This is a genomic window from Enterococcus durans NBRC 100479 = LMG 10746, assembly GCF_001544215.1.
GTDB classification, from domain to species: Bacteria; Bacillota; Bacilli; order Lactobacillales; family Enterococcaceae; genus Enterococcus_B; species Enterococcus_B durans.
Genome location: NZ_BCQB01000023.1, coordinates 1 through 49,510, shown reverse-complemented (window position 1 = coordinate 49,510; position 49,510 = coordinate 1). Strand labels below are relative to the sequence as shown.

At 37.3% G+C, this 49,510-nt stretch carries 43 protein-coding genes, 1 other RNA gene, 1 pseudogene and 1 other annotated feature; of the genes and pseudogenes, 33 read left to right on the top strand and 12 right to left on the bottom strand.

Annotation, left to right across the window (positions count from 1 at the left end):
* The first annotated feature begins 199 nt into the window (after positions 1-199).
* From ED2_RS08165 to ED2_RS08150, 4 genes are all read left to right on the top strand, one after another.
* Entirely contained in the window at positions 200-1,420 is a 1,221-nt protein-coding gene (locus ED2_RS08165; RefSeq protein ID WP_005877373.1) for a DNA repair exonuclease, read from the top strand.
* The gene (locus ED2_RS08160; protein ID WP_016176899.1) at positions 1,417-4,131 is read left to right on the top strand and encodes an ATP-binding protein; all 2,715 of its coding nucleotides are present in this window, start codon (positions 1,417-1,419) and stop codon (positions 4,129-4,131) included. The genes ED2_RS08165 and ED2_RS08160 overlap by 4 nt, the downstream gene beginning before the upstream one ends.
* Complete coding sequence (locus ED2_RS08155; protein WP_005877368.1) at positions 4,115-5,059, top strand: 3'-5' exoribonuclease YhaM family protein; 945 nt, start codon at positions 4,115-4,117, stop codon at positions 5,057-5,059. The genes ED2_RS08160 and ED2_RS08155 overlap by 17 nt, the downstream gene beginning before the upstream one ends.
* A 189-nt stretch (positions 5,060-5,248) precedes the next feature.
* Entirely contained in the window at positions 5,249-5,464 is a 216-nt protein-coding gene (locus tag ED2_RS08150) for a hypothetical protein (protein WP_005877366.1), read from the top strand.
* A gap of 177 nt (positions 5,465-5,641) precedes the next feature.
* On the opposite strand, the gene ED2_RS08145 is transcribed toward ED2_RS08150, so the two are convergent.
* From ED2_RS08145 to ED2_RS08135, 3 genes are all read right to left on the bottom strand, one after another.
* Entirely contained in the window at positions 5,642-6,667 is a 1,026-nt protein-coding gene (locus ED2_RS08145; RefSeq protein WP_005877363.1) for a peptidylprolyl isomerase, read from the bottom strand.
* 176 nt (positions 6,668-6,843) lie between these two features.
* Complete coding sequence (locus ED2_RS08140) at positions 6,844-7,182, bottom strand: YtxH domain-containing protein (RefSeq protein ID WP_016176900.1); 339 nt, start codon at positions 7,180-7,182, stop codon at positions 6,844-6,846.
* Positions 7,175-7,609 carry an HIT family protein gene (locus tag ED2_RS08135; protein ID WP_005877359.1) on the bottom strand — a complete coding sequence of 145 codons (435 nt, stop codon included), beginning with the start codon at positions 7,607-7,609 and terminating at the stop codon, positions 7,175-7,177. The genes ED2_RS08140 and ED2_RS08135 overlap by 8 nt, the downstream gene beginning before the upstream one ends.
* 136 nt (positions 7,610-7,745) lie before the next feature.
* Here ED2_RS08135 and ED2_RS08130 point away from each other — a divergent pair, with 136 nt between their 5' ends.
* The 4 genes from ED2_RS08130 to trmB all read left to right on the top strand — a co-directional run bounded on the left by ED2_RS08130 (position 7,746) and on the right by trmB (position 11,607).
* Positions 7,746-8,483 carry an ABC transporter ATP-binding protein gene (locus ED2_RS08130; RefSeq protein WP_005877356.1) on the top strand — a complete coding sequence of 246 codons (738 nt, stop codon included), beginning with the start codon at positions 7,746-7,748 and terminating at the stop codon, positions 8,481-8,483.
* Complete coding sequence (locus ED2_RS08125) at positions 8,476-9,699, top strand: ABC transporter permease (RefSeq protein WP_016176901.1); 1,224 nt, start codon at positions 8,476-8,478, stop codon at positions 9,697-9,699. The genes ED2_RS08130 and ED2_RS08125 overlap by 8 nt, the downstream gene beginning before the upstream one ends.
* 337 nt (positions 9,700-10,036) lie before the next feature.
* Positions 10,037-10,819, top strand: a complete 783-nt coding sequence (locus ED2_RS08120; protein ID WP_016176902.1) for a phosphotransferase family protein — start codon at positions 10,037-10,039, stop codon at positions 10,817-10,819.
* A gap of 137 nt (positions 10,820-10,956) precedes the next feature.
* Entirely contained in the window at positions 10,957-11,607 is a 651-nt protein-coding gene (trmB, locus tag ED2_RS08115) for a tRNA (guanosine(46)-N7)-methyltransferase TrmB (RefSeq protein ID WP_005877350.1), read from the top strand.
* A gap of 224 nt (positions 11,608-11,831) precedes the next feature.
* Here the strand turns inward: trmB and ade are convergent, their stop codons facing one another.
* Positions 11,832-13,571, bottom strand: coding sequence for an adenine deaminase (ade, locus tag ED2_RS08110; RefSeq protein ID WP_016176903.1), 1,740 nt, complete (start codon positions 13,569-13,571; stop codon positions 11,832-11,834).
* Positions 13,572-13,703: 132 nt separating this feature from the next.
* Here ade and comGA point away from each other — a divergent pair.
* The 9 genes and pseudogenes from comGA (at position 13,704) to ED2_RS08065 (ending at position 19,785) form a co-directional block, all read left to right on the top strand.
* A pseudogene (gene comGA / locus ED2_RS08105) lies at positions 13,704-14,633 on the top strand (competence type IV pilus ATPase ComGA).
* Positions 14,590-15,639, top strand: a complete 1,050-nt coding sequence (gene comGB, locus ED2_RS08100) for a competence type IV pilus assembly protein ComGB (RefSeq protein ID WP_016176906.1) — start codon at positions 14,590-14,592, stop codon at positions 15,637-15,639. The pseudogene comGA and the gene comGB overlap by 44 nt, the downstream one beginning before the upstream one ends.
* Positions 15,636-15,932, top strand: coding sequence for a competence type IV pilus major pilin ComGC (gene comGC / locus ED2_RS08095; RefSeq protein WP_005877344.1), 297 nt, complete (start codon positions 15,636-15,638; stop codon positions 15,930-15,932). Before comGB ends, comGC begins: the two co-directional genes overlap by 4 nt.
* A complete protein-coding gene (comGD, locus tag ED2_RS08090) occupies positions 15,907-16,368 on the top strand; it encodes a competence type IV pilus minor pilin ComGD (RefSeq protein WP_005877342.1) in 462 nt (153 codons plus the stop codon). The genes comGC and comGD overlap by 26 nt, the downstream gene beginning before the upstream one ends.
* 28 nt (positions 16,369-16,396) lie before the next feature.
* Positions 16,397-16,663 (top strand): hypothetical protein, encoded by a 267-nt coding sequence (locus ED2_RS08085; protein ID WP_192918935.1) that lies wholly within the window; start codon positions 16,397-16,399, stop codon positions 16,661-16,663.
* Complete coding sequence (comGF, locus tag ED2_RS08080; protein ID WP_005877337.1) at positions 16,644-17,081, top strand: competence type IV pilus minor pilin ComGF; 438 nt, start codon at positions 16,644-16,646, stop codon at positions 17,079-17,081. The genes ED2_RS08085 and comGF overlap by 20 nt, the downstream gene beginning before the upstream one ends.
* A complete protein-coding gene (gene comGG / locus ED2_RS08075) occupies positions 17,068-17,403 on the top strand; it encodes a competence type IV pilus minor pilin ComGG (RefSeq protein WP_025479897.1) in 336 nt (111 codons plus the stop codon). The genes comGF and comGG overlap by 14 nt, the downstream gene beginning before the upstream one ends.
* A gap of 165 nt (positions 17,404-17,568) precedes the next feature.
* A complete protein-coding gene (locus ED2_RS08070; protein WP_005877333.1) occupies positions 17,569-18,576 on the top strand; it encodes a class I SAM-dependent methyltransferase in 1,008 nt (335 codons plus the stop codon).
* A gap of 24 nt (positions 18,577-18,600) precedes the next feature.
* The gene (locus ED2_RS08065) at positions 18,601-19,785 is read left to right on the top strand and encodes an acetate/propionate family kinase (protein ID WP_005877332.1); all 1,185 of its coding nucleotides are present in this window, start codon (positions 18,601-18,603) and stop codon (positions 19,783-19,785) included.
* 101 nt (positions 19,786-19,886) lie between these two features.
* Here ED2_RS08065 and ED2_RS08060 read toward each other — a convergent pair whose 3' ends face one another.
* The 4 genes from ED2_RS08060 to ED2_RS08045 all read right to left on the bottom strand — a co-directional run bounded on the left by ED2_RS08060 (position 19,887) and on the right by ED2_RS08045 (position 22,375).
* Complete coding sequence (locus tag ED2_RS08060; RefSeq protein WP_005877330.1) at positions 19,887-20,360, bottom strand: universal stress protein; 474 nt, start codon at positions 20,358-20,360, stop codon at positions 19,887-19,889.
* Positions 20,361-20,428: 68 nt separating this feature from the next.
* On the bottom strand, positions 20,429-20,716 hold the full coding sequence (locus ED2_RS08055; protein WP_005877328.1) for a hypothetical protein: 288 nt from the start codon (positions 20,714-20,716) through the stop codon (positions 20,429-20,431).
* A gap of 108 nt (positions 20,717-20,824) precedes the next feature.
* Positions 20,825-21,019, bottom strand: a non-coding RNA gene (gene ssrS / locus ED2_RS08050) — 6S RNA.
* A gap of 66 nt (positions 21,020-21,085) precedes the next feature.
* Positions 21,086-22,375: a replication-associated recombination protein A gene (locus ED2_RS08045; protein WP_005877326.1), complete on the bottom strand. Its 1,290-nt coding sequence runs from the start codon at positions 22,373-22,375 to the stop codon at positions 21,086-21,088.
* A 317-nt stretch (positions 22,376-22,692) separates the two neighbouring features.
* Between ED2_RS08045 and ED2_RS08040 the strand changes: the two genes are divergently transcribed.
* From ED2_RS08040 to dtd, 7 genes are all read left to right on the top strand, one after another.
* Positions 22,693-23,202: a DinB family protein gene (locus tag ED2_RS08040; protein ID WP_005877324.1), complete on the top strand. Its 510-nt coding sequence runs from the start codon at positions 22,693-22,695 to the stop codon at positions 23,200-23,202.
* Between the two features lie 340 nt (positions 23,203-23,542).
* On the top strand, positions 23,543-24,178 hold the full coding sequence (locus ED2_RS08035; RefSeq protein ID WP_005877323.1) for a DNA-3-methyladenine glycosylase: 636 nt from the start codon (positions 23,543-23,545) through the stop codon (positions 24,176-24,178).
* A gap of 1 nt (position 24,179) precedes the next feature.
* The gene (locus tag ED2_RS08030) at positions 24,180-24,668 is read left to right on the top strand and encodes a DUF3013 family protein (RefSeq protein WP_005877321.1); all 489 of its coding nucleotides are present in this window, start codon (positions 24,180-24,182) and stop codon (positions 24,666-24,668) included.
* Between the two features lie 12 nt (positions 24,669-24,680).
* Entirely contained in the window at positions 24,681-25,628 is a 948-nt protein-coding gene (gene prmA, locus ED2_RS08025; protein ID WP_016176907.1) for a 50S ribosomal protein L11 methyltransferase, read from the top strand.
* Positions 25,629-26,381, top strand: a complete 753-nt coding sequence (locus ED2_RS08020) for a 16S rRNA (uracil(1498)-N(3))-methyltransferase (protein ID WP_005877318.1) — start codon at positions 25,629-25,631, stop codon at positions 26,379-26,381.
* A gap of 166 nt (positions 26,382-26,547) precedes the next feature.
* Positions 26,548-28,761, top strand: a complete 2,214-nt coding sequence (locus tag ED2_RS08015) for a RelA/SpoT family protein (RefSeq protein ID WP_016176908.1) — start codon at positions 26,548-26,550, stop codon at positions 28,759-28,761.
* Positions 28,762-28,772: 11 nt separating this feature from the next.
* Positions 28,773-29,219, top strand: a complete 447-nt coding sequence (dtd, locus tag ED2_RS08010; RefSeq protein WP_016176909.1) for a D-aminoacyl-tRNA deacylase — start codon at positions 28,773-28,775, stop codon at positions 29,217-29,219.
* Positions 29,220-29,638: 419 nt separating this feature from the next.
* On the opposite strand, the gene ED2_RS08005 is transcribed toward dtd, so the two are convergent.
* Positions 29,639-30,589, bottom strand: coding sequence for an aldo/keto reductase (locus tag ED2_RS08005; protein ID WP_005877312.1), 951 nt, complete (start codon positions 30,587-30,589; stop codon positions 29,639-29,641).
* 192 nt (positions 30,590-30,781) lie between these two features.
* Positions 30,782-30,990, top strand: a binding site (T-box leader).
* Between the two features lie 55 nt (positions 30,991-31,045).
* On the opposite strand from ED2_RS08005, the gene hisS reads away from it, so the two are divergent.
* From hisS to ED2_RS07985, 4 genes are all read left to right on the top strand, one after another.
* Positions 31,046-32,338: a histidine--tRNA ligase gene (hisS, locus tag ED2_RS08000; RefSeq protein WP_005877310.1), complete on the top strand. Its 1,293-nt coding sequence runs from the start codon at positions 31,046-31,048 to the stop codon at positions 32,336-32,338.
* A 14-nt stretch (positions 32,339-32,352) separates the two neighbouring features.
* A complete protein-coding gene (gene aspS, locus ED2_RS07995; protein WP_016176910.1) occupies positions 32,353-34,119 on the top strand; it encodes an aspartate--tRNA ligase in 1,767 nt (588 codons plus the stop codon).
* 399 nt (positions 34,120-34,518) lie between these two features.
* Entirely contained in the window at positions 34,519-35,394 is an 876-nt protein-coding gene (locus ED2_RS07990; RefSeq protein WP_005877306.1) for a YitT family protein, read from the top strand.
* Between the two features lie 247 nt (positions 35,395-35,641).
* The gene (locus ED2_RS07985) at positions 35,642-37,573 is read left to right on the top strand and encodes an acyltransferase family protein (RefSeq protein ID WP_005877304.1); all 1,932 of its coding nucleotides are present in this window, start codon (positions 35,642-35,644) and stop codon (positions 37,571-37,573) included.
* A 299-nt stretch (positions 37,574-37,872) separates the two neighbouring features.
* Here ED2_RS07985 and ED2_RS07980 read toward each other — a convergent pair whose 3' ends face one another.
* Both ED2_RS07980 and ED2_RS07975 read right to left on the bottom strand, forming a co-directional pair.
* Entirely contained in the window at positions 37,873-38,160 is a 288-nt protein-coding gene (locus ED2_RS07980) for a GIY-YIG nuclease family protein (protein ID WP_005877302.1), read from the bottom strand.
* Positions 38,150-38,884, bottom strand: coding sequence for a tRNA1(Val) (adenine(37)-N6)-methyltransferase (locus tag ED2_RS07975; RefSeq protein ID WP_005877300.1), 735 nt, complete (start codon positions 38,882-38,884; stop codon positions 38,150-38,152). Before ED2_RS07975 ends, ED2_RS07980 begins: the two co-directional genes overlap by 11 nt.
* A 128-nt stretch (positions 38,885-39,012) precedes the next feature.
* Between ED2_RS07975 and ED2_RS07970 the strand changes: the two genes are divergently transcribed.
* From ED2_RS07970 to ED2_RS07955, 4 genes are all read left to right on the top strand, one after another.
* A complete protein-coding gene (locus ED2_RS07970; RefSeq protein WP_005877298.1) occupies positions 39,013-39,639 on the top strand; it encodes a lysophospholipid acyltransferase family protein in 627 nt (208 codons plus the stop codon).
* A gap of 290 nt (positions 39,640-39,929) precedes the next feature.
* The gene (locus tag ED2_RS07965) at positions 39,930-41,051 is read left to right on the top strand and encodes an exonuclease SbcCD subunit D (RefSeq protein ID WP_005877296.1); all 1,122 of its coding nucleotides are present in this window, start codon (positions 39,930-39,932) and stop codon (positions 41,049-41,051) included.
* A gap of 6 nt (positions 41,052-41,057) precedes the next feature.
* On the top strand, positions 41,058-44,189 hold the full coding sequence (locus ED2_RS07960; RefSeq protein WP_016176912.1) for an AAA family ATPase: 3,132 nt from the start codon (positions 41,058-41,060) through the stop codon (positions 44,187-44,189).
* Positions 44,190-44,206: 17 nt separating this feature from the next.
* Complete coding sequence (locus tag ED2_RS07955; protein ID WP_016176913.1) at positions 44,207-47,401, top strand: DEAD/DEAH box helicase; 3,195 nt, start codon at positions 44,207-44,209, stop codon at positions 47,399-47,401.
* Between the two features lie 179 nt (positions 47,402-47,580).
* Here ED2_RS07955 and ED2_RS07950 read toward each other — a convergent pair whose 3' ends face one another.
* The gene (locus ED2_RS07950) at positions 47,581-48,288 is read right to left on the bottom strand and encodes an HAD family hydrolase (RefSeq protein WP_005877290.1); all 708 of its coding nucleotides are present in this window, start codon (positions 48,286-48,288) and stop codon (positions 47,581-47,583) included.
* A gap of 763 nt (positions 48,289-49,051) precedes the next feature.
* Between ED2_RS07950 and spxA the strand changes: the two genes are divergently transcribed.
* A complete protein-coding gene (gene spxA / locus ED2_RS07945; RefSeq protein WP_005877288.1) occupies positions 49,052-49,450 on the top strand; it encodes a transcriptional regulator SpxA in 399 nt (132 codons plus the stop codon).
* Positions 49,451-49,510 lie beyond the last annotated feature (60 nt).

The window sequence follows — 49,510 nt, the reverse complement described above, 5'->3', positions numbered from 1 at the left end:
AAAGTTCATCTGCTTTTTTGTATGTTTTTTTGATTAGAGAAAAAAACGATGGGAACAAATTTTCGGTTTTAGATGAAAAAAATGAAGGAAAATGGTATGATAAATAGGATAGATAGCTCGAAATATCACTAGTTTTATTAAATAGAAAAATGAAAAATGCTCTAGAGGAGCTTACTTTGATCAAAAAGGAGGATTTTCGATGATTCAATTCATTCACGCAGCTGATTTACATATGGACCGTTCATTTGAGGGATTAGTAAATTTGGATAAGCGAGTACAGGAAAGGTTATTAATAGCTAATCTAAATGTTTTATCAAACATTGTGGATGAAGCAATAAAACATGCGGTTGATTTTGTTTTATTGGCTGGAGATAGCTTTCACCAACCTCGTCCTTCATTGAAAATCCAAAAACATTTCGTTGACCAAATGGAACGCTTGAACCAAAGTAATATTGATGTATATATGATATTTGGGAATCACGATTATTATCAACAGGAAAGGTATTGGTTTAAATTCCCTGATAACGTACATCTCTTTACTTCAGAGAGTGTTGAAACTAAAAAGTTGATCAGCAAATCAAAAGAAGAAGTAGCAATCAGTGGATTCAGCTATCTTCATCAGTGGATCAAGCAGAATAAAGTAGTGGATTTTCCATTGAGGGATTCAGTAGACTATCATATAGGGATGTATCATGGGGAAATAGGAGCAAATGAAAAAGGAAATTATGCTCCTTTTCATGTTTCACAAATGCAGGATAAAGGCTATGACTATTGGGCATTGGGACATATTCATGTGCCTATGTACTTAAATGAGCATGGAACGATTAATTATCCTGGAGCACCTCAAGGACACACACAAAAAGAAACGAGTGCGCGCTCAATTTTACTTGTGGAATTAGACCAAGGGAGAAGTCAAATCGAAACGCTCGAAGTGGCAGAAGTTTATTGGGAAGAGAAAACGATCTCTTTGAAATTGGCGAAAACTACCCAAGACATTTTGAGTATCTTCAAAACACAACTTGAAACTACTTCCACCAAACTGTCTTTGCTAGATATCAAAGTGGTTGATTACACTCATTTGAGTCATGAAGTCATCGAAAGGATCCAATCAGGAGAACTATTGGACTACTTAACAGATAAATTGTCTGCCAATCTGATAAATATCTATGTATGGCGTATTTCTATTGTGAATGAAGAATTGCCGAATCGAGTTTCTTTATCGGTGTCAGAAGATTTATTGGAACAACTATTTGAGACATATCATTCACCTGAGATTTTTCAACAAATCTTAAATGAAATGTACAGCCATTCAGAAGCTCTTCGATTAATCCATGAAATACCAAACTATCAGGAGCAAACATTAAATAGAGCAAAAGAATTACTCGATCGAGATTTTGTGTTCGAGGAGGATAAAGAATGAGAATCTTAAGAATTGAGATTGCTGCTTTTGGCAAGTGGCGACAAAAAAGCTTTGACTTTACTTCTGGGAATCAGTTGATTTATGGGGAGAATGAGGCTGGTAAATCAACAATCTACCAATTTATTCAAGCCATTTTATTTGGCTTTCCTTCAAAGGGAAAGAAGAAAAAGGATTACACTCCTAAAGATGGCTCCGCTTATGGAGGAAAGCTTTGGCTTGAACATCCTGTTTATGGCGAGATCATGGTTGAACGCTACAAGCAACAAAACCGAGGCAAAGCTAAGGTGCGTTTTAATGAGCAGGTAGGCAGTGATGAATTATTAGAAAAACTTATCACGCCTTTAACAAAGGAACTCTTTCAGCAGGTTTTTACTTTTCAACAAGAACAGTTGACCGAGCTGGAATACCTGAGAGAAAAGGAATTACATGATGCTTTGATTTCTTTAGGCATTACTGGTAGCTCGCAAGTTTTCCAAAAAAGACAGGATTATTTTCAAGAAGCCCAGCAGCTATTTAAAAAGAAGGGGCAAAAATTGCTCATTAACCAGAAATTGAATGAATGGAAGTTGTTGCAAGAAAAAGTTCAACAAAAACAAAATCAAGAAGCTTATTTCAGCCAATTAGTGCAACAAGAGCAGAGTTATAGTCAAGAACAAACAGTATTACAAGAAAAACTTCAAAAAATAAATGAAAAAATCAGTCAGATCAAACAGCAAGAACTTAATTATCCTTTATATGAAGAATGGCAAACTTTAAAAAGCAAGTCATTATCAGAAGTTCCAGAAGAAAAATTATTGATAGACCTCGATGATTTTTCTAAACGGTATCAACAGATGACGGAGCGCCTAGATGAATTAGAAACGACTCTCGAAAAACATAGTGGCATGGATCAACAATCTGCTCGTTATTATTTTTATTTAGAAAATGAAGAAACATTAAAAGAAATACTAAAGCAACAAAATCAAGTGGAACAATCTCTCAAAGAGTGGGAAAGACTTCAAATAGAAGAAAGAGAGACAGAATCTGAACTGAAAATTTTAGAGCAACGCTGGCACTGGTTGAGGCAGCAAGCACCAAAAGAATTCTTGTATACTGAAGAATGGCAGCAACTTTTAACGGAGCAACGATCATTAAGTGAAAAAATGAATCAATTGTCTATCCGCTCTGAGATTATAGAAGAACAGCAACTAGCACTTGAAACGGAAATAAACAAAATAGAAGAAGAGCATCCAGAATTGATAAATAGCCAACCGGTAAGTAGTCAGCCGAAGATGAACCTACAATTGATTGTCATTTCGGCGATATTCATAGTGATTGCGTTTTTTATTCCCATGCCTTGGAAGCTCGTGCCGTTCTTATTTGTAGTAGGAAACGTGGCTTATTATTTGTACAAGCAAAGAGAAATAGGACAAAAGAGCAATCTAGCTGAAGTTAAAGGAATGTGGCAAGAAAAACTGGGGCAATTAGACAGTGTACTTGCTCAAATAGAAGAACTTAACCAGAAAAATAAAAAATGCTTCACTGAACAGCAAGTATTCGAAAAAAAAATAGGAGAGTTTTCTTCTAGGAATCACTTGGTACAGATGAATACATTTGAAGCGATGAGAACTTATGGACAGGAAGTATCCGATTACCAAAGGTTACTGGAGCTATTTGAACAAAAACAGGTACGTGTAAAGGAAATCAAACAAAAGCTATTGCTAGTCGAAAGTAAATTGGAGATCGTGAAGGAATGGCTACCGATACATGATCGGCAGTTGACTGAAAAAATGGGATTACTTGCTCAGTTTGTCGAAGCGATGGAACAGTTGAAATTTGCGAGAAGTTATCAACAAAATACATTATTGAAGCAAGAAATCAATCAGCTTAAAAAGAAACAGAAAACATTGTTGGCTGAGTATAACGGACAATTACAAAAAGCTGGACTTATGTATCCATCAGAAGTACCTGTGTATCTGCAAAAGGCAAAACAAACAAAAACGCATCTTAAGCGATTGACTGAATTAACCGAAATGCTAACGTCTCTTTTTCCAAAGAGCAAGACAAGAGAACAATTGAGCCAAGAATTGCGTACGTATCAGCAAGAACAGTACCGCTATCAATTAGAGGAAAAAGAAATCATCGAAAAACGCCAACGCTTGAAAATACAAGTAGAGGAACTTCAAAGAGATGGGACACTAGATGAGTTATACCAAGAAGCTAGTTTAGTAAAATCACAATTGGAACAGTTATTCGAAGAGTGGGGTGGCTTAGCGATTGCAGCGACATTTTTAGGTGATCTTTCAACCGAAATGAGTGAACGGCAACTCCCTCAGTTATTAAAAATTGCAGGTGATTATTTAGGGGTATTGACTAAAGACCATTATCACGAAATTTTATTACAAAATGACACATTGACATTAACAGATGGTAGTACGGAGTATCCAATTTATGAGCTATCAACGGGCACGAAAGATCAGCTGATCATGGCTATGCGATTTGCTTATCTATCATTAGAAGCTAAGCGTTCCATTTGTCCGATCATCATAGATGATGGTTGGTTGCATTACGATCATCAGCGGAAGTACCAATTGGCAAAACTTTTAGCCGAATTTGGGGAAAAGTATCAGGTAATTTGTTTTTCTTCTGACCAAGAAATGGTAAGCTATTACCAAGAGCTAAAACAAGCTGTAAATATACTAGAAGGAGCAAATAATGAAAAAAATTCGTGAATTAGTTATTGATGAACAGTTTGAACTGTTTGTTCTAATAAAAAATGCTGATGTTAGAATCGCAAAAAACGGGAAAAAATTTATCGCATTTACTTTTCAAGATACATCGGGAACAATTGACGGAAAATATTGGGATGCCTCCGAAGATGAAATAAAGAAATTTACTGCTGGGACAGTGGTGTTCCTTAATGGTAAAAGAGAAGTTTATCAAGGAAACCCTCAGGTGAAAATTTTACACATGCGTTTAACGAAAATCGATGAACCAAGTGAACCAAGTCTTTATATGGAACGAGCACCAATGAAAAAAGAAGCAATGGAAGAAGAAATCAATCAATTATTGTTTGAAATCACAAATGCGCATTGGAATCGAATTGTTCGTCATTTACTCAACAAGTACCAAAAACAATTTTTTGAGTTTCCGGCGGCTAAACGAAATCACCATGCATTCGCTAGTGGGCTAGCTTATCATACACTGACCATGCTTCACTTAGGCAAATCCATTGCAGATGAGTATCCGGAATTGAATCGGGCACTATTATATGCAGGAATCATTTTGCATGATCTTGGAAAGGTTATTGAACTATCAGGGCCAATGAGTACCGAATATACGTTGGCTGGTAACCTTGTAGGCCATTTGGTATTAGTGGACGAGGAAATTACAAAGGCCTGTGTGGCGTTGAAAATCAATGAGGCGGATGAAGATGTTTTGGTTTTGCGACATATGGTGTTGGCTCATCATGGGTTACTAGAATATGGATCGCCAGTAAGACCTCGGATAATGGAGGCAGAAGTTCTACATCAAATCGATAACATCGATGCTTCAATGCAAATGATGCTGACTTCTATACGACAAACAGAGCCAGGTAAATACACAGATCGTATTTTTGGGATGGACAATCGTAGTTTTTATGTACCTAAAGATATATAAATAGAAAGTACGTAGTCAACTTTGCGGGAATAAAGGGACCACCAAGAGTTAGATTTTTGATTTAACTCTTGGTGGTCCTTTTAGCATGATACGTGCTTTTATTTCGTCTTAAATATTTTTTTTATTGTAAAACAAGTATGTGTATGATTATACTTATTTAGAGAATCATTCAGTTGGGACGTGGGACGATTGGAACAAGTTATTCAAAGTTTTGATGATCGGAAAAAGTTATTATTGATTTGGTTACTAGGATTATTGTTTGCCCTTTGTCTGCTATACACGGCGTATAAAATCAGAAATCATTCAAAAATCGGGCTGATTGCATTGACAACGATAGGGATATTTCTAGGAATCGTAATGACTTTTTCACTCATCGTTACTGTAATGTTAGGAATCAATTGGTAAAAAGAGGTCGAGATAAAAGTCGTTTAAGCTTGAGAAATTGGAAAAAAAACGAACAATACGTTTTTTGTATTGTTCGTTTTTTTTTTTGATATTTCCGAAAGGCTTGACTTTTGAACGCCGTTTACTCAAGAGTTTGTAGCAAAACTGATGTTTAGATTTGTCCTACATTCCCTTTGTTTATTTGCTTGATGATTCTGTAGTGCTTTCTTCAGTATCTGAAGCTTTTGTTGATTCAGTTTCTTTTGTTTCAGAAGATTTAGTTGATTTAGTTGATTCTTTTTCTGAATCGGAAGTGCTCTTGCTACCTGACTCTGTAGTAAATGCACTTAGGACATTTTTGAAGGAATCATCTTTCACTTTAACATTCGCTGCTTTTAATTCTTCTGAAATGACTTTTGTTTGGAAAGCTTGGTCATTCAGTTTTGTATCAGTAGCGATTTGTTTTACTTCATCTTTGTACTTGTCCATATCATTGCCTTTATTTTGGTTTTTCACCATTTTTACTACATAGTAATCAGTTGCGTAAGTACTTGCATTTGTAGCAGTGATGACATCAGATACTTCGCCATCTTTCAGTTTAAATGCAGCTTCTTGTACTTCTGTAGGAACAGTCTTGCTTTGAGAATCAAACTTGACTTTTCCGCCGTCTTCTTTTGTTGTTGTGTCAGTTGATTTTTCTTTTGCTAATTTTGTAAAATCATCACCATTGTCAGCTGATTTTTTCACATCTTTCGCATCATCTTCACTACCTAATTTAATGATTTGAGCTTCTACTTCTGGATGGAAAGATTTCCATGCAGTTTTCAAATCTTCGTCAGTCAGCTTGATGTGATCCTTGATTCCAGCTTGTAAGACTAGATTATTTTTGATTGTTTGTTTGTAGCTGTCTTTTGTATAGCCAGCTGCTTCCAATTGAGATTCAAATGTATCGCCGTAGCTTTTTGCTTGTTTGTCATACTCGGCATTGACTTTTTTGTCAGATACTTTATCTTCATATTTGTTATTGAAAACCTTATAAATGATCATGTTTTGAACTAACTGTTGATTGGCAGAAGAAGTTTTTGCTTCATCGTAAAAATCTGAAACAGTAATGGTTCCACCTTTCATTGTTGCAATATCTTTATCTGTACTACCTGAACAAGCTGCTAGTGCCAACACAGCCAACGCACTAGTTGCTGCTAAAATTATTTTATTTTTTTTCATTCAATTCTGCTCTCCTGTAATTTATTATTATTTTTACATATATAACTATACCACATAAAATTCTCAATAAAACCGTTCTTACGATAGTTTCAAATAAAATTCAAATTTTCATCACATTCACCATTTAAATTTTAAAAAATGATAAAATATGTCCCATGATTATTAAAAAAAACGTATTATTGTAAGTCGTTCGGAAGTTCTTGAGACAATTTTTCTACCTGTTCTTGGATTTGAGCAATCCTTGGTTCTGCTTGAAATTTAAAATTTTCAATATCCTTTTTCATAGCATTTTGGAAAGCAGGAATAACAGAATTTGCGGTTTCTTTTGTTTCTACTAAGGCATGCTTAAAATGATTAAGACTGTTATTTAATTCATTCGTCAAAGCAGTTGCTTCGTCGACTTCAGTGATTAGTTTTTTTCTGGTCTCATTGCCACTTCTGGGTGCGAATAGTAGACCCGATGTTGCACCAACTGCTGCGCCAAAGATAAGACCTTTGAGAAAATTTTTAATCATGGGTATTCACCTGCTTTTGGATAGCATTTTGAATACTAGCTAAGGTCTCAGCTGTATAATCTTCTTGATGATTGCCAAAATGAATAGAGAAGTCATCCTTTTTGCTATATCTAGGTACCAAGTGAATATGTGAATGAAAGACAGACTGATAAGCAAGTTCTCGATTATTGTTTAAGATATTTAGACCTTCCATTTCTGGGAAAGCTTTTTCGATTGCGCGGGCAATTTTAGGGATTCGTGAAAAAACATTTGCTGCTAATTCTTCATCATAGTCAAAAATATCTGAAACATGTTTCTTGGGAACGACAAGGGTATGACCTTTTGTTGTTTGAGAAATGTCTAAAAAGGCATATACTTTTTCATCTTCATAGACTTTATAGCTAGGAATTTCTTGATTGATAATTTTGCAAAAGATACAGTTTTCCATTTGAAACATCCTTTCCATTAGAAATAATTCTTTAGTTTAACTTTACCATAAGTTCAAAGGAATGTATGAAAAAAAATAAATTGACTCGATTTTCTTCGTGGTATAATAATAGCAGTATACTTACGGAGGAAAATTTATGAGTTTAATATTAGAAAATGTCACGGGAGGCTACGGTCATCTACCCGTTTTAAAAGATATCAGTTTCAGAGTGAACCCAGGTGAGATGGTGGGAATGATCGGGTTGAATGGTGCTGGGAAAAGTACAACGATCAAACACATTATCGGGCTTTTGGAGCAAAAAAAGGGAACGATCTCAATCAACGATCTTACTTTGAAGAAAAATACGGAAGCTTATCGAAAACAAATCGGTTATATTCCCGAAACACCTTCTCTCTATGAAGAACTCACTTTAAGAGAACATATTGAAATTACTGCGATGGCGTATAATATCCCACTTGAAACTGCGATGAGAAGAGCGAAAAAATTATTGCATACTTTCCGCTTAGAGAATCGCTTAGAATGGTTTCCAGCTAACTTTTCAAAAGGAATGAAGCAAAAGGTAATGATTTTATGTGCTTTTTTAATTGAGCCTTCCTTATATATCATTGATGAACCTTTTTTAGGGTTAGACCCTTTGGCAATCAATGCGTTACTGGAATTGATGGTGGAAATGAAAAATGAAGGATCTGGCATCTTGATGTCCACACACATTTTAGCAACAGCAGAAAAATATTGTGATCGCTTTGTGGTGTTGCATAATGGAGAGATACGTGCGGATGGAACGTTGAACGATCTGCAAGAGGAATTCCAACTACCTGGTTCTTCGTTAGATGAAATCTATCTTTCTTTAACAAAGGAGCAGCAAGATGAATAATTTTTTTCAATTACGATTAGCGAAGCATCAGAAGAAAATGATGAAATATATGCGATATGTCCTAAATGATCACTTTGTACTGATCTGTTTATTTCTAATCGGTGGGGTAGGTTTCTATTATTCTAATTGGCTAAAAACGCTAACGACCCCTTTTCAATTAGGCGGAGTGATCCTTTCTGTATTTTGGCTTCTTTGCCTATATTTTGGAAAGTTTGCTTCTTTTACTCGTGCGGCTGATATTGTTTTTCTATTACCTAAAGAAGAAGAAATGCGCGGCTATTTACAGCAAGCCTTTCGCTATTCATGTATTTTTCCGTTCATCTTTTTAGGCTTGATCTGTGGCTTTTCTATGCCTTTACTCGTTGTTTCTACGGGGCGACCTTTTACAGTCTTCTTTTTTTATTTGATCATGCTCTGGTGTATGAAAAGTAGTCAGTTACAAATTAAAAGAGCAGAAGTGTTTCGGATCGACAACCGCCATTTACTTTTGTGGAAAGGCGCATGGGCTGTATCTAGCTTACTCATGCTCTTTTTCTCTTTTTACTGGATTTGGATAGGACTTGTAGGTGCAATCGCTCAAGCTATTATCTATGGCTGGTTTTTATGGAAAAAAATGGATCGTCGTTTGGATTGGGAAAAAATGGTGCAGATCGAAGAACATCGTTTACATCAAATTTATCAATTCATTAATCTTTTTACGGATGTTCCAGAAATCACTTCCAAAGTTAAAAGAAGAAAGTACTTCGATCCTTTGTTAGAAAGAATCAGTAAAACACCAGTGAACACATATTATTACCTTTATATGAGAAGATTTGTTAGAGGAACTGATTTTAGTGGGCTTGTTTTTCGATTGACGTTGATCGGTGGTATTCTGATAGCCAGTATGTCTGACGTTTATTTTATCAGCGGTATCGGAGCATTATTCATTTACCTGATTGGATTTCAGCTTCTTCCTTTATACAATCAATTTCGCTATATGACACTCGTTAAACTATACCCAGTTCAAGAAGAGCAGAAGAAACGAGCGATTCAAAAATTATTATTAGGAGTACTTCTTGCAGTAGCAATTCTTTTTGGGTTGCTGGCTGCCATTGTCCTAAGTGGAGTAGAAAAAGTGATCCCTCTGATCATTTATCTAGTGGCTGCGGGACTGTTTGTTGGGCTGTATGCTCCCGCTAGACTCAAAAAATGGATGATTGAAGAGATACAAGAATAAAAAACGGAAAAAAGAAGATGAAAGAGAGCATGGGACAAAAGTAAGAAATACTTTTGTCTCGTGCTTTAAAAACGAATAAACGGTGGGAGCAGAAGCAACTCCTTCTTAAATAAGCCGAAATCCACAAAAATTTGAAAAGCAATTTTCGTTGATTTCTTCTTATTTCTCAGAGTTAAACACTTCTGTCCCAACCTCTTTTCGTTCTCTTTTTTTGATAAAAGATGGTTTTTTGAAGCTGAATGATGGAAAAAGAACGTATATGTGCTTGACGTTCGCGGCTTAGGCGACTAGAATAATAAGTACTGCAAAACATAGAGTTAAGAGGACGGGAGAATGCATGATGGAGTTTCAGTTAGACCAAGAATGGCGTTTACGCCCCATCAAAGGTGATACGGGAAAAACATACATAGGCATGCGTGATGAAGACAAGGTCTTTATTAAACGAAACACGACTCCAATGCTTGCTGCACTATCCCGAGAAGGAATCACGCCAAAGCTAGTATGGACAAAACGTACTGGGAATGGGGATACTTTAACAGCACAAGAATGGTTAGAAGGACGTTTATTGACACCCAATGAAATCGGGCAAAGAAATGACGTCATTGATGTATTGTATCATTTGCATCACTCAACATCATTGAAGACAATGCTGACACGTATTGGCGGTAAAGTAATGACTCCAGAAAAAATGTTGAAGCACTATGAATTAGATTTACCTGAGATGCTTAAAAACAATCAATTTTTACAAATTGTTCATCAGTTTTTACGTCAACAGCTTCCACATACGGATAAAGAAGATTTTGCAGTGGTGCATGGAGATGTGAATCATCGTAACTGGTTAGTATGTAAAAATTATTTATATCTAGTTGACTGGGATTCAATCATGTTTGCGGATCCTGCGGTCGATCTCGCCACGATTTTAGGGAATTATGTACCGTTGTCTAATTGGAATCAGTGGCTTATCAGTTATGGCATCAGACCGACAGATGAAATACTTGAGAAATTGCATTGGTATGCTGCAATGAATCTGCTTCAAGAGATCACTAGATATTGTAAACGGGATGATCATCGGAGAATGAACGAAGAAATTCTACAGCTGAAGCGGGTATTCAGCGGTTGATAAAAGTCGTAAATACCGATGCATCACCAGAAAAAAACAAAAATAAAACATGTGTATTTTTAATTTGAGATCAGAAGAGTTTAACTTCACTTTGTCTGATCTTTATTTTTTTAACTAAGAAAGGAATGGAAAGTTTCATGCGCGTACGAAATCGCCCAGGAGCTGCAGAAATGTTAGCAGCACACCCAGATCTTGTCATCAGTGAGCCTACCAAATGGAAAGGGAAATGGCACGAACTATTTGGAAATGATCAACCAATCCATATCGAGATTGGTATGGGAAAAGGACAATTCATCACAGGAATGGCAAAAGCACATCCAGAAATCAATTATATCGGGGTGGAGATGCAAGTGAGCGTTGTGTCGATCGCTTTAGACAAGCTTCTTGAAGAACCATTACCTAATTTGAAACTATTGCATGTCGATGGCTCAGCACTGACGGAGTATTTTTCAGATAGTGAAGTAGACCAAATCTACTTGAATTTCTCTGATCCATGGCCTAAAAAAAGACATGAAAAGCGTCGCTTGACCTACAAAACTTTTTTAGCTGTGGATGAACAGATTTTACGTCCTGAAGGGGAGATCCACTTTAAAACAGACAATCAAGGGTTATTTGAATATTCACTAGCAAGTTTTTCTCAATATGGAATGGTCATCAAGCAAGTATGGCTTGATCTGCACCAAAGTGATTTTGCAGGAAATATCATGACTGAATATGAAGAAAAATTTTCTTCAAGAGGACAAAGGATTTATCGAGTTGAAGCACAATTTAAAGATAAAACAAAATAAGTTGAAGTATCGTTTATCATGATTTAGCGGTACGGAAAAATACAAAGTGGTCGAGAAAAAAGTCGTTTAGGTTTGAGAAATTGGAGAGAAAAGAGGTTGGGACAAAAGTGTTTCTTACTTTTGTCCCACGTTTTTTTTGAAATTTCCGAAAAACCTGATTTTTAGATTTGTTCCACCTTGTTTGTATTTTCAATTTTTATTTATTGAATACCTAGAAAAGTAGATTATCCTTTTTTGATCGAAGGTTCGATCAAATTGAATTTAGAAAAGGAGAACAACCCTTTATCAGTGATTTTTAACTCGGGAATGACAGACAAAGTTAAAAAAGAAAGAGTCAAAAAGGGATCGAAGGCTTGACTTGCTCCTAATTTATAGGCTTCTTTGGTTAGAGAAACCAATTGTGTGTTCACCTCTAAGAAAGGATCTTGGGACATTAGGCCGCCAATTGGTAATGGGAGGCAAGCTAATTCTTTATCAGCTTTGACAGCAATCATTCCTCCACCTTTTTTGATCAACTGGTTTGCCGCATAGAGCATATCCTCATCGTTCGTTCCTACCACAACGATATTGTGGGAGTCATGAGCGACTGTCGTTGCAAGCGCACCGTCTTCCAATTGGAATCCTTTGACGATACCGACACCGATATTTCCTGTTTGATGGTGGCGTTCAATAACTGCAATCTTTAACCAATCATTTTCGATCGAAGGTTCAAAGAATCCATCTTTTACAGAAACCATTTCTATCAAATCATTCGTCAATAAGCTGTTGGGAATGATTTCAATCACATGTGCTTGCTCTGAGTGTATCGGTAGAGCAAAAGACGTGTTAGATAAGGGTTTGACATTCATTGCTGGTAAGTTATCTGTAAATGGATTTGGTTGTGTGGGAAATCTATCTTGGATTATCTCGCCTTGTTTCACTACTAAATTTCCTTGGGTGAAGACATCAACGATCGGTAAAGTAGTTAAATCATCAGTTAAGAAGAAATCAGCTTGATATCCAGGAGCAATCGCCCCTAAATGGTCAAGTCCGAAGCATTCTGCTGCATTTAAAGTAGCCATCTGGATAGCTTGTAGTGGGTCCATTCCCAATTGGATCACCTGCCGAATAATATGATCGATCGATCCTTCAGAAACGAGATCGTCAATCAATTTATCATCAGTGACAAATAAGCAGCGACGTGAATTTTCGGGAGTGATTGCTGGATATAATGCGTGAAGATCTTTTGCAACGGTTCCTTCACGAATCATCAAATACATGCCTAATGCTAGACGTTCTCTGGCTTCTTCAGCAGTTGTTGCCTCATGGTCTGTACGGATTCCAGCTGCCAAGTAAACATTTAGATCGTCTCCGTGGATACCAGCAGCATGACCATCGATTTTTTTATTTTTATTCTTCATTAATCGTAATTTATCGATAATTGTTGCCTCGTTTGTTGCGACAGCTTGATAATTCATGACTTCTGCAAGACCAAGGACTTCCGGCCGTTCCAGAAATGGGATAAATGAAGCAGCATCGAGAGTCGCTCCATTTGTTTCAAATGGTGTGACTGGGACGCAAGAAGGCAACATGACAAATATATTCATCGGAACACTTCTAGCATCATCGATCATAAAATCAAGGCCTGTACTTCCAGCAACATTTCCAATTTCATGAGGATCAGTAACCACGGAAGTAACCCCGTGGATCAGTGAAATTTTCGCGAATTCTTTTGGTGACAATAAGGAACTTTCAATGTGTACATGGCCGTCGATTAGACCTGGTACCAGATATTTATTTTTCGCATCATAAATTTGTTTTCCCTCGTAGTCTCCTACTCCAACAATCACCCCATCACAGATAGCAACATCAGCCTCCATGACTTCTTTTGTAAAAACATTGATAATTTTTGCGTTTTTGATGACTAGATCTGCGAGTTGTTTTTTTCCAGCAATTAAAATATGTTTTTCGAGTAATGAATCCACTTTAGACCCTCCAAAATAAATTTTTACTAGTATAACATAAATTCGGATTTTGCCAATGATTTTTAAAAGAATAATTCAGAATACAAATAAAAGTTGTAAAAAAGACGTATGTTATTTTATGGAGGGAAGCGAATGGACATAAAAGTTTTTTCGAATGAACTAATCAAAGAAAGTTTTGAAAAGAATGTACAAGATATCTATATTTTACCAAGTGGATCAGGGTTTACGATTTATTATCGATATAGTAAAAAGCGAACATTTCAACAAGAAGTATCTTTTGAATTAGGACAACAATTGATTTCTCGATTTAAGTATTTAGGAGAAATGGATATTGGTGAAAAGCGAAAATCACAACTAGGTTCGTTGACCTATCCGTTGGAAGAAAGACAAATTAGATTACGTTTGTCTTCGGTGGGTGATTATTTACAAAGAGAAAGCTTAGTTATTCGTTTATTGTACGATTTGTCAGCAAAGCATTTTCGTTGTTTTTGCCCACGTGATTTCAAAATGATCGATACTTATACAAAAGAAAGAGGTCTCTATTTATTCAGTGGTCCTGTTGGTTCATGAAAAACATCCTTTATGTATTACTTAGCACGTGAAACGACCCTCCAAGTCATTACAATTGAGGACCCAGTAGAAATCGAAGAACCATTATTTCTGCAATTACAAGTTAACAATAAAATCGACCAAACGTATGAACAACTCCTAAAACTTTCATTGCGGCACCGTCCGGACTTATTGATCATAGGGGAGATAAGAGATAAACAAACAGCGGATACTGCGGTAAGAGCAGCATTGACTGGACATCGTGTCTATGCTACTGTACACGCCCGTTGTCTAGAGGGAGTAGAAGCCAGGATGACTGAATTGATGGGAAAGAACCAAGATTTATTTGAATGTTTAGCAGGAGTGATCTATCAAGAAATTTTGTTGGATCAATTTCAATCGGCAGCAGTTTTGTGGGCCTATGATTTCTCATATAGTGGATTTGTAAAGAAGGGGTGGGAAGAAAGTCGTGAAGAGGCAAAAAAAGCGTGTTGGCAGACCACAACGTTTTAAAAAAATGTCTATCAAAGAACAAGCAAAATATATTCAATTGATGGGAGAATTACTCTTGAATGGGTTCAGTATCCAAGAGGCAATAACGATCCTCTTAAAAATCCAAGCAATAACCCAGATCCATTTACAAAATGCACAGCGGTTGCTACAGGAAGGTCATCCATTTTATGATGTATTGCAACAAATGGGATTCAGCTCTGAAAAATTAGTGCAAGTCGAGTTAGCAGAGACGCATGGGAATTTAATTGAAACATTGAAAGGAATAGCTGAACAATTTCGATTGGTTGAAGAATTTCGTAAAGAATTGAAAAAAATGATCAGTTATCCCTGTCTATTATTGATTTTTTTACTGGGAATACTTGTTGCTTTACGGCAAATGGTTTTGCCACAACTCCTTGCTACGGATATGGTCGCAGCTTCACATTGGGGGATAGTATTTCTAAAAACTTTCCATTGGTATTTGCTTGGAGCATTTTTGGTCGGGGGACTTCTACTGATTTTTATTCAGGTTCGATTGACTAAAATGGATGTTATACAAAAATATACTTGGTTTAGTCAACTAGTATTTTTCGGGCGAATGTTCTCACTCTATCAATCTTCTTATATTGCTCTTGAATTAGGAAAATTATTCTATGAAGGATTAGAATTACGTCAAATCATTTATTGCTTGAAGGAAACAAGACAAGGAAGTTTGATCCAATTATTGGCTTTTCGACTAACTAAAGGACTTGAATCAGGGATTCCTTTGGCTGAACAATTTCAAAGTTATACATTCTTTACCGAAGATTTTAGTCAAATTATTTTACAAGGTGAAGCAAAGGGACAACTTGGAAAGGAGTTATTATTTTATAGCTCATTGACCAGACGGCATTTTTTTCAAAAGATCAATCGAATACTCCATTGGATACAACCACTGTTTTTTTTCGGGATCGCTGGTTTGATCCTACTGATTTATGCTGCAATTCTACTGCCTGTATATGGAAACATCGAGGAGGTTTTATTATGAGCGTGACCAAGAAAAAAAGACTCTTTCTTAATCGGGAACTTGCCAGTTTCACACTGATAGAAATGCTTATTGTGTTACTAGTGATCAGTGCTTTAGTTTTGTTATTTATTCCTAATATTTCGCGGTATCGGGATCATGTAAATAAAGAAGGAAGGGCGGCTGTGCTTCAATTGATCGATGCACAAAAGGAGCTATACTCGTTACAAAATAACGGAAAGGTCCCTACAATAGCTGAGTTATTGAAAGAAGGGTACATCAAACAAGAACATGCAGATGCTTATAATAAAAAGTAAGCATGACCCACCTGGGCATACATTACTAGAAACTCTACTTGTTCTATTCATTATATCAAGTCTGTTTATCTTTCCATTCGTTTCTATTTCATCGTGGCAAACACGATTAGCTGCCTATCAGTTCTTTGATCAATTTGAAAGAAGAATTTATGCCACACAAAAAGCAGCAATCGTTAACCAAGAAAACACAACGATCGCCTATGATAACAAACAAGCTCAGATTATTTTTACAGTTCCACAGCAAATGAGCAGTTGGTCAGTGTTGAAGATACCCAAAGAAATTGAAGTGAGAAGGGCCCCAACACTTATATTTGCTGCAAAAACTGGAAACGAAAGTTCCTTAAACGCGTATCAGTTTTACTGGAAGGAAGAAAAACAGTTGATCAGCTATCAATTCCAAATGGGAAGTGGTCATTATCTTAAAAAAGTCGAATAAAAGTGGTTTTGTATTATTAGAAACGCTGATGGCGTTAACAGTCACAGTTGCCTGTATCTATTTGGTAAGTTCAAGCAATCGATTTTTATTACAGTTAGACAAGCAGAACAATCGAAGAGTTTTGCTAGTACGAAGATTATATGAAGATGTCAAAACTTTTCGGAAACATCAACAGTTACCTAGTAGGACAATCGTTGAGCCGAAAAGTAAAACAGTGATTGAGTCAAACCAAAATGGGATACAACAAGTGAAAATCACGCAGGAGGAGGATACCATTGAGATCCTCCAAAAATAAACCTACCTTTACACTGATCGAATGTCTGGTTTCATTAGTTGTTTTAAGCAGTATCTTCCTATCGATGACTTTGTTGATCAATCAAGCAAATCAAGTAAATAAGTATTTACAAAGAAAGGACCAAAAAGAATGGTTGATTTTTTTAGTGCAGTTTGAAGAAGAAATAAAACATGGTGAAAATATCCTAGTCAAAGATGATCGTGTCTATTATGAAATCTCCGATAAAGCTTATTATATCGAGCAATACAAAAATATGATACGCAAACGAGGTCGAAATGGAGGCCATCAACCCATGCTGACAGCTGTCAATACATGGACCGTGAAAGAAAATGAGACAACAGTGACTTTTTTAATATCTTTTGAAAATGGGGAGGAGTATGAAGGCGTTTGGACAAAAAGTAAAAATGGAACGGCATAATCAAGCGAATATCTTGATAACCACACTTTTGATTTTCTTAGTGTGTAGTTCCTTGATGTTAGTTATTTTAGAAAATTATCGGCTCACTATCGATATCAATCAGCGAACTGAGAAATATTATATAGCCAAGATAATGAAACAATTAGCATTATCAAGAATCACCAATGAAAAAGTAAAGGGGAAATATCAATATTCTACTGGTATCGTTTTTTACACTCAACAAAATAACGAAGTAGAGTTCCACATTGAAGTTCTACCATATACCTTCAAATTTACGGAAAAGTTAAATAATGGTACAGATTGTGATACAGTTTGCGACTAAATGTATGAAAACGCCCTCTTTTCTGTTATAGCGCTGTTTTTCTGATATACGTGTTTATTATTTCACAAATAAAAAAGTGTGAAAACGATTGAAATTTTGTCGATTCTTCGTTAAAATTAAACAGGTAAAATAATTGTTATAATATATCTAGAAATGAGGTGCACCATGTTACCAGAAAAAATGGAACAGGGTTTTGAACAAAACCTAAAAGCGATTCAGCTTTTACAAAATGCATTGGGAACTTCCTTTTTAGAAGCCTATGTCGAAAATGCTGAGAACTTAATCGACAACTATCAAGTACGTGTGGTGGATGGGGTGCCGACTGAAGAGATCACAAAACAGATTTCAGCGATCTATGAAGAATTCAGTCAATTATCTTTTGAGCCAGAAGAATGGCGTCGTCTGTCTCAACTACTGTTACTAAAGGGGGCACAGACTGAACATCTGCAAGCAAACCACCAGTTGACTCCAGATAGTATTGGTTTTTTATTCGTCTTCTTAATTGAACAACTGTTCACAAAAAAGACAGAGCCAGTCAGAGTTTTAGACATTGCGGCAGGAATGGGTAACTTGTTATTAACAGTTCTTTTAAATCTAACGAACGCAGGATATCAAACGGAAGGGTTTGGTGTAGAGATCGATGATACATTGCTAGCAGTTGCTGCTTCAACGAGCGATTTGACCCAAGCAAATGTACAATATTTCCACCAAGATGGATTACAAGATTTACTGGTTGATCCAGTTGACGTTGCAATCAGTGATTTACCGATCGGCTATTATCCGAATGATCAAAAAGCAAAAGAATTTTTAACAAGCGCCAAGGTAGGCCACAGCTATGCACATCATCTGTTATTAGAACAAGCGATGAAATATGTCAAACCAGATGGATTTGGTCTATTTTTGATGCCAAGTAATTTTTTAGAAACAGAACAAAGTGAAAATGTGAAGAAATGGTTTAAAGAGAAAGGTTATCTACAGGGGATGATTCAATTACCAGACGAATTGTTCCGCAACAAGCAATCACAAAAAAGTATTTTGATTTTACAAAGAAAAGGGCCAAATGCAAAACAAGCACAAGAAGTGTTGCTTGTAAAACTTGATTCACTAAAGAAACCAGAGAAGGTGACCGAATTTTTTAAAGAATTTGAAACATGGAAATCGTCTTCTCTGTAATCATTCAACTAGAAGGAGAGTAATATGTCTAAAACAATTGCAATCAATGCTGGAAGTTCAAGTTTGAAATGGCAGTTATATCAAATGCCAGAAGAGACCGTAGTCGCTAAAGGAATTGTGGAAAGAATTGGTTTACAAGATTCTATTTTTACTATTAAGTATGGCGAAGATCAAAAATTCGAACAAATCATGGACATTGAAGACCATGAAATAGCAGTAAAAATGCTATTAGATCATTTGATTGAACTGCATATTCTGAGCTCGTATGATGAAATCACTGGTGTAGGACATCGTGTCGTACATGGTGGTGAAACTTATGGAGATTCTGTGATCGTTGATGAAGATGTCATGAAACGAATCGAAGTATTAGCAGAATTTGCACCTTTGCATAACCCAGCAAATCTAATGGGGATCAAAGCGTTCAAAAAAATATTACCAGACATTCTTAGCGTAGCTGTTTTTGATACATCATTTCATGCAACAATGCCAAAACACAATTATTTATATAGTTTACCTATTTCTTATTACGAAGATTACAAAGTTAGAAAATATGGTTTCCATGGAACGAGCCATCGATATGTTTCTGAACGAGCAGCTAAATTACTCGACAAACCGATTGAAGAATTGAAGTTGATTACTTGTCATCTCGGAAATGGTGTATCGATCACAGCCGTTGATGGTGGGAAATCAGTAGATACTTCTATGGGATTTACACCACTCGCAGGAGTAACGATGGGTACACGTTCTGGAGATATTGATCCAGCTGTCATACCGTACTTGATGGAGAAATTAGAGATCGATATCGATGGAGTGATGGATATCTTAAATAAAAAATCAGGTCTTTTAGGTTTAACAGGTTTATCAAGTGATATGCGTGATCTTGAGAAAAACTATGAAAAAGAACATATTCGCTTAGCCTATGACATTTTCGTCGACCGTATACGTAAATACATTGGTGGTTATGTTACAACCATGAATGGTGTAGATGCCATCATTTTCACTGCCGGAATCGGTGAAAATGATGGACATGTTCGTAGTGAAATCATTAAAGGAATGACATGGTTTGGCTGTGAAATCGATCCTGAATTGAATAAACTCCATGGTGAAGATTTAGATATTTCAACAAAAGACTCAAAAGTAAAAGTATTAGTGATTCCAACAGATGAAGAACTAATGATTGCTCGTGATGTTGAACGCTTGCGCAAATAAGCTTGATCTTAAAAGCGAATGCTCATCAATGAGTGAAGGTAAATTGCAAAAAAAAAAACTGTTTGATGGGAGAATTATTCTCCCATCAAACAGTTTTATGCTTATTTATCCTTTTTCTTGGGTAATTGGTTCTCTAAATCAGTACGTACAACAAGGACATCGCAAGCAGCGTTGCGAATAACGAATTCTGAAACAGAACCTATAAATAGTCGTTCAACAGCATTTAATCCTGTTGCACCTAACATGATAAGGTCTACTTGGTTATCCTCAGGAATTTCTTTTGCAATAATTTGTTTAGGAGACCCGTACTCGATGACTGTAGTCACCTTACTCAACCCAGCTTTTTTAGCATTGGTTTCATAATCAGCAAGAGTTTGTTTAGCCATTTCAGTTGCTTGCTCAGCCAACATCCCATCAAATGAAGAGACTGTTTGGAAAGAACGAGTATCGATGACGTGTGCTAATAATAACTCCCCGTTGTTTCTTATAGCGACGTTAACAGCCTTTTGAAAAGCTAATTCTGCTTCCTCAGAGCCATCTACGGCGACCATGATTTTTTTGTATTGTTGTAACATATGCGTTCACTCCTTCAGATAAAACATCTTTACACACCTATTGTAAAACAATTCTGAAAAAAAGAGAATTATTTACTGTTTGGTTTAGCCATTTTTTTCGCAAAATTGATACTGAACACGGAAGCTACGAGAATGACGAGGATCAAATAGGATAGAGCAATAAACCGTTGATTGAAAAAAGCCACGGCTATACCTAAGATTCCTAAAAAGGCATAAATGGCGCCAAAAAATTGCAAGAAACCTTGATTTTTTTCTGTTTTTTCGATTAATACAAAAAAGATAGGCTGTTTTTTTAATAAATAATAGCTGACAAATAATAATAGTAACGCGGCAATGCCCATTAACAGTTGGATCATATGAATTCCTCCAAAATTCTAACTATCGCTCATAGGTTAGATAGTTTTCAAAGATGAAAAAGGGAGCTGTACCAAAAATGGCATAGCCCCCTAAATCTTAAAAAAATGGTAATCTCCGTTAATGCCGGTGTTCGTCCTGTAGTATTGATCCCGCGAATTCAAGCAGGTGGGTCCCATGGTCGTAGCATCGAACTACCAAATGATAAGGCGTGTTACCAGCTGTGACACAAGACAGGTCCCAAGATATCAATAAAAATGTTCGGTCAACACACAAAGAGGACAATTCGAACATCACAGATTTCCCACTCCTATAGTAGCACAGGAAAATAAAAAGAGCAATGAGAGCGCTCAGGAAAATAGAATACACATTTAGTCATGTTTAGGAAGTTCTTTTTTCCAGTCTTTGATACGATAATATTGTTGTCCTAGTGCCTGTTCATACTTTCCAGTATCTTTTGGATGATAATATTGCGCATGTTTCAGTTTATCAGGTAGATATTGTTGATTCGCCCAGGCATTTTCAAAGTTATGTGGATATTGATAGCCCACTCCTCGATTCAATGCTTTAGCGCCTTGATAATGACTATCACGTAAATGATCAGGGACTTCGCCAGCATTTCCGGCGCGGATATCAGAGATTGCTTCATCCAACGCAGTATAAGCAGAATTGGATTTAGGTGACAAACATAGATCGACAACAACATCTGCTAGAGGAATGCGCGCTTCCGGAAGTCCCAGACGTTCCGCAGCTAAAACAGCATTGACCGTTCGAGCAGCTGCTGCAGGATTCCCCAAACCGATATCTTCATAACCAATGACCATCAGACGCCGACAAATACTTGCTAGATCTCCTGCTTCGACTAAGCGGGCAAGATAGTGAAGGGCGGCATCTACATCACTTCCGCGTATAGATTTTTGGAATGCAGAAATCACATCATAATGGGCATCACCGTTCTTGTCATGGGTCAATGCTTTTTTCTGCACACATTCTTCAATGACAGGAAGAGTTAGGTGGATCATCCCTGATTGATCCGATTTAGTTGAACGTGCAGCAAGCTCTAATCCGTTCAACGCACTTCGAAGATCTCCGTTCGTGGCGCGTGATAAATGAAGCAATGCTTGATCGTCCAACTCTATGCTAAGCTGACCAAGCCCACGATCTTTATCATGCAGAGCTGTATGGATCGCTTTTTCAATATCTTGTTCATCTAGAGGTTTGACTTCAAAAATCTGGGTTCGACTACGGATAGCAGGATTGATAGTGATATATGGGTTTTCCGTTGTGGCACCGATCATTATGATCCGCCCATTTTCTAAATGAGGAAGTAAAAAATCTTGTTTTGTTTTATCCAGACGGTGGACTTCATCAAGTAAAAGGATGACTGTACCGCTCATTTTTGCTTCCTCTGCAACGATCTGCAAATCTTTTTTTGAATCTGTGGCCGCATTCAGCATTCGAAAAGCAAATTTCGTTGAACCAGCAATCGCACTAGCAATACTAGTTTTTCCGGTTCCAGGCGGGCCATATAAAATCATGGAAGACAACATTTTTGCATCAACCATTCGGCGAATGATTTTGCCTTCACCGACTAAATGCGTTTGCCCAACAACTTCATCAATCGTTCGAGGACGCATACGATAGGCTAAGGGTTGTTGCATAAAAAACTCCTCCTTTTGATTTTCGTACGTTAATTATAGCATAGTGGAAAAGATACTGTGAATTAGGTAAGTTCAGATACTAAAGAGAGGATAAGGTCGAGACAAAAGTCGTTTAGGTTTGAGAAATTTCCGAAAAAACTGACTTTTGGCCGCCGTTTATTCGGAGTTAGAGTCTGTGTCAAACCTGATTTTTAGTTTTGTCCCACGCTCATAATTGTTGGAAGATGTGAGTGATTACATAAAAACAGAATCTGTTTTCTTTTATTTTCTTTGGTGTAAAATAGAGTAAGCAAATAAAAATGGATCAGGAGGAAAAAATGGGAAATACACGTTTTGAAATCAAACTATTGGAAAGAGCGCGTGAACGTTTTGAAGAAACATTGGATCAAATGGATTTAACCGAAGCAAATACGATGCCTAAGTCATTGATCAAATCCGTTACATGGCTGATCTGGCATACTGCTCGAGAAATCGATTATCAGATTTCAGAGCTGAACAGAAGCGAACCACTATGGGTAAGCGCTGGTTGGAATAAAAAATTTTCATTGGATTTACCTGACGATACGCAAGATTGGCAGCATGCTCCTGAAGAAGCGAAAAAAGTGGTCGTAAAAGAAAAACAATTGCTTATTGATTACTTAAATGACAGTATCCACTTGGCGAATGATTATTTAGAGAATGTAGATGAAGCAAGCTTTAGCGAAGTGATCGATACGAATTGGACACCTCCAGTAACAAGAGGGAATCGAATCATTTCTATCATTGATGATGCAGTGATGCATTCAGGACAAGCCGTGTATACTAGAAGATTAGTGATAGGTAAATAGTAGAGGTTTCTTTGAATAAAGGTAGATCAGCATAGATCAACGAATAAGGAGAGCGCATATTTTTATGCATCTCCTTATCTTGTTTTCCCAGATATTCTCAGTAGAAGAAAGAGGTTGGGACAGAAGTGTTTAACTCCGAGAAATAAGAAGAAATGAACGAAAATTGCTTTTCAAATTTTTGTTCATTTCTTCTTATTTCTCGGAGTTACTTCTGCTCCCACCGTTTATTCGGAGTTAGAATCTGTGACAAAACTGATTTTTAGTTTTGTCCCACGCTCCTACACCTCTGTTTTCATAGCTTATCCGATTAAATTTGTGTATGATAAGGGAGGTGAATAGAATGATGGATAATCGGAATTTAGATGAACTTTTAGGAAGTAAGTCAACACCTGAAGTGGCAAGAGATTTACTAGGTATGTATTTAGAATATTCTACACCTGAAGGAATTGTTGGCGGATATATCGTAGATACGGAAGCTTACCTTGGACCAGATGATGAGGCTGCACACAGTTTTGGTATGCGAAGGACACCACGAGTAGCGGCAATGTATGAAAAGCCAGGAACGATTTATCTTTACACGATGCATACGCACCGCATTTTAAATATTATTACGCAACCTGAAGGAATTCCTCAAGGGGTCATGATCCGAGCAATCGAGCCTGTGACAGGAATCGAACAGATGAGTGCCAATAGAGGTGGAAAAATAGGTCCGGACATCAGTAATGGACCGGGAAAATTAGTCGCCGCGTTAGGAATACCGCAAGAACTTTATGGAAAATCGATTATAGATAGTCCATTACATTTGGTTTATGAGAAAAAAAGAGAACCGAAAAAAATTAGTGCGTTGCCTAGGATTGGAATACCTAACAAGGGAGAATGGACAGCAATGCCATTACGATTTGTTGTTTCCGGGAATCCGTACATTTCGTTACAAAAAAAGAACCAGATCGATGAAGACTGGGGTTGGAGGAAGTAAAATGAAAAAAGAAAACTTACTTGATTATTTAGATCAGGCGATTGAAAAAACGATTACTGATTATGATGTAGCACTCGATTGGGATACGAAAAATCATACGATTGAGATTATTGTACGTCTATTTGCTGAGAATAAAGCACACTTTGAGATCGATGATGCAGAAGGTGTCGTATCAGAAGAAGATGTCATTGAATTTGAAGATGGTATCTTATTATTCAATCCACAAAAATCTAATTTTGATGAAGCAGACTATTTGGCAGTCATTCCTTATGAAGGGAAAAAAGGCTTGAAAAAATCTGTTGTTGATGCCTTGATCGAGTACTTAAATGAAGTTTTAGCTGAAGGACAAAGCGATTTATTGGATTTTCTAGATACAGATGATGAAACTGCTGTTTTTGAATTGACATTCGATAACCAAAAATTAGCTGAACTAGTCGAAGAAAAACAACAAAATCAGTCAGATGCATATTTACCGTATCCAAGTTACTAAGGAGTGAATTTCATGAAATGGAATGAAGTAAAAGTAGAAACAGCGAGTGAAGTAGTAGAAGCAGTTGCGAACATACTAATGGAAGCAGGAGCTAGCGGTGTAGCAATTGAGGATGCACTGGACATTGAAAATTTTCAGTCAGATCAATATGGAGAAATCTTAAATAAAGAAGATTTCACTTATTTAAAGGAAGGAGCCATTGTGATGGCTTATTTTCCTGAGACGATTTTTTTACCAGAAATTGTGCCCTTTATTAAGGAACGTGTAACAAAATTACCAGAATATGGGTTAGCGATAGGTAAAAATAGCGTTACAGCTAGCGAGGTGGAAGAAAGTAATTGGGCGACTGCTTGGAAAAAATATTACCATCCCGTACGCATTACCAGAATGTTGACAATTGTTCCTAGTTGGGAAAACTATCAAACAAATGACCCATTAGAAAAAATCATCACACTAGATCCAGGTATGGCATTTGGTACAGGTACACATCCGACCACTTCTTTGACTTTGCAAGTGTTAGAGACTGTATTGCGAGGTGGGGAAACTGTCTTGGATGTTGGAACAGGTTCTGGGGTGTTAAGTATTGCTTCAAAATATTTAGGTGCAAAAGATGTCTATGCTTATGATTTAGATGAAGTAGCTGTACGCTCAGCAAAAGAAAATATGGATATGAATGAAGTGGCAAAAGATGTCCACGTAGCGGCGAATGATTTATTAAAAGGAATCGAGATCGAAAGTGATGTCATCGTGGCTAATATCTTGGCAGATATTATTTTGCTGATGATCCCTGATGCTTGGCGTTTGTTGAAACAAACAGGGTCACTTATCGTTTCAGGTATTATTGAAGATAAAAAGCAAATGGTGATTGATGCAATGGAAACACAAGGATTTGTCGTCGAACAGATCTTCCAGCAAAAAGATTGGTATGCCATTATTTTAAAAAAGCCTGAGGTGGAATAAATGCAACGATATTTTTTAGAAGAAGCCTATCAACCATCTGAAAAATTTGAACTTTCGGCAGAAGCTTTTCACCATATCGTACATGTGATGCGTATGAAACCGAAAGACCGAGTCTACTTGGCTTTTAGCGACCAACAAGTGATCATTGCGGAAATCACAGAAATCACTGAGGAAAAAGTTTACTTGACTGAAATCGAAAAAGAAGAAATGGAAAAAGAATTGCCAAGTATGATCACGATTGCTAGTGGCTATCCTAAAGGTGATAAATTAGAGTGGATCGTTCAAAAAGGTACGGAGTTAGGGGCGCATGCATTTATTGGTTTTCCAGCAAAGACCTCGGTGGTGAAATGGGATGCGAAAAAAAGAAAAAAACGGCAAGAACGTTTAACCAAGATAGCTCAAGAGGCAGCAGAACAATCGCACCGCCAAATTGCACCACGAGTGGAGTTATTAGATACAGAGAAAGAATTGTTCACGCAGCTTTCTGACTATGATGTGATTTTGGTCGCATATGAAGAATCTGCAAAACAAGGCGAACTGGCGAATCTGGCGAAAGTATTCAACTCTGTGACCGCTGGCAGTCGAATTTTGGCGATTTTTGGTCCAGAGGGCGGATTGATGGCAGAAGAAATCAACCAATTTGTTGATGCAGGTGCTATTATTTGTGGTTTAGGACCACGGATTTTACGCACAGAAACAGCACCACTTTATTTATTAAGTGCAGCAAGTTATCATTGGGAATTAAACAAGTGAAAAAAATGTGAAAAAATATATGATAAGATCAGGAAAAATTGAAAATAACCCCAACAATCTGTATAATAAAAGCAATTATTTATTGTAAACAGGCACTATTTTTGTTTGAGAATGAAAGAAACAGTCCATAAGAACTGTTTTATAACCTTTGAAAGGGGGATTTCCTATGCCAAAAGAAGAAATTTTAACAGGCCCTGGTGTAATCAAACTGGTTAGTCAATACATGGGACCAGAACATGTTGCATTTGTCCAAAAAGCATGTGATTACGCTACTGCTGCTCATGATGGACAATTTAGAAAATCAGGAGAGCCTTATATCATCCACCCAATCCAAGTTGCAGGGATCTTAGCCGATTTAAAAATGGACCCCCACACGGTCGCTACGGGTTTCTTACATGACGTGGTAGAGGATACAGAGGTTACACTAGATGATTTGAAAGAGGAATTTGGCCCAGACGTTGCGATGCTTGTTGATGGCGTAACGAAGCTAGGTAAGATCAAATACAAGTCACATGAAGAACAATTAGCAGAAAACCACCGCAAGATGCTGTTAGCTATGGCACAAGATCTACGTGTAATTATGGTGAAATTAGCCGATCGACTACATAATATGCGTACGTTGAAACATCTTCGGGAAGACAAGCAACGACGTATTGCTCAGGAAACGTTGGAAATTTATGCACCGTTAGCTCATCGTTTAGGGATCAGTCGTATCAAATGGGAATTAGAAGATACAGCATTGCGGTATTTGAATCCTAAACAATATTATCGGATCGTGCACTTGATGCAAACAAAGCGTGAAGAACGAGAAAAATATGTGAATGGAACAGTAGAAGACATCCGTTTAGCTACAGAAGAACTAGGAATCTTCGCAGAAATCTATGGGCGACCAAAACACATTTATTCTATCTATCGGAAAATGAAAGATCAAAAGAAACAATTCAATGAAATCTATGATCTATTAGCTATTCGTGTCATCGTAGATTCAATCAAGGATTGTTATGCTGTTTTAGGGGCAATCCACACAAAATGGAAACCAATGCCTGGCCGCTTCAAAGACTACATTGCGATGCCTAAAGCGAATATGTATCAATCATTGCATACGACTGTTATTGGACCAGCCGGAAATCCGGTGGAAATCCAAATTCGTACCCAAGAAATGCATGAAATCGCAGAATTCGGGGTAGCTGCTCACTGGGCATACAAAGAAGGAAAGAATGAAAAAGTAGAGCCAGACGGCATGACAAAACAATTAAGCTGGTTCCATGAAATCATTGAACTTCAAGATGAAAGCTATGATGCCTCTGAGTTTATGGAAGGCGTCAAAGGAGATATCTTTAGTGATAAAGTATACGTGTTTACTCCTAAGGGGGATGTAACGGAACTTCCTAAGGGATCAGGTCCGTTAGACTTTGCGTATAGTATCCATACGGATGTCGGGAATAAAACGACAGGTGCCAAAATCAATGGAAAAATGGTGCAATTGGATTACAAGCTCAAAAATGGAGATATTATAGAGATTTTGACCTCGCCTAATTCATTTGGACCAAGTCGAGATTGGTTGAAACTAGTTGCTACGAGTAAAGCTAGAAATAAAATCAAGCGTTTCTTCAAAGCGCAAGACCGAGAAGAAAATATTACTAAAGGTCATGAAGCAGTAATAAAATGTATCGCTGACTTGGGCTTCACTCCTAAAGAGATCTTGTCTAAAGCTAAATTGCAAGATGCGCTGGAACGTTTGAATTATCAAACGGAAGACGATATGTATGCAGCTATTGGATATGGTGAAGTTAGTCCGTTGACTATGGCGAATCGTTTGACAGAAAAAGAACGAAAAGAACAAAAAATAGAACAACAAAAACAAGAAGCAGAAGAAATCATGAACCAGCCGAAAAAAGAGCCGGAAAAAATGAAAGTTCGTCATGAGGGTGGCGTGGTCATCCAAGGTGTCGAGAATCTGCTGATACGTATCAGTCGTTGCTGTAATCCAATTCCTGGTGATGATATCGTTGGGTATATCACAAAAGGTAGAGGGATTTCTATCCATCGAAGAGATTGTCCAAATGTCCAAGCAGACAAGCCAAATGTAGCGGAACGCTTGATTGAAGTGGAATGGGAAGATACTTCAAATACTAAAAAAGAATATGATGCGGATCTGGAAATCTATGGCTATAATCGTTCAGGTATGTTAAATGATGTCTTGCAGACAGTGAACACCATGACTAAAAATTTGAATAGCGTAGAAGCTAGAACAAATAAAGATAAGATGGCGACCATTCATTTAACTGTAGGCATCCAAAATCTTTCCCACTTGAAGAGTATCGTGGATAGAATCAAAGCCGTGCCAGATGTCTACAGCGTACGTCGAACAAATGGCTAGGAGGTACAAGTATGAAAGCAGTGATCCAACGTGCAAGTAAAGCTTCTGTTTCCATTGAGCAACAGGAAGTTGGTAAAATCGAACGTGGATTAGTCGTTTTATTAGGTGTCCATGAGGGAGATACGCAAGCGGATGTCGACTATTTAGTAAAAAAAGTTGCACAACTGCGTATCTTTGAAGATGAACAAGGAAAAATGAATCGAAGTATCGAAGATATTCAAGGAGAGCTACTGAGTATTTCACAATTTACGCTCTTTGCAGATACGAAGAAGGGAAACCGTCCAAGTTTTATTGCAGCAGCACGACCAGAAACGGCAATTCCTCTCTACGAATCGTTCAATGAAGGAATCAAGCAAAGAGGCATTCCTGTGGCAACAGGAAAATTTGGCGCAGATATGGCTGTTTCACTGGTAAATGACGGACCAGTGACGATCATTATTGATTCGCAAAACAAATAGTGCAGAAGAGAGAGTGGGATAAAAGTAAGAAACACTTTTGTCTCATGCTTTAAAAACGAATAAACGGTGGGAGCAGAAGCAACTTCTTCTTATTTCTCGGAGTTAAACACTTCTGTCCCAACCTCTTCTATATTCGATAAGTCGGTAAACTTGAAAAATCAGTCAGTGATTTTCAAGAGTATCGACTTGTTTTTTTACATCGATCAGGGCAGCTTATCTTGGTCACTTTGCTTTTTTGATACTAGAACCAGAGTAGAACTTGGAGGAAATCACGGAATACTTCTGAGCTAATCGTTTCTGCAGACATTGTTAAAAAACAATAAAAACAGCCGAATAACTACTTTAACAAGATAAATAGAGGAGGTTCCATTTATTCTTAACTAGTAGCCATCAGCTGTTTTTTAGTGGATTAGGTTTGATTATTTAAACTGTTGAAATAGTTGGTCGATTGTTTGGTAATCTTCATTCGATAAATGGAGATCCAACGCTCGAGCATTATCCGCAACTTGTTCCGGTCTTTTTGCGCCTGGTATGACAACAGAGATCCGTGGATTCTTCATATACCAAGCTAACACAAGTTGTGCGATTGTTGCTTGATATTTTTCAGCCAACGGATGAAGTTGATCCACAGCTTGAATGATCTTTTCAAAACGTTCGCCCTGAAAATCAGGTCTATTTTTTCTTGGGTCATGAGCACCAAATTCTTGGGGACTATTTAGATGATACTTGCCAGTCAACAATCCAGAAGCAAGTGGGAAGTAAGGCACGAAGCTGATGTTATTTTCTTTAAGATAAGGAAACAATTCTTTTTCTGCTTCTCGATAGATCAAACTGAACTTATCTTCCACAACATCTACATAGCCATCTAAATTGGCTTCTTTCAACTGTTCTAGTGAGAAGTTAGAAACACCGATCGCGCGAATCTTACCAGCTTCTTTTAGTTGGTGTAATGCTGCAATTGCTTCATTTTTAGGTGTGTGCTCATCTGGAAAATGGATATAAAAAATATCGATGTAATCTGTTTGCAAACGGCGTAGCGCATCTTCGACCGACTGCGTCAAAAATTCTGGGGAGTTATCAAAAACACCTTTCTTATTTGGTACATGTGCTGCTTTCGTTGCAATCACAATACGCGAGCGATCATATTCTTCTTCTCGTAAGACTTCACCAATCAACTCTTCTGAACGACCATTACCATAAGCAAATGCTGTATCGATCAAGTTGATCCCATTATTTAAAGCAGTGCGAACAACTTGTTTTCCAGTTTCATCTTCTAAGCCAGTAAAGAGATTGTGACCACCTACAGCGTTTGCACCTAATCCAAGTTGTTCTGCGTAAACTTGTGAGTGTCCGATTCTTATTTCTGCCATTGTACAGGCCTCCTTTTCGTCTAGTCTAAAACAAAATTGGAAAAAGCTGAACTAAAAGGTCTTTCTGAAAGGAAAATGAAAAAGTGTCATGGAATATAGTTGTTCGGCATAAATTTCTTTGGTGTTTCTGACCTATTCTTTCGATTTTACTTGACTTTAAGACTTGTTTTTAGTAAGTTATAGTTAATATTGAAAATATCGATGAAAGAGCGAGTAGGTTTCTGAGACTTTACAAGAGAGGATCATCTGGGCTGAGAATGATCTAAAGGGGCGATTCTGAAAGACACTCTGGAGATGAACGTGTAAAAAGCCGTTCCGTGTACGAGCGTTAATCGTAAGAGGAAAGAGCAATCTTTCAAAATTAGGTGGTACCGTGTATGAATTAGTCATTCGCCCTTGTTCAAGATGAACGAGGGCGGATTTTTTTTTACATAGAAAATAAAAGGAGAGAAAAAAATGAGTTTCCAAAGACCAAAAGGAACAAATGATATTTTACCTGGTGAGTCAGAAAAATGGCAATTTGTAGAAGAAACTGCCCGCTTGTTATTTAGAGATTATCAATATAATGAAATCCGCACGCCTATCTTTGAACATTATGAAGTGATTTCTCGAAGTGTCGGTGATACGACGGATATTGTGTCAAAAGAAATGTATGATTTCTATGATAAAGGTGAAAGACATGTGACCCTTCGACCAGAAGGAACAGCTCCAATCGTGCGGTCTTTTGTCGAACACAAGTTATTTGGACCAGAGTACACAAAACCGTATAAAACTTTTTACATGGGACCAATGTTTCGTTATGAACGTCCGCAAAAAGGGAGACTGCGTCAATTCCATCAAATCGGCGTAGAAGCGTTTGGTTCTGAAAACCCAGCGACTGATGTTGAAAGCATGGTAATGGCACTTGATTTCTTCAAACAATTAGGAATCAACCAAATCCGTTTAGTCATTAATTCTTTAGGAGATAAAGAAACACGTCAAGCGTATCGTCAAGCCTTGATCGACTATCTTGTTCCCTTTGAAGAGCAATTAAGTGAAGATTCAAAACGAAGACTACACGAAAATCCTTTGCGTGTACTAGATAGCAAGGACAAACGCGATCAACGATTTGTAGCAGAAGCCCCTTCTATTTTGGACTTTCTAAGCGAGTCAGCCCAAAAACACTTCGATACAGTGGTGACAATGCTAGACGCATTGGATATTCCTTATGAAATCGATCATAATATGGTACGTGGTTTAGATTATTACACACATACGATTTTTGAAATCATGAGTGATGCACCAAAAATGGGCGCTCAAGCAACGATTTGCGCAGGAGGTCGTTATGACAATCTTGTCGAAGAGTTAGGTGGTCCAGAAACACCTGGATTTGGGTTTGCGATGGGTATCGAGCGCTTGCTGTTGACAATGGAAGCAGAAGAAGTAGTGATCCCTGCATTTAATGAATTAGATGCCTATGTTGTAGCGTTAGGTGAAGAAACAAACATCGAAGCATTGAAGCTCGTACAAGTAATTCGGAATTTCGGCTTTTCTGCGGATCGTGACTTCATGAATCGTAAAGCAAAAGCCCAATTCAAAACGGCAGATAAAGCAAATGCAAAATTGGTTTTAGTCATTGGAGCAGATGAATTGGAAAATCAGACAGTGACTGTTAAAGCCATGGCAAATAGAAAAGAAAAAAGCTTCCCATTAACAGAAGTTTATGAACATTTTGATGAAGTCTATGATGAAATGACTTTATTCGAGTAGGAGGAAATGAAAAAATGACACAAAGAACAACATATTGTGGTTTGGTATCTGAAAAAGAATTAGATCAAACTGTCACATTAAAAGGATGGGTCCAAAAACGCCGGGATCTTGGAGGCGTGATTTTTATTGATTTACGTGACCGTGAAGGAATCGTCCAAATCGTCTTTAACCCGGAAGTAAACAAAGAAGCATGGGAAATCGCTGACAAATGTCGTAGTGAATATGTCATTGAGATCACTGGTGTTGTGAAAAAACGTGAAGAACTAGCAATCAATCCAAAAATGGTAACAGGTGAATATGAAGTATTTGCTAGCGAGATCGTTATTTTGAATAAAGCAAAAACACCACCATTTTTAATCGAAGATGATCAAACAGTCGGTGACGAAATCCGTATGAAATACCGTTATTTGGATTTGCGTCGTCCAAAAATGACAAAAAATATCAAAATGCGCAATGAAACAACGAAAGCAATCCGTCACTATTTAGATGATAACGACTTTTTAGATATCGAAACACCATATCTAGGTAAATCAACACCAGAAGGAGCGCGTGACTATCTAGTTCCTTCTCGTGTCCATGCAGGTCATTTCTATGCGCTGCCACAATCTCCACAATTATTTAAACAATTACTGATGAATGCTGGTTTTGACCGGTATTACCAAATTGTTCGTTGTTTCCGTGATGAAGACTTACGTGGTGACCGCCAACCTGAGTTTACCCAAGTCGATATCGAAACAACTTTCTTAACAACTGAAGAAATCCAAACGTATACGGAAGGATTGATTGCCAAAGTAATGAAAGATGTTCGTGGCATCGATGTTACTTTACCATTTCCTCGTATGACGTATGATGAAGCAATGGACCGTTATGGGAGTGATAAACCAGATACACGTTTTGACATGGAATTGATCGATTTAAGCAATATTGTGAAAGATGTTGATTTTAAAGTATTCCAAATGGCACTTGAAAAAGGCGGCGTGGTGAAAGTTCTGAATGCGAAGAATGCTGCAAGTAAGTATTCCCGTAAAGATTTAGATAATCTTGGTCAGTATGCTAGTCAATTCGGTGCAAAAGGCTTGGCATGGCTAAAAGTGGAAGAAGATGGATTGAAAGGACCAATCGCTAAATTCATGGGTGATGCAACGGAAGCAATCGTTGCAGCAACAAACGCTGAAGTCGGCGATATCCTATTGTTTGGTGCGGATAAGAAAGAGATCGTTGCAGCAACTCTAGGTGCGATCCGTTCTCGTTTAGGAAAAGAATTAGGCTTGATCGATGAATCAAAATTCAATTTCTTATGGATCACAGAATGGCCTCAATTTGAATATTCAGAAGAAGAAAGACGGTATGTCTCTGCGCACCATCCATTTACAATGCCTAAAGCAGAAGACGTAGAATTATTAAGTACTGATCCAGGAAAAGTATATGCAGAAGCGTATGATATCGTTTTGAATGGCTACGAATTAGGCGGTGGTTCTATCCGTATCCACACACGAGAACTACAAGAAAAAGTATTAAAAACATTAGGATTTTCTCAAGAACAAATGGAAGAACAGTTTGGCTTCCTATTGACAGCTTTAGATTACGGATTCCCTCCACACGGCGGTATCGCTCTAGGACTAGATCGTTTCGTCATGCTACTTGCTGGTGAAGAAAATATTCGTGAAGTAATCGCATTCCCTAAAAACGGAAAAGCCGCAGATGTAATGAGTGACGCACCAAGTACCGTTTCCGATGCACAATTGTTCGATTTGAATATTGACGTAACAAGTGTAGAATAAATGTAATTAAAACGAGAAGCATGTGTGTCGCGGGAAAGCAAACTCTTAGAAATAAGCTAGAAGTTTTTCAACAATGAAAAGTCGTTGAACAAAATTCTTTCTTGCTTATTATTGGAATTGAGCTACTCTTTCAAAACTTCTTTTAGAGGGTGAGACAAGATTGTTTGTCCACTCTCTTTTTTGAGTAAACGATATGGAGAAACATAAGCGATAAGAAGAAATCTGCTTGAGAGAAGTCGAGATTTTCAAAGATTTGAACAGTGATTTTCGTCAATTCTTGCTTATTTTTTTCGGGAGTATATTCCTTTGGTTCTAGCCGCTTTTTTGTGTCGATGTTTTCTTGATTTAATTCTAAAACCCTTTATAATTAAGCCATAACATATAAAGTGAGGCTTTTTCATGAAAAAAACTTTCGAAAATTGGACGTACCATGATTATACGACCAAACTTTCGGCATCTATCGTGTATGCATTGATTGCATCTGTAGCACTAAACTTCTTTTATCAACCTGGGCATATCTATTCAAGTGGTATTACGGGATTAGCTCAAATACTGACGACTTTATCGAAATCATTGATTGGTTTTGAAGTACCAGTATCAACAACTCTTTATCTCTTGAATGTTCCGTTATTCATCTTGGCTTGGTTAAAAATCGGAAAGAAGTTTACTATTTTTACCTTTATCACTGTAACTTTGACTTCGCTTTTTATCCATATTTTACCGCAAACAGTTCTTTCAACTGATCCAATCATTTGTGCGTTATTTGGTGGAGCTGTTATGGGACTGGGTATCGGCCTAGTTTTAAGGAATGGGATATCTTCTGGCGGATTGGATATCGTAAGTATCACAATTCGTAAGAAAACTGGTAAATCTATTGGCTCCATTTCGATTTATTTCAATGCGATGATCGTGTTTGTGGCAGGACTTCTTTTTGGATGGCAGTACATGTTCTATAGTACGCTTTCTATTTTTGTCAGTGGAAAAGTCACGGATGTTGTCTACACGAAACAAAAGAAAATGCAAGTGATGATCGTAACAAAACATCCAGAAAAAGTGGTCAATGAAATCCAAAAATGCATGCGTCGCGGAATCACGATCATCAATGAAGCAGAAGGTGCATATAAGCATGACAAACAAACTGTATTGATGACTATTGTGACACGATATGAATTACCGCTATTGAGAGAAGCAATGAAAGCCTCTGATCCGCATGCGTTCGTTAGTATCGCGGAAAACGTCCAGATCCTTGGACGATTTTATGAAGATGGTATTTAGAGTGAACAACGAATAAAACGCTGTAGACAGTCGTAAGGCTGTTTACGGCATTTTCTATAAAAGAAGTTCTTCTTGATTGCTATCGTTATTTTTGAAATTTTGTTAAAATTATTAAAAATATGTTCTTTTTTTTTAAGTTTATGGGATGATAGGAAAAATAGTAAAATGGCTGGAATTTATTTTGCTATTTTCACTTAACACACGTATATTATGAATGAAAAAAGTTTATGAAAAGTTGGAATATTGAATGGAAAAAAAGAAAAGGTTAAAAAAAAGTCGCTATATTACTGGCTTTGATGGTATTCGCTCTTTAGCCGTTGTAGGGGTCATTTTATACCATTTATTACCAACCAGTATGAAGGGCGGCTACTTGGGTGTTCCAATATTTTTTGTTGTATCAGGTTACCTGATTACTGATTTGTTGCGACAAGAATGGGAACAAGATGGAAAAATCAACATTTGGCAATTTTATGTCCGGCGAATGAAACGGCTCTACCCCGGCTTAGCATTTTTATTGATTACTGCATCGGCGTACATCACCTTATTTCAACGAGGGTTATTGAACAATCTGCGAGGGGTCGTTGTAAGTAGTTTGCTCTATGTCAATAACTGGTGGCAAATCAACAATGGACTATCTTATTTTGATCGATTCGCCAATGAATCCCCGTTTACACACATTTGGTCGTTGGCAGTAGAAGCACAGAACTATCTGATCTGGCCGGTCATTTTTGTTCTATTGATGGTTTTTGTTCGTAAAAGAAAATGGATTTTCTATACGGTTTTAGGGACCTCTGTTTTATCAGCGATCTTGATGATGATTTTGTACACTCCAGGTGGTGATCCTACACGTGTGTATTATGGAACCGATACACGTCTATTCTCTATCTGGATGGGAAGCGCTCTTGCGTTTGTCTGGCCGAGTACGCGCTTAAAGAAAAATATTCCAAAGCAAGCAAAACGTATTTTGAATCTAGCTGGATTGATTTCGTTACTTGCATTGATCCTTTTCTTTTTCTTCTTAGATGATCATTATAGTTTCGTCTATTATGGTGGGATGTTCTTAGTAAGCATCTTTTGTGTCATCTTAGTTGCTGTAACGGCTCATCCCGGTGCAAGTTTAGATCGTTGGCTGACAAATCCAGTATTTACATGGATCGGAAAAAGAAGCTACGGAATCTATTTATATCAATTTCCAGTGATGATTTTTTATGAAGCCAAAGTGTCAGATATTGCCGATCATGTCTTGATCCACACGGTAATCGAAATCTCCTTGATTTTGATCATCAGTGAATTGTCATATCGCTATATTGAACGACCATTAGCTCGATTTGATTACAGTAGAACACTTCAAGTAGTCAAAGGTTGGTTCAAAACACCGATTATCAGCAAACAAAAACCATGGCTTATCCCTGCAACTTTGGTAGTTATCGTTGCTTTAGTTGGTTTTGTGACTGCGCCAAAAGACTCAGTGACAGCAGACCAGAAACAGTTACAAGCAAAAATTGCTGAGAGTAAAAAATTGGCAGAAGAAAGCCAAAAAGATTCTGAAAAGAATGATGGGACAGTGGATCAAGCAATTCTTGATAAGTACGAGCTAACTGTAGAGCAAGGGAAGAAAGCACAAAAATTGCAACTGACTGCTTTCGGAGACTCTGTTATGCTAGATGCAGCAACAGATTTGAAAGAGGTATATCCGCATGTCGTTGTGGATGGAGATGTTGGTCGCCAACTTTATGCGAGTGAACCATATATTGAAGAACTTAAAAAACAAAATCTGTTAAAAGATACTGTATTGATCGGACTTGGTACAAATGGAGCATTTACGGAAGCTCAATTCGATACCATCATGAGCGCTCTAGGTGACCGCAAAGTTTACTGGGTAAACGTTCGCGTACCTACGAAACGTTGGCAAAATGATGTAAATGCGATGCTAGCGGATATGGCGAAGAAGTATGACAACCTCACTTTGATTGATTGGTATGACTATAGTAATGGCCATAGTGACTGGTTCTACGATGATCAGGTCCACCCAAACCCAGAAGGAATGAAACACTATATCCATCTGGTCAGTGAGACGTTGCTAGGCAAAAGCAAAACAGACACGAAAACAACGAAAGATACAACCAATGGAAATAGCAATACAGATGTTTCTGTCAGTGAGAGCACTATAAACGAATAACAGTAAGAAGAAACCGTAATAGAAGAATTTCACTCCGAGAATTAAGCCGAAATTCACGAAAATTGCTTTTCAGATTTTTGTGAATTTCGGCTTATTTCTCGGAGTTAAACACTTCTGTCCCAGCCTCTCTCAAATAAACGGCGGCCAAAAGTCAGGTTTTTCGGAAATTTCGAAAAAAACGAGCAATACAAAAAACGTATTGTTCGTTTTTTTCTCCAATTTCTCAAACCTAAACGACTTTTGTCTCGACCTCATCAATAGGATCAGGATTCTCATAAAGTCAGAAAAGAGCATCTGATTTACTTGTTTTCTTCTGGTAGAGGACAAGAAGAGTGAGAAGTTAAGTAGCGCTCTTTTTGTAGTCGAGTTAATTTTTTGAAAGCTGCCTCAGCTTTTGTTGCTTCACTGCGAGAAGCGAATACTTCGGCATGGATCATTTTGACAGGACGACGTTTTTGCAATCGTGTGTATTTAGCTCCAACACCACGATTGTGTTCTCCTAGTCTTCTAGTCAAATCAGTCGTGTAGCCCCCGTAAAATGTGTGGTCCTTGCAATACAAAACATAAAAGTAGTGTTCATTGGCCATAAAGCATCGCACGTATTTCCGCAGTGTATTCACCACTTGAATCATAGGTAGTCAAAGGGGGAGCTACTTTGAATCCATCTAATTTTCCTTCTTTGATTCCCTCAACTAATAAAATATTTGCTTCTTTCCCAGCTTTAGGGTAGACGAACTGGATTTTTTTGGGAGCGATTCGCTGTTTTTCCATTACTTTTATGATTTCCAAAAAGCGATCTGGTCGATGGACCATCGCAAATCTGCCATTTGTTTTTAAAAGCTTACTAGAGATCGAAATGACTTCTTCCAAGGTGGTATAGATTTCATGACGAGCTATTGCCAGATGTTCATTAGGATTTTTTTTATTCGTGGGTAACCCCTTGAAATAAGGTGGATTGCAGACAACCAGATCACATGAATTGTGACGTACAACAGAAAGGCTGTCTTTTAAATCAATTGTATGGATCGTCATTTGCTTTTCGAGTTGATTTAAAGCGATACTTCGCCTTGCCATATCTGCCAGTCGTGGTTGGAGTTCGATTGCATCGATGTGGGCGTTAGTCCGCTTACTTAAAAACAGCCCCACAGCTCCATTCCCAGCGCAGAGGTCAACGATTTGGCCTTTTTTTGGTATTCGTGCAAAATTAGCGAGTAAAACAGCATCTAAAGAAAAAGAGAAAACTTCTGAGCTTTGGATGATTTTGATATCCTCCGCATATAATTGGTCGATTCGTTCGTATTCGTGAAGCATAGATTCCCTCCAAAATGAAAAAACTAATTGTTTGTATTATACTATTTTTATAAAAAAGAACAAAGGTAGCTTGTAAAGTCAAATGAATTTAGGCATACTATGACCATAAGCACAGAAAGGAAGAGACTATGTTTTATCGATTTATGAGAGGGATTGTCCGCGTGATTTTAGCTTTGGTCAACGGAAATGCTCGATATGAAAATAAAGAAGTATTGCCACAAGATGAGAATTACATACTAGTTGCTCCGCACCGTACGTGGTGGGATCCCTTGTATCTTGCTGTGGCGGCTGCGCCAAAAGAGTTTAGCTTTATGGCAAAAGAAGAGCTATTCAAAAATCCAGTATTACGTTTTATTTTGACTCATTCCAACGCATTTCCAGTAAAAAGAGATAACCCAGGTCCAAGTGTAATCAAAACACCAGTCAAGATTCTGAAATCAACGAATCTAGGGTTGATCATGTTTCCGAGTGGAACAAGGCATGCAACGGAGCTTAAAGGCGGTATGGCGTTGATCTCTAGAATGTCAAAAGCAAAAATCGTTCCAGCGGTCTATCAAGGTCCGCTTACTTTAGGCGATCTATTCAAACGAAAACGTGTGACCGTCCGCTTTGGCGAACCGATCGATTTGTCAGATATCAAAAAAACAGATAAAGAAGGAATGGCGGAAATCGAACGTCGAACACAAGCAGCATTTGATCGTTTAGATAAAGAAGTCAATCCTGATTTTAAGTATGAGATCCAAAAGAAAGATTGATCTAACAAGTGTAGAAATGATTCATCCAAAAACGTCGAGGCAAAAGTCGTTTAGGTGGGAGAAATTGGAGAGAAAAACGAGCAATACGTTTTTTGTATTGCTTGTTTTTTTTTTTTGAAATTTCCGAAGGAGTTGCTTCTGCTCTCACCGTTTATTCGAGAGTCTGTAGCAAAACAGATTTTTTAGATTTGTCCCATATTCCTTTTTACGTCTTTCACAAAATATCACAGGTGTCATGTAGTTAATGGAAGTGTTATAATAGTCAGAAGGACATTTTTTGAGGTGATGAGATGCGTTTTTTACATACAGCCGATTGGCATATAGGGAAAAAATTACAAGGCTATGATTTGATTGAAGATCAAAAATATGTACTGGCACAAATTTTAGAAATTGCAAAAGAAGAAAAAGTGGATGCGATCGTTATTGCAGGTGATTTGTATGATCGAAGCGTGCCTGCTGTTGATGCTATCGAAGTTTTCAATGAGTTGATGGTCGAGTGGAACTTGCACGAAAAATTCCCGATTTTTGCGATCTCAGGAAACCATGATAGTAATATCCGTTTATCTGCGGGAACACCTTGGTTTAGTCACTCCAATTATTTTTTACAGACACGATTTGAAGAATCATTTCAACCGATCGAATTTAAAAACAGTCAAATTTTTTTATTGCCTTATTTTGAACCGATAGCGGCAAGGATCTATTTTGAAGATGAGACGATCAAGACGATTCAACAAGCCATTGAAAAAGTAGTGGACCGAATGCAAGAAGCATTTGATCCGAATAAAAAACATATACTGATTAGTCATTTTTGTGTCATGGGAAGTACAAAATCGGATTCGGAAACAAAGATCGAAGTTGGCGGGCTAGATGCGGTCCCTGGAGAACTACTTGAACCCTTCGATTATGTGGGATTAGGACATTTACACAATAAGTCAGCGTTGCATCAAAAAAACGCTCGTTATAGCGGTTCTCCACTAAAATTTTCTCTTTCAGAAATCAATCAGCAAAAGGGCGTGTGGATCGTTGATCTGGAGGAGGAATTATCTTTAACTTTTCGCGAGTTGACGCCGCTATTTGAAATCGAAGAAATCACTGCAACCTTCAAAGAATTGTTAGATCCAACATTTTATCAGAAAATCAATCGAGAAAATTATGTACAGATTTATTTGGAAGACCGAACGATCATTCCGAATATGATGAACCAACTACGAAAAATCTATCCGAGGATCCTAGGGGTAGAAAGATCAAATGGTCGTGAAGTTCAAGTAAAAAGGAATTCGAAAAAAGTGGTGACCAAAGATCCGCAAAAATTAGTGCAGGGATTCTTCAAAGAGATGACAAATGAAGAATTGACAGAAAAACAAAACCAGTGGCTGACAGAAACATTACAAGAACTTACGGAAACGGAATGATCAATAATGAAACCTAAAAAATTAACATTAAAAAATTTTGGTCCATTTATTGATGAGACCATTGATTTTTCTAAACTTACGGATGCACCGCTTTTCTTGATCACAGGTAAAACAGGTGCAGGAAAGACAACGATTTTTGATGGTATGACCTACGCACTATTTGGCGAAACTTCGGGTAAGATCCGTTCAGCGAAAGAAATGCGTTCCCTTTTTGCAACACCGGAAGAGGAAACGAGTGTCTTGTTTTCTTTTGAACATCAGCAGATGAGTTACGAAATAGAACGAAAACCAGAACAGGTGCTTGCGAAACGTAAAGGCAATGGCAATCGGAAGCAAGCTGCTAAAGTGTCATTAACGATTTTTGATGCCAAAGGCAAAGAAGTCAAACAGTACACGAAGCGCAGCGAAGTCGATCAATTGATCAAAGAATTGCTGAATCTGGATGCGAAGCAGTTCTCGCAAATCGTGTTATTACCGCAAGGCGAATTTCGTAATTTTTTGATTTCTTCAAGTAGTGAAAAAGAAGGGGTTCTCCGTAATTTATTTGGTTCACAATTCTTTCAGCAATTTAATGAACAATTGAAAGAAAAGGCAAAGTTACAACAGCAAAAGTTGGACCATCTGGAACAAGAACTGACGTTGCTTCGAAAACGTTTTGTGATGATGAATGAAGAGCCAACTGAAAACGTGAGTTATGAAGAAACGATTGCTCTTTGGCAGCTTGAACAGACAGCACTTGAAGAAATCATCTTGGCTGAAAAAGCCAAACTTTTGAAATTACAAGAGCAACAAAAACAAATAGAAAATGATTATTACCGCTCAGAATCTTTGAATAAAAGCTACAAAGAAAAAACAAGATTGATCCAACGAAAAAAAGAGTTAGACGAAAAAGAGACAGTAATTGCTGAAAAAAGGCAATGGATCAAACAATATGAATTTGCCCAAAAATTACAGGATACTATAGCAAGAAGTCATGAATATGTAAGTGATCAGCTTGAAATGGCAACAAAAGAAAGAGCTTATTTCGAACAACTTACGCATAAAGAGCAGCTCTACAAAAAATGGTTAGAACAAGAAGAAGAACGAATGGCTCTCCAAAAAAAAATCGACGGGTTATCTAAAGATTTTCAGGAGAAAAAAATATTGTTGCCGATCGCTGATCAATGGCAACAAAAGCAAGTAGACCTAAAAGAGTTACAAGAGGAAGAGCAAGCGCTGAAAGAGAAAAAAAGAGTCATCAGCCAAGAAGAAGCGCAGATCCTATTGGAACAACAAAAAATCCAAGAACAACTGGCAGAACAAGAGGAGCTACAAGAAAATCGACTTCATTATGAAAAACTCCGCCAAGAACATGAAAAACATCAAGAGATGATCGAACAATGGAACGAAAAGAAAGAACAGATCGAAAGTTATCGAGTACAGTTAAATGAGATCAAAAGTCAGTTTGAAGCAAACCAAGAGTATCTAAGTCAACAGACAGAACTGTTAGACCGTTTGAAAAGTCAGTGGGCGAGCCAACAAATTGCACGACTACAGCTATTATTACTTCCAGGACAACCTTGTCCAGTATGCGGGGCGACAGAACATCCTAATCAACAGGATCAGCATGAGCTGCCAGAAAAAGAAGAAATCGTAGCACTTGAACAAAAATTAGCGCAAACAGAATCAGTGATCGATCAAATCCATCAAGAAATTGGTCGAAACGAAGCAGATCGAACGAAAATTTCTGAGCAACTAATAAAGCTTACTGAATGGTGTTCAGCCAAGAGAGAAGAAATCGCTAAAAACGAAGAAATATTGAAAACGAAAATCAAAAAAACTTTCAGATTTGCGAAGGTGAGCGATCTTGTTGTATCCTTAAAGGAAATCGACCGTGATTTAACGGCTCAGATAAGTGTCATTGCACAGGCAAAGAAAGCCCAACAAGAAATACTGGAGAAATTACCAGAAATCACGGATAGGTTAAAAGAAATCGGACAATACATTGATCAAAATAAAGAAAAAATCCAACAAACACAAGGCGAATCAGCCAGTTTGGCCAAGCAGTTGGAAAAGATCGATACCCATACATTATCGGCGGACGTCAAATACTTAGAAGAACAAATCGCTTCAAAAACGCAGCGGCTATCGAAAGAAATGGAACAAGGTCTTAGTTATTCACAAGAAATCAACTTATTGAAAACACAGCTTGATACGATCCATGAACAGCAGAAAAAAAATGATCAAAAACTTGAAAGCGTCCAAGAGAAAATTTCAGAAAAAATGAAGGAGCAGGACTACTTCAAAGAAACAGAGGAGATTCTTTCTTTTGTGCAACAAGAAGAAGTATACAATGAAGCAGTTCAAGCCACCAATACCTATGAAGAAGAACGCTTGATTGTAGAGGACCGACTTGCACAACTAGCAACGATTTCTCTGGAAGAAGAGCTTCAGGATTTAAATGATTTGAAGGAACAATTAGAAAGAATAAAAGAAGAAGTAACTAAACAGCAAGAAAGTTGCTATCGTTGGCAAGAACAAAAGAATCAGAATCAACAGATTATTGAGGAGTTTTCTTCGATTTATCAAACCAGTCAGAAACAGTTAGATGAACTGATCGAACTGCAACAACTTGCACAAACGATCAATGGTGAGAATCCTCGAAAGACTAGCTTAGAGAGATATGTGCTACAAGTCTACTTACAAGAAGTACTTCAAGTGGCCAACTCACAGTTGCAACGTCTAACAAAAAATCGGTATCAATTTGAATTAGCCGAAGAAGTAGGTAGTTATCGCGGTAAAACGGGTCTTGAAATCAATATCTACGATGATGAAGCGGGGATGTCTCGAGGTGCGCATACTCTCTCAGGTGGGGAAAGTTTTATTGCCGCGCTTTCATTAGCCTTAGCGTTAGCCGAAGTGATCCAAGCACAAACAGGTGGAGTAACCATTGAGGCCCTATTTATTGATGAAGGTTTTGGTTCTTTAGATGAAGAAGCACTTGAAATGGCTATCGAGGCATTGGAAACGATTGAAAGTGAAGGACGAATGATTGGTATCATCAGTCATGTAAGGGAATTAAAGGAAAGAGTTGTACAACAAATAAGAATCAGTACAGAAGGTAGTGGCCAAAGTAAGGTACGCTATCATCTTGGATAATAGGGGGATGAATAACGATGAAATGGAGTATACCGGAAAAAGTCATTGCAAGAGGACGTCAGTACCTGCAAGAAGGACGGGTGTTATCGGTAGTCCCTGACCAAGAAGAAAAAGTATGGCATGCAGAAGTTTTAGGTAGTGAACTATACATGGTGGATTTGGATGGCACAGCAAAAGAAGTTGATTTTTGTCAATGTCCTTACTGGGAAGAGCATAAGTATTGTAAGCATACTGTGGCAGTGGAGTTGTACTTGCGATCCAAGAATCTTTCACGAATCATTCAAGCAGATCAGGCAATGATCGAACCAGTGAAAAGAAGTAGTGAGGGAGAGATCTTATCAAAAGGATTTTCGCGGCTTAAAATCAAAAATACTGCTCAAAGAATACAACCCTTGATTGTTGAATATCAGGTAGAGGCAATCGAAACAAATCATTATCACCCAGAATTAGCTATCTTAGCGCTCTATTTACGTATTGGTTATTTAGATAATCCAAAGAAAACATATATCGTCAAAAATATTTTTGATTTTCTTCAATCCTTTACTGAAAATGAGAACTATACCGTTAATAAGCAGTATCAATTTCAGTTAGATCATCGTGCGTTCCAGAGTGAGGATCAGGAGATTTTATCTCAATTAGCAGGTTGTGCGCAAACGCAATTTCTTTTAGGCTCAAGTGGGATGCAAGTGAAAGGAAAACTTGATAAACGTTTTCTACTATTGCCGATCGAACAAGCTAAATCGTTGCTGTCGCAGATGAATCAAACGACACGCTTGCAAGTGCAAATCAATGAGTTGAAGTTTCAGGGCATCCAATTTTCTGAGAATGAGAAACCATTGGTATTCACAGTAACAAAGCAAAATGAGTCTTATCGATTAGTTGCACAAAATGATTTTGATTTATTTTTGACACATTACCAGTGGGGAATGATCCAAGGCACTTTTTATTCATTAAATAAGCAGCAGCAAGCTGTCTATTTAACTTGGAAACAACTCATGCGAAGATTTACAGAACCAGAAGTATTATTTGAGAAAAAAGAGCTTTCTTCTTTATTTAAAGAGATCATTCCGTTACTTTCCGAGGTTGGTGAGGTAGAGGTAGCTGATGAAGTGAAAGCAGAAGTGACGGATATTCCTGTTGACTTTGTTTTTTACTTCCGTAAATCAAAAGGAAAGATACAAACACGCGTTGATTTCGTCTACGATAAAGTGATTTTTTCAACCGATGCAAAACATGAAGTGAGTGCTGGGGATTCTTTAGAAGTATTGAGGGATAAAGCACAAGAACAACGAGTTCTGGATTTATTCAAGATGTATCGTTACCGAAAAAATGAAACTGGTTATGAACGTGCTTTGCCATCAGGCGAAGAATTGTATGCTTTTTTCCGTACAGAATTGGCAGTTTTCCGTCAATTTGGTGAAGTCAGACTTGGTAAAAAGCTTCGTGAATTGTACTTAGATGCGCAGCGACATCAACCAAAAATAGAGGTAGAAGAAACAAGCTCGTGGTTAGATATACGATTTGACGTGACGGGGATCAATGAACATGAGATTGACCAAGTTTTACAAAGTTTATTACGTAATGATGCTTTTTATACCCTCGAAAATGGTCAAGTATTATCATTTGATTCAGAAGAATTCCAACAAACCAGTCAAGTATTACAACAATTTAGAGAGTCGATCCGCTCAGATTCAGGGACGATACATCTACCGAAAAATCAAGGATTGATCATCCAAGATAAATTGTCAGGTAGTAATGCAACCTTTAGTGATTCATTCCAAAAAATGATCCAGGATCTGATCCAACCGGAACAATACCATGTAGAATTACCTGAAACATTACATGCTGAGCTCAGAGATTACCAAAAACAAGGGTTTAAATGGTTAAAAATGTTAGGAAACTATCAATTTGGCGGAATCTTAGCAGATGAAATGGGACTTGGGAAAACGTTGCAGACGATTGCGTACTTACTTTCTGAAAAAGAAGAAAAAGGAAATCTATCTGCCTTGATCGTTGCACCAGCAAGTTTGATCTACAACTGGCAAGCAGAAGTGAAAAAATTTGCGCCTTCTTTAAGTATCCAAGTGATCAACGGCAACAAAAAAGAACGTGAAGAGCTATTATTACTTGAAGCAGATATAAGAGTGACATCCTATGCAAGTTTGAGGCAAGATCTAGCAGATTACCAAGAAAAAATAATCAACTATCTGATATTAGATGAAGCACAAATGGTTAAAAATAGTAGTACAAAGACCGCTCAAGCTCTACGAGAACTAAGTATTCCACAACGATTTGCGTTGAGTGGGACACCAATCGAAAATAACCTAGAAGAATTATGGTCACTTTTTGCGACAATCATGCCAGGATTTTTCCCGAACAAAACACGATTTAGGGAATTGACTCCGGAAGAAATTGCGAAGATGATCCGGCCATTTGTATTACGCCGCGATAAACAAACGGTACTCAAAGACTTACCTGAAAAAACGGAGATGAACCTTTACTCAGCATTGACTGAAGAACAAAAAACGGTATATCTAGCCTATCTGCGTCAAATGAGAGAAGAAATCACCTCAATGGATTCTGAAACATTCAAAAAGAATCGAATCGGTATTTTAGCAGGACTGACTCGATTACGACAGATCTGCTGTGATCCGCGTTTATTCATTGATGATTATCAAGGTGGTTCAGGCAAATTAGAGCAAGTAAAAGATTTACTTGTAGCAGCAAAAGAAAATAATCGTCGTGTCCTATTGTTTTCACAATTCACAGGAATGTTGACAATTTTGCAAGAGGAATTAGCTGAATTAGGACTTTCCACATTCTATTTGAGAGGAAGTACTAAGCCGCAAGATCGTTTAACGATGGTCGATGCGTTTAATGAAGGAGAAAGAGATGTTTTCTTGATTTCGTTAAAAGCAGGAGGGACTGGATTGAACCTGACTGGCGCAGATACCGTGATTCTTTACGATTTATGGTGGAATCCAGCAATTGAGGAACAAGCAGCTGGTAGAGCCCATCGGATCGGCCAAAAGAATGTCGTTGAAGTGTGGCGAATGATCGCAGAAGGAACGATCGAGGAACGAATGGATTCTCTGCAACAAGAGAAACGAGAATTATTCCAAAAAGTCATCCAAGGGAATGAGGAACAATTGACTAAATTAACAGAAGAAGATATTCGTATGATCCTCAGTGTTGGAGAATTGGAAGAATAGGAAGTATCATGAACTGTTAGATTTAGAAGATAAGGTACTAAAATGAATGAAGCCAAATAATCTAAAATAGCTTTCCCGAAGTACAATCAAACGATAGAGTGACTATCTTTTGGCTTGCAAATGCTATTTTAAAGATTATTTGGCTTATTTTTTTGCGTTATAAAGTTAGGATAACGACATCAGCTAAAGATAGCTTGCATTGTTTCTAACAATTGATCAAAAGAGGTGATTTCGATGTCGCAAGTTGGTGATTCATCAATTCTTCGTTCGCGATGGTTGAACCAAAGAGCTTGCCAGTCTGCTTTTTTTGCGCCTAGCACATCGTTATCGTAGTTATCGCCAACATATAATGTTTCACATGCTGTCATATTGAATTGCTTTTCAGCGAGTTGAAAAATTTCTTTTTCAGGTTTTTGATAACCTGTTGCTTGAGAAACGATCATGTTTTCAGCAGGAATCCATTTTTTTAATTGAAGCTGATTCAATTTTTTTGTTTGATGATCAGTAGGGCCGTTTGTGATGATTCCAAGAGGAACATCTTTTGTTTTCAAAAAATCCAATGTTTTCTTTACTTCTTTATGAAGACAAATATTATCTAACTCTTCTTCATAAACTTGTTGGAAATAAAGGCCATCTTTTTCAGTGATATGGGGATAGTCCAAATCTTTGAGTGATTGACTGATCCGGTGTGCTCGCATGTATTCCAATGTCCAATTACCTGCCATTACTTTAGGGAAATTTTCGTCACTATGATGGCGGAAACGGATATATAATGGATGCATATCTTCATCCGAAACAAGCGGAACGACTCTTTTTACCGCATTTCTAAATGGTTGTTGCTGATCGTACATCGTATCATCAACATCAAACACAACTGATTTAATCAAATTTTACACGCCTTTCGGTTTTCATCATTTTTTTCACAAATCCTCGACTATTGTAACAGAAAAATAAGCTTTAAAAGCTTGTTAAATAAAGGTTTTTATTACTATATTTCAAATTAGTTGACAGGATAAGGTTTTTAAATTTCAGTTTTTTTCACTAAAAATAGAAAAATGATTCATAGTTTGATGAACAAACTAATCATTATTGACTAAAGTCGATCAAGAATTTTAATTCAAGAAAGGGTATATTTACAGTTACACTTGTTTTTCTAATACAGAAAAAATAAATTAATTAAAAAATAAAATAACGATAATATGCAAAAATAAGTAAATTTTATTCTGTATGATACATCCAGCAATAAAAAAAATCAGTTGTATTATTGAGAAAATAAGCGTTATATTAATTCTAATCTGTACTTGTAAATCAAGATTATTTTGGATAAAAATAAATAAAAAACATAATTCTTCTAATGAAAACGCTACCTAATAGTAGCTCATGTAAAATAATGATACAGATTTAATAGCTGTTTTACTGTCTTTGTTCATTTGAATTAGATTTGAAAACTCTCATTTTTAAATGGTTAACCAAGGTCTAAACGCTGGTTTTACGGAATATAAATCTTAGATAACTTTCATTTTTTAAAAAAATTTTATGAAAAAAGGTAGCTATTTAAAAGTTGATTATGTATAATAGAAACAGATGGAAGATTATAATGATCTTCTGTTACAAAAAAGTGGCAATAGCCACAAAAATGAGTGGTGCACGTTGTTAACACTATATACTTCCCCAAGTTGTACTTCCTGCAGAAAGGCTCGTGCGTGGTTGCAAGAACATCAGATTCCATTTGTTGAACGTAATATCTTCTCTGAACCTCTAAACAGTTCAGAATTAAAAGCAATCTTACAAATGACAGAAGATGGCACAGAAGAAATTATTTCAACACGATCTAAAGTTTTCCAAAAACTAAACATGGATCTTGATGAATTACCGTTGCAAGAATTATTGGAACTTGTACAAAATAACCCTGGATTGTTGCGTCGTCCAATCATGATCGATGACAAACGTCTGCAAGTTGGTTTTAATGAAGATGAAATCCGTCGTTTCTTACCACGAGATGTACGTCAGTTAGAATTGCGTCAAGCACAATTGATGGCTGGTTTATAGAAAAAAATCTTAACTTAGAAAAACTTTCAAATAGTTTTTCTAAGTTTTTTTTATATTCCG

Coding starts and splice junctions, on each gene's coding strand:
- ED2_RS08155 (WP_005877368.1), top strand. CDS start 4,115: ATGAAAAAAATTCGTGAATTAGTTATTGATGAACAGTTTGAACTGTTT.
- comGG (WP_025479897.1), top strand. CDS start 17,068: ATGGAACGGCATAATCAAGCGAATATCTTGATAACCACACTTTTGATT.
- ED2_RS07960 (WP_016176912.1), top strand. CDS start 41,058: ATGAAACCTAAAAAATTAACATTAAAAAATTTTGGTCCATTTATTGAT.
- ED2_RS08120 (WP_016176902.1), top strand. CDS start 10,037: ATGATGGAGTTTCAGTTAGACCAAGAATGGCGTTTACGCCCCATCAAA.
- ED2_RS08065 (WP_005877332.1), top strand. CDS start 18,601: ATGTCTAAAACAATTGCAATCAATGCTGGAAGTTCAAGTTTGAAATGG.
- ED2_RS08040 (WP_005877324.1), top strand. CDS start 22,693: ATGGGAAATACACGTTTTGAAATCAAACTATTGGAAAGAGCGCGTGAA.
- ED2_RS08070 (WP_005877333.1), top strand. CDS start 17,569: ATGTTACCAGAAAAAATGGAACAGGGTTTTGAACAAAACCTAAAAGCG.
- comGC (WP_005877344.1), top strand. CDS start 15,636: ATGAGCGTGACCAAGAAAAAAAGACTCTTTCTTAATCGGGAACTTGCC.
- ED2_RS08020 (WP_005877318.1), top strand. CDS start 25,629: ATGCAACGATATTTTTTAGAAGAAGCCTATCAACCATCTGAAAAATTT.
- dtd (WP_016176909.1), top strand. CDS start 28,773: ATGAAAGCAGTGATCCAACGTGCAAGTAAAGCTTCTGTTTCCATTGAG.
- ED2_RS07980 (WP_005877302.1), bottom strand. CDS start 38,160: ATGGCCAATGAACACTACTTTTATGTTTTGTATTGCAAGGACCACACA.
- ED2_RS08035 (WP_005877323.1), top strand. CDS start 23,543: ATGATGGATAATCGGAATTTAGATGAACTTTTAGGAAGTAAGTCAACA.
- ED2_RS08060 (WP_005877330.1), bottom strand. CDS start 20,360: ATGTTACAACAATACAAAAAAATCATGGTCGCCGTAGATGGCTCTGAG.
- ED2_RS08130 (WP_005877356.1), top strand. CDS start 7,746: ATGAGTTTAATATTAGAAAATGTCACGGGAGGCTACGGTCATCTACCC.
- ED2_RS07965 (WP_005877296.1), top strand. CDS start 39,930: ATGCGTTTTTTACATACAGCCGATTGGCATATAGGGAAAAAATTACAA.
- ED2_RS08145 (WP_005877363.1), bottom strand. CDS start 6,667: ATGAAAAAAAATAAAATAATTTTAGCAGCAACTAGTGCGTTGGCTGTG.
- ED2_RS08055 (WP_005877328.1), bottom strand. CDS start 20,716: ATGATCCAACTGTTAATGGGCATTGCCGCGTTACTATTATTATTTGTC.
- hisS (WP_005877310.1), top strand. CDS start 31,046: ATGAGTTTCCAAAGACCAAAAGGAACAAATGATATTTTACCTGGTGAG.
- ED2_RS07970 (WP_005877298.1), top strand. CDS start 39,013: ATGTTTTATCGATTTATGAGAGGGATTGTCCGCGTGATTTTAGCTTTG.
- aspS (WP_016176910.1), top strand. CDS start 32,353: ATGACACAAAGAACAACATATTGTGGTTTGGTATCTGAAAAAGAATTA.
- ED2_RS08030 (WP_005877321.1), top strand. CDS start 24,180: ATGAAAAAAGAAAACTTACTTGATTATTTAGATCAGGCGATTGAAAAA.
- trmB (WP_005877350.1), top strand. CDS start 10,957: ATGCGCGTACGAAATCGCCCAGGAGCTGCAGAAATGTTAGCAGCACAC.
- ED2_RS07990 (WP_005877306.1), top strand. CDS start 34,519: ATGAAAAAAACTTTCGAAAATTGGACGTACCATGATTATACGACCAAA.
- ED2_RS08045 (WP_005877326.1), bottom strand. CDS start 22,375: ATGCAACAACCCTTAGCCTATCGTATGCGTCCTCGAACGATTGATGAA.
- ED2_RS08160 (WP_016176899.1), top strand. CDS start 1,417: ATGAGAATCTTAAGAATTGAGATTGCTGCTTTTGGCAAGTGGCGACAA.
- ED2_RS07985 (WP_005877304.1), top strand. CDS start 35,642: ATGGAAAAAAAGAAAAGGTTAAAAAAAAGTCGCTATATTACTGGCTTT.
- ED2_RS08135 (WP_005877359.1), bottom strand. CDS start 7,609: ATGGAAAACTGTATCTTTTGCAAAATTATCAATCAAGAAATTCCTAGC.
- prmA (WP_016176907.1), top strand. CDS start 24,681: ATGAAATGGAATGAAGTAAAAGTAGAAACAGCGAGTGAAGTAGTAGAA.
- ED2_RS07975 (WP_005877300.1), bottom strand. CDS start 38,884: ATGCTTCACGAATACGAACGAATCGACCAATTATATGCGGAGGATATC.
- comGD (WP_005877342.1), top strand. CDS start 15,907: ATGCAGATGCTTATAATAAAAAGTAAGCATGACCCACCTGGGCATACA.
- ED2_RS08005 (WP_005877312.1), bottom strand. CDS start 30,589: ATGGCAGAAATAAGAATCGGACACTCACAAGTTTACGCAGAACAACTT.
- ED2_RS08140 (WP_016176900.1), bottom strand. CDS start 7,182: ATGATTAAAAATTTTCTCAAAGGTCTTATCTTTGGCGCAGCAGTTGGT.
- ED2_RS07955 (WP_016176913.1), top strand. CDS start 44,207: ATGAAATGGAGTATACCGGAAAAAGTCATTGCAAGAGGACGTCAGTAC.
- ED2_RS08125 (WP_016176901.1), top strand. CDS start 8,476: ATGAATAATTTTTTTCAATTACGATTAGCGAAGCATCAGAAGAAAATG.
- ED2_RS08085 (WP_192918935.1), top strand. CDS start 16,397: ATGGCGTTAACAGTCACAGTTGCCTGTATCTATTTGGTAAGTTCAAGC.
- ED2_RS08165 (WP_005877373.1), top strand. CDS start 200: ATGATTCAATTCATTCACGCAGCTGATTTACATATGGACCGTTCATTT.
- ED2_RS08015 (WP_016176908.1), top strand. CDS start 26,548: ATGCCAAAAGAAGAAATTTTAACAGGCCCTGGTGTAATCAAACTGGTT.